The organism is Paenibacillus sp. N119s, assembly GCF_059447605.1.
The window spans coordinates 1-48,732 of the sequence record NZ_JCAJRU010000009.1; the positions used below are offsets into that span (position 1 = coordinate 1).

The window sequence follows — 48,732 nt, forward strand, 5'->3', positions numbered from 1 at the left end:
TGACGGTACCTACCGAGCAAGCCACTCTGTGGCATGATGTGGTTCGCACTACCACCCGGACAGTCAAGCACCGGATTTTCGGCTGGCATTATAACAAAATCGGCAGACCTGTTAAGCTGGGCATCACCGTAGAGAACAAAGGCACGGCCCAACTGGAAGTACGCCATATTGAACGTGCGCTTGAGATTGTACCCGAGGACGGCAACTGGATCATTGATGTTGGGCAATCTATTGCCAAAAGCTGTTTGGCAGGTACGATGAAACGTCTGAAGCCAGCAGACCGCCACAAATTCGGCAAAGGCACCGCCTTGCTGGAGGAATTTGAGTTGCCCGAAGGATCACTGGCCGGATTCATCTACGACCTCACGGTAGAATACGCCGAAGGCCACGGGACGCTGGATTACGTGATTCGCACGGTAGTCAGCAAAGATACGAAGACCGATCTGCGCGACATTCATATGGATGCGCTCCCTCCCGTTCCCCCGCCGCAGGCGCATCCGCGGGGAGTATGGTCCTTTTCTGAAACAAATGCGCGCATGCCGGAGTATGTAGTAGGGCATAGTGCCAACTACCGAGCATGTGCTACTAAGAAGCTGAACGGTGAAACTCCTGTCGATCTGCTGTTTACCGGGGCACGTAGCGAGCTGGGACCTGCCCTTGATAATCGTGGACAATTCGGAACGATATATAACGCAACCATTCCTATCCTTAATCACAGTAGTGAGAGACGTACTGTACGAATCTATGCCAATCCACGTGGAGGTGCGTTCGCCGGGTCTGTACGCGTGGATGGTCATGTATATGGTATCCCCTTGCTTCAAGATAATACCAAAGTATGCCGACTGGCTGACATTAGCGTCCCTCCCGGCAAGACCAGCTATTCTCTTAGCTTCATGGTTGCAGGTAGTGCAACCACACCGCTGGGGTTATACGTCATCACGCTATAATCGTAATCACATGAGCTGGACGCATGAGCTGGCTTAATCATGCATAAAAAAACTTGATTGCTCTAAAAATGTGGAATAACCCGGTGATCATAGATCACCGGGTTATTTATATCGATTTTATTATATAGAAAACGCTATTTCTGATTACACTACTCTGCTCAGTATAAAGTTCGAAGGCGGAGAAGACTCGGGCTTACCAAACAAATAGCCCTGGGCCAGTGACACTCCTGCATCACGGCAAAATTCAAAATCCTCCAATTGCTCTACGCCTTCAGCCAACACTTGACCTCCAAAACGAAAAGCAGATTCCACGATCCCTGTAATTTGCCGTTTCTGATCACTGTTACGATAACAACCATCAATTATACTGCGATCAATTTTAACATAATCCGGCTGGAGGCAATTCATTAGCTCTGTCGTAGAATAGCCTGCCCCTACATCGTCCAATGCCACCGAAACTCCCCGTGTACGATATTGTTCAAAGATTTGATGCAAAAAATTGAGGTCATCTATTTCTTCCGTCTCTACGACCTCAAACACAAAATCCTCTGTATTCATGGATAACCGTTCAATCGTCTCAAAGGTATGATGCAAGCAATAAGCCGGATTATAAATGGTTGAAGGGAGAAAGTTAATAAATCGTTTAATTCCCGCCGGAAGGCATGTCGCACTTTTTTCAATAGCGGAAATACGAGCCGAGCGATCCAAATGAGCATGCAAGCCAGCTTCACGGGCCACTTCAAACAGTCGGAAAGGCTGAAAAGACTTATCTGGCTGTGACGGACGCAGCAGAAACTCAAACCCGATGATATTCAGGTTGTAGTTAACGATGGGCTGCATATGGCTGGTAAAGCATTGATTGTTAATAATACTCACCAAATCTGGATATTGCAGTCGAGCTTGCAATTGACTAAATAAAAGCCAGTCCTCAAATCCCTCAACATGATGCAAGCCAGTCACCACAACTCGCATGCGGTCCAAGCATTCCTGTGGCAGACGAGCCAGTCCGTTAACCAGCCGCTCCAACGCTGAACGGCTGTCATAGCGAAACACAATAATATCCTCACACCATTGTTCTTGTTTCACTTGTTCCGAAAGCATACCCAAGCCGTCTAATGCTGGAGTAAGCAACACCCTAGAATGCCTAATTTTCAGCAATCCTTGATCCTTAATAGGTAATATGATGCTGCAATTGCTGCAAGTCATAATGGTCCTCCTCGAGAACGATTTTCCGGTTTTTTATCATTATATCACAAACAACTAGAACAAAAGTACTATATAATTACGTTTTATTACAAAAAAACAGCTTTTTTTCAATGATAAACTAGGACTTAAGTATATATTCGACAAAAACAAAGCCTTTTTTATCACTCAAGATAAATTCGGGATGTGTTGTCTTTGGCATTAAAAAAAGCAGCAAATCTCTTGGTTAAAGAGATTGCTGCTTCATTATAGTGTCTAGTCGAAGCTAAAATCCGAAATTATTTGGATGTCTTTGGCTTCGTTGTTGTAACTGGTTTTGCAACCGCAGGTTTGGCCGTTTTAACAACTGGCTTCGCAGTCGCCTTCGCGGGAGCTACAGCTTCCTTTACAGAAGTTGTTGCTGTACTAGGCTTCGCGCCAGCTTTTAAGCTATACTTGGCAAACCCGTCTGCCGCACTGCTCAAGTATGAAATTTGTTGATTTCCGGCCAGCACATCTTTGGCGTCAGGAGAGGACTCGAAGGTCACCTTAGCCTGACCAAAAGGAGCAATAGACCAGTTGCCGTCCGCTGACGGGTTGATCGTTCCGTTCGTCCGAATATAATCAATAACGACTTGACGACTTTCATCCGGTGCTGCCATCACAATTCGCTTGCCATCTGGATTGGCCAGCTTGGAAGAGGAAGCACGATAGTTATTGGTCGCGACGATAAATTTCTGGGCAGGATCAATAGCCTTCCCATTGTATTGCAAATCCTTGATACGATGGGCTGAAGAATCAATAAGAGTACCCTTGGCATCGTAACGTGCAGGCTGAGTTACATCAATCTGATAATTCACACCGTCAATCACATCAAAATTGTAGGTTGGGAAATCTTTGTTGATCAGCGATTGTTCCTCAGTTTTGCTAGGATCAATACGGTTGAACTGACCCGCAGACCATTCCAGCCACTCCTGAATTTCAGCACCCGTAACTTCTACGGCATTAATCGTGTTCGGGTATACGTATAGATCGGATACGTTTTTGATCGCTATTGTACCTTCAGGAATGTTGGTATAATACTCGGCACCGTTGCGACCACCGGCCTTGAATGGAGCGCCTGCCGACAATACAGGGAGTTTTTCATACTCTGTTCCTTTAAGATGGTTCTGAACGTACCATTTCTGTGCATTGGTCACAATTTGAATGGACGGATCATCCTGCACTAATGCAAAATAGCTGGTAATTGGTGCAGTCGTTGTACCGACAGGTTGACGAACATAATTCAGCGTTCCTTGGTGCTCTTCTTTAATCGCATCAACCAGTTTAAAATCAGGAATAAACTGCGCAGCCTGATTGGTGGTACTCACAACCGGACGCACTTGAGACTGAGAGTCGATTACGTGCCACTCACGGTTTTTCTTTTCCAGGCTCAGATCAATAATGCCCAGATCCTTGCCCCATGATGAAGCTTCTACTGCTGGCACGCCGTTAATGGTTCCTTTATCCAGATCTACCCCGCTCATATTTTTAAAATCTGAGCTTGGGAAAGATTTGTGAGCATGCCCAAACAGAATCGCGTTAATTCCGTCTACCTTGCTCAAATATTTAACGGCATTTTCCATCATTGGCGTTTGCGGCACATCCTCATAGCCTGTATGTGCAAGTACGACAATAATGTCAGCACCTTCTGTTTTCATTTGAGGAATAAACTTTTTAGCTGTTTCCACAATATCCTTTGTAACAACCTTCCCCTTCAAATTGGCCTCATCCCACTGCATAATTTGAGGTGTTACCAGACCGATTATACCCACTTTGAGTGTATGCTCTTCGCCCTTCTCATCCATTACTGTTTTATCAAGAATCTGATAAGGGGTAAAATGATTTTTTGTAGCTTGGCCCTCTTTATCAACATAAACATTCGCATTTACGTAAGGAAAATCAGCTCCCTTGAGCGATTTGTCCAGAAAGTCGAGGCCGTAGTTGAATTCATGGTTGCCCACTGTAGCTGCATCATAGCCCATCAAGTTCATCATTTTGTAGACCGGATGGACACCGCCTTCTTTTTCGAAGGTTTTGTTACGAGCCATATAATCATCTAATGGATTGCCCTGCAGCAAATCACCATTATCGAACAGCATACTGTTTCTTGTTTCACTACGTGCCTTCTGGATCAAACTAGCTGTACTAACCAAGCCATATTCGTTGGTTTCTTTGTCTGAATAGTAGTCATAATTCATCAGTGCCCCATGAATATCCGTGGTTTCCATGATCCGCAGATTCACCGTACCGCTATCGCGAGAATCGCTAGCTGCCCAGGATGGAGCGGCCGAAAACACCAACAGGCTACAAGCTACAACTGCTGCTGTAAACCCTTTAAACCAATTTTTACGAAATAACAAAATATACCCCTCCTTATTAAGGTGTATGCCTCATATACATACTTTTGCACATATATGTAAGCTTTGAACCCACCATTCCTATTTTAATCCAATGTAGGACAAAAGAGTAGTCATTTGCTTAAAATATTTATGAAAAAATAATTAGTTTTCGAATAAAAATAAAAGCCAGTAAATCTCCTAAAAAGATTGGAAATTTGCTGGCTTGTCCTTTTATATTTCTATTTCGTCCACACCTGGCGCTCCATTTGTTGACCCACGTACTCAATACGAGTCGGATTCACATCTAAAATAACATAATCGGGATCGTCAGGTCCAGAAAACCATTTTTTCAGAGAATCATTCCACACTTGTTTGCGTAACCCCTCATCAGCTGTAACCTGGACGGTAGCCTCGACTTCCAAGACTTCCTTCGTGCCCCCCACCTCATACCCCAGCAGCAGATAAGCATTCGGATTGTCCTTTAGCTCCTCCACTTTATGTGTTTTGCGATCCGTTGCTAGATGAATGTTCATTCCATCGTTAAAAAGGGCCATATAGCGTACTTTCGGTTTTCCGCCCTCTACCGTACCTAACGAGCAAAATTTGTTGTTATCCAAAGCCTTCACAATGGCTTGTTCCAGCTGACTGCGATCCAATGTCTCCGTTTTACCCACAGTACAACAACTCCTTTTTACGAATTAGAATTCTATACGGCTTTGCCACCTGGCATCAGCCCTTCAGAACATACTGTGCGGCTGCTCTAAAAATAACATGACCGAATCAGACTGATGATTCATGTACATTTTCAGATCAAAGCTCACAGTAAAAGTGTACCCTGTCATTCGCTAAATGAACCGTAAGCCCTCCCTCAAGGCTGGACAGACCCGCGATCAAGGCATATAATCGTCGTAGTAAACCCGAATAAACAAACCCATTAAACCATACAATGCCAGGGGTGCTGGAATCGGCCGGCTGAGAGTGTGTCCCAAGACACTGACCCTTACAACCTGATCTGGGTAATGCCAGCGTAGGAATGCTTGAGCAAGATGTGCCTTTTTAATACAGGACATCCCTTACTTTGGTATATACAAGCGCAAGCGTCCCGGAATCTCGGGACGCTTTTTTTGTTGAAGATGAAGTTGTTGGAAAGATTGCATTCTGGCAGATGTTATTTTTGTGAAAATGGGGAACATAAGCTGTCTGATTGGACGGATAACGGGTAATTAAAAGGAGAGAACACAACGAATGAAGCGCATGAACATGTTAAGCCTGGGTCTGATCACTCTGTGGCTCATGGCTCTGACTCTGACCGCTTGCGGCGGTAATCCCCCTACATCTCAACAGGCTGCTCCTGCTGCCGGCACTTCAACGTCTACTCCGGCAAAGGGGCTTAAAGATGTTAAAGTCGTGCTTGATTGGACACCCAATACGAATCACACGGGGCTCTATGTCGCCAAGGACAAGGGATTTTACGAAAAAGCGGGTTTGAATGTCCAAATTGTTCAACCAGGTTCAGGCGGAGCTGATCAGATGGTTGCTTCGAATGCCGCACCTTTTGGGATCAGTTATCAGGAAGGCGTTACTCAGGCTCGCATCCAAGGCGTGCCGCTCGTATCCATCGCTGCGGTGATTCAGCATAATACCTCTGGCTTCGCAGCCCCGATAGACCGCGGAATTAAAAGCCCGAAAGATTTCGAGGGTAAAAGCTACGGCGGCTGGGGTTCACCTGTAGAAGAAGCGGTCATGAAATCCATCATGGATTCAGACCAAGGTGATGTGAGCAAAGTGAAGATCGTCAACATGGGCAATGCAGACTATTTCACAGCTGTGAAGCGGGATATTGACTTTGCCTGGATTTTCTACGCATGGACCGGAATTGAGGCCAAGCTTCGAGGTGAGCCATTGGATATGCTGTATGTAAAAGATTATTCCAAAAGCCTCGATTACTATACACCTGTAATTGTGAGCAATGAGCAGACGATAAAAAATGATCCTGACCTGGTCAAAGCGTTTATGGACGCTACTGCACAAGGCTATGAATACACTATCGCTCATCCGGAAGAAGCGGCAGATATCTTAAGTAAAGCTGTGCCAGAGCTGGACAAAAAACTGGTACTCGCTAGTCAAAAATGGCTAAGCCCGCGTTATCAGGACGATGCCGCGCAATGGGGCGTACAAAAAGCAGAGGTATGGAAAAACTACTCGGACTGGATGTACGAACGCAAGCTGCTCAGCAAACCTTTGGAAGTCGATAAAGCCTTCACAAATGACTTCTTGCCCAAGCGTTGATCATTTTGTAAAAACGCTAAATGACCAACTAAATAAAACGGAACTAGAGAAGTGAACGAATTACCACTAAGCGGACGGAGGATACTTCCCATCGCCACCGTCACGGGATTTCCCGAATAAAGCATCACAGGGTAGAAATCCGGGGACAAAAGCGACCGCTTTGCTTGTACAGCACCATTCCGTGCACTTCGTTCTCGTACCTCTTGGTTTATTCTTTAGTCTCATAGTATCTAAACGCAAAAGCAGGTGCGCTTGTGTGTAAAAATGCAACCCAATCTATCAAAAAACTAAAGTGCTTTTAAGGCGGTTGGCAGCGGAGCGGTTCATTTGAATCTGAAGAAACGAAGCGGTCTCCCCACCTTAAACCAATTTATTTCCCAATACTACTCCAAATAAAGGACAGGTGAAATTCGCATGGCGAACACATTGCTCAGTATTCAAGTCATCCCTAAAACTCCTAATAACGAAGATTCTTACCCATATGTAGACAAGGCGATTGAGGTGATTCAGCGTTCTGGCGTCAAGCATCAGGTGAACCCATTGGATACGACAATGGAGGGCGAATTGGACGAATTGCTGAAAGTGGTCAAAGACATGCATGAGGCCTTGACAGAAGCCGGAAGTCCCAGCGTCATTTCACAGATCAAAATCGCACATAACCCACAGGGCATCAGCATGAGCAAGCTGACCGAGAAGTATCGCCCATGAATCTGAAAGGCAAGCACGCATCCTGGTGGAAAAGCGTATGGCCGCCCCTTGTGGCGGTCCTCTTCTTTTTAGCGGCTTGGCAGGGAGCGGTTTCCTATTTACATATTGAATCCTGGCTGCTGCCAGCTCCTTCCCTAATCGTTCAAGAGGGTATGGCGCAATCGGCGTTGCTTGGTGCCCATACTTGGGCTACGATTCGCCTGACGCTTGCGGGATTTGCTATAGGAACAGCAACGGGACTGCTGATCGCTATCGTTCTTCATATCATTCCTTTTCTCAAATCTGCTCTGTACCCGCTCTTGATCCTTAGTCAAAACATTCCGATCATCGCTCTCGGTCCGTTGCTCATGGTATGGTTCGGTTTTGGCGTGCTGCCCAAGCTTATGGTCATTACTTTAGTATGCTTTTTTCCCGTGGCCGTAGCGGCTATGGACGGGTTGACACGGACAGACCGTGTGATGATGAACTATATGCGGATGTCGGGTGCTAGCCGCAGGGCTATTTTTATGAAGCTAGAGCTACCTCACTCCTTGCCGCAAGTATTCTCCGGCATCAAGATCGCTGCTACCTATAGTGTGATGGGTGCGATCATTGCGGAATGGATTGGGGCCAGTGAAGGAATTGGATATTATATGTTGTTGCAAAAATCTGCCTATCGCACGGATCTCATTTTTGCCGCTATCGGTATTATTGTTACACTCAGCTTACTGATGTTTGTGATTATTCTACTACTGGAAAAATGGTTGGTTCGCTGGAAACCCGATCAAGAATAGCATCCATATTGAATTAAAGGCCTCAACGAAAGGACGTGGCACATATGAGTCTGCATCCGACGGATTTGACATCACCACACATGGGTGATGAACAGCAACAAGCCGGAGAAGCGCAGGTATTAACGTCTACTCCTCCTCCTGCTTTGGAATTAGACAGGATCAGCCTCGCCTTCCGGGAAAAGCGAAGCTCCCTGCCTGTATTGCAGGATGTATCTCTCACCGTCAAGCCGGGAGAATTTGTCTCCCTCATTGGTCCGTCAGGCAGTGGCAAAAGCACGCTGTTTCACATTATCGGCGGGCTGCTCCAGCCACAGCAGGGACGTATTCGTATGCATGGACGGGATATAACTGGTGAACGCGGGCATATCAGCTACATGCCGCAGCAGCCCGCTCTTTTCCCGTGGCGCACTACACTGGACAACATACTGCTCGGGCAGGAAAACGCACCGCGAAAAGATGCGGCAGCGAGCTCACGATCCGTCAGCGAACGTGAACGCCGCAAAGAAGCCTTGCAATGGCTCGAGCAGGTTGGACTGGGCAAGTTTGCGAAGGCATACCCGCATACGCTGTCTGGTGGCATGCAGCAGCGAGCGGCCTTTCTTCGCGCCCTGCTTAGCCCGCAGGAGCTAATGCTGCTGGATGAGCCGTTCAGCGCACTCGATGCGCTGACACGCGCAGATATGCAGCAATGGTTGTTGCAGATGTGGGAGAAGAACCGCCGCTCTGTGCTGTTCATCACTCACAGCATCGAGGAAGCACTGCTGCTCTCCGACCGCATCTATGTGCTGTCAGCGCGACCTGCTTCAGTGGTGCATGTCGTAGACGTTCCTTTTCCCCGTCCGCGTAGGGAAGAAATCACCCTCGATCCACGCTTTATGGAATGGAAGCGGACAATGACTGGCTGGATGCGTGAGGAGAAGTACAAACTGGACGATAACATAAACAACGTTGAAGGTGTACATAAAAACACCTCTGACGGCGGGGTAAACCATTATGAATGATTGGAACCTACACGCTGCAAATAGCTCGAAAGCGGCAGCAATCATTCCTTTAATCGACGCGCACATTCATGTTGACAGCTATCCGCCGGAACAACATGAGCCATTGCTCGCTTCGCTTGCCGATAACCATGTCGAAGCCATCATAGCCGTGTCCATGCATCTTGCCTCCAGCCAAGCCAACTTGCGCCTAGCTGAGCGTTGGCCCGGGCTGGTACGACCAGCCTTCGGCTTCCATCCCGAACAGGCTCTACCGCCACAAACCGAGCTTGACCTGTTATTTGACTGGATGGACGAACATGTACAGCAGATGGTCGCGGTGGGTGAAGTTGGCTTGCCCTATTACAATCGGCTGGAGGCTACACGCAGTGGAGATGCTTTTGACCTCGCTCCCTATATTGCGTTGCTGGAGCGTTTTGTCCAGTTTGCAAGCAAGCATAACAAGCCCATCGTACTGCACGCCGTTTACGAGGACGCAGATATTGCCTGCGACCTGTTGGAGCGTTACGGCGTTACGCAGGCGCATTTTCACTGGTTCAAGGGCTCGGTCGCCACGACTGAACGTATGGCCCGGAACGGCTATTATGTGTCCTTCACTCCGGATCTCGTGTACGAAGAAGAGATCCGCAGTTTGGCAAGACAATATCCATCTAATCAGGTTATGGCAGAGACAGACGGCCCATGGCCGTTTGAGGGTCCTTTTACCGGACAACAGACGCATCCATGGATGACTGCCGAGGTCATTCGCGCGTATAGCAAACTGACCCGTCAAGATGAGGCTGCTGTCCGTCAATTATTTTATGATAATACGAAACGCTTCTACTCTCTGTCTAATTCCTAAAGGCATATCAGCTATTTACGAAAAAGCTCACAATCACAGGCTTCTAGTCAAAGCAAAGAACCTCCTTATGTACGCGAAACTTCATGCGTAATTAGGGAGGTTCTTGTAATTTTAATTTTAAATATACATGTTACTCAAACACCACTTCACATGGAAGTATTTTTTGTCGCTATTCCACTTTTATTGCTTCAAGAAACCCTTCTGTTCCAAAAATGGCTTTAACTGCAAGCGCGCTGGTTCGGTCAATCTCGTGGCCATTTGCTCAGACCAAGGTGTAGAGCGTTGACCACCCGTACGTTCCTTCAAATATTCGGCTGATGTGTGGTCGTATGCCTCTACAGCTTTCATCGTCTGATTTTTGTCGTAGCCGTTCATATGCAACACACCGGACAGCGGAAGACGTGGACGTAAGCCCGTTTCCTGATCCGGTACACCAATACACATCCCGAATACTGGATACACCAGCTCTGGCAGCCCTAACAACTCGGCTACCTCTGCTATTTTAGTACGAATGCCCCCGATGTAAACGATGCCCAGGCCCAGTGATTCAGCGGCCACCGCTGCATTTTGTGCGGCTAAAGCGGCATCGACGGTTGCAACCGTATAATTTTCGACGGACCCTTCGTAGGAAGGCTGCCCTGGCTGATGGTGAATCGTCACCTGCTTCAACCGATACAGGTCTGCGCACCATACCAGAAATGTCGGGCATTGCTCAACGTAAGCCTGCCCTCCGGCCAACTCGGCCAGTTTTGTTTTTAAAGCGGGCTCTGTAACGGCAATAACGGTATATGCCTGCACATTGCTGGACGAGGATGCCATTTGGCCAGCTGCCACAATAGCTGCGAGCTGCTCGTCGGTAATGGGGTCTGATTTGAATTTTCGTACAGACCGATGGTTCATCAACAAGGAAATCGTATCATTCATGACTGCTTCACTCCTAATCCATAATTTAAGCTCTTTATCTGCTTCAAGCTGTGAGTACGCGAAAAAGTTCTTGCATGTTTACATGGCACTCCTACAAATATTATGAAACTTTCGCCAGTGATAAGCAACCTAACGCAATGAAGGACGACACTATGGAATACATAAAATAAAAAACAACAAAAAAGCAAGCACACAGAAAGCCAAAATTGTGCGTGCTTGCTCCAAATTACAAATTGATCTTGCTGCGGAAATTTCCAGCAGCATGCGTCTGCCTGATACATCACTACACTTACAGTTTCACCCGTTGGAGACGCAGCGCATTCAGTACGACCGAAACAGAGCTAAATGCCATGGCCGCTCCCGCCAACCATGGAGCAAGAAAGCCCAAAGCAGCAATCGGAATGCCGATCACGTTATAACCGAGCGCCCAAAACAGGTTTTGCCGTATGTTTGTCATGGTCCGGCGACTCATTTCGATCGCGTCCGGAATGCTGTTCAAGTTACCACGCATGAGAGTAATATCGGCAGCCTCCATAGCTACATCGGTACCTGTGCCCATTGCCATCCCTATATGGGCTGTGGCCAGCGCTGGCGCATCGTTAATACCATCCCCGACCATGGCTACGATCTTGCCCTGTTCTTGAAGTCGTTTCACTTCTTCGGCCTTTCCTTCAGGCAGCACTTCCGCCAGCACGCGTTCAATTCCCGCCTCGGCGGCAACAGCCTGCGCTGTCCTTTCATTGTCACCTGTAATCATGATGACTTCAATGTTCATTGCTCGCAAACGGGCAACAGCTTCCCGTGACGTTTCTTTAATCGTATCTGCCACGGCCACCAATCCGGCATAGGAACCATCCACAGCGACAAGCATCGCCGTTTTCCCTGCGCCTTCCAATTCATTCATTTGCTGCTCGACTGAATCATCAATCGCGATGGCTTCCCTGCTCATTAATCGACGTGTGCCCACCAATACTTGTCTGCCTTCCACATGGGCCTTCACACCATAGCCCGGAATATTTTCAAAATCCGTCGGATCCACTAGCTCAATGCCTCGATCAGTAATCCCTTTTACAATAGCTTCCGCCAGCGGATGCTCCGAGCTTTTTTCTGCCGCACCGAGTAATCGCAGCAAATCCGTTTCAGTCAGGCTGCTTGCTCCAACCATAACATCCGTCAATTCTGGCTTGCCGTTCGTAACCGTACCTGTCTTATCCAAAATCACTGCGTTGACAGAACGGGTCATTTCTAAATGCTCGCCACCCTTGAACAAAATACCGTATTCAGCGGCACGTCCCGAGCCTGCCATAATGGACGTTGGGGTAGCCAATCCGAGCGCACAAGGACAAGCAATGACGAGAACTGCAATCATTTTCTCCAATGACCCTGCAAAGTCAGACGGTGTCACAAGGAAAAACCAGACGAGAAACGTCAACACGGCAACAGCAACAACGATGGGTACAAAAATCCCCGAGATTTGATCCGCAATCCGCTGAATCGGGGCCTTGGAGTTTTGCGCATCTTCTACGACCTTAATAATCCGGGCCAACGCCGTATCCCCACCTACACGCTCAGCCTGAATACGAAGTACTCCATTTTTATTGAGGGTGGCTCCTGTGACTGGGGAACCCTCTCCTTTTTCAACCGGAAGGCTCTCCCCACTTAACATGGATTCATCCACTGCCGAACGTCCATCCACGACCACACCATCGACGGGAATTTTCTCCCCTGGGCGCACAATAAAGATATCTTTTACACGCACTTGTTCGATCGGTATATCCAGCTCTTGCCCATCACGTACCACACGTGCCGTCGTCGCCTGTAGGTTCATCAGGCTCTTGATCGCCTCAGACGAGCGCCCTTTGGCTACCGCCTCGAACCATTTACCGACCAGTATAAGCGTAATGAGTACCGCACTTGTCTCGTAATACAGCTCTGGCATGGTCATGACAGGCATTCCCGTCATTCCCTCCATAGCATCGGATGGACGTAGAGTAAGGTACAAGCTGTAAAAATAAGCTGCAGACGTACCCAGAGCAACTAATACATCCATATTTGAACTGCCGTTGCGAAGCGCTTTATAAGCACCTACGTAAAACTGCCATCCAATGATGAACTGAATGGGTGTTGTAAGTACAAGTTGAAACCATGGATTCAAGAACAATTGCGGCACATAAATCCATGAGGTAAAGGAAAAATGAGCCACCATCGCCCACAACAACGGAAGCGACAGCACTGCCGATATCATCCACTTCCATTTTTTACGCCGGATATCCTTACTGCGGACATCTGCAATATTGTCCTCAGCACTCTGCGGGATCGCCCCGTAGCCCAGCTGTTCAATCTTGCTTACCAGATCACTAATCGTAGTACTCCCAGCAGCATATTCCACATGAGCTGTTTCCATCGCCAAATTTACCGTAGCACCTGTTACACCCGGTATTCGGTTTAATCCTTTTTCAATTCGAGCTGCACAGGCCGCGCAAGTCATGCCCGTCACATTCAAATTAGCTTCTTCACTCACAGTTCCAAAACCAAGAGAAGCAATTTTATCGCGGAATTCAGAGATTTCCACCTGCTTGGGATCATAGGATATGGACGCCTGCTCCAAAGCCAAATTCACATTAGCGTGCGCCACGCCGTCTATTCGATTTAAACCTTTTTCAATACGGCTTGCGCAGGCTGCGCAAGACATCCCCGTAATATGAAGCGTTGTATGCTTATCACCGTCAGTTGTACGGTTTTCCATGGTAGGCCTCCTCCCATATACCCCTGAGGGGTATATTATGTTCAAAAAGAAAAAGCTCCTAATATGGAAGCTTTTCCTTCGAACAAATCTGTTCACGCATAAAGCATCTTAACCTTAAACAACATCATATCCTTGGTCTTCAATAGCTGTTTTCAGAGCCTCAACACTCAGCTTGGATTCGTCATATTCTACACTTACTTGTTTCGTTTCGAGGCTAACCTTGCCGGTAGCGCCTACTTTCTCCAAAGCTCCTTCTACGGCTTTTACACAGTGATTACAGCTCATGCCCTCTACGTTCAATGTAACTTGTGCCATATTTTCGTTTCCTCCTCAAGGGTACGTTCATACCCGTAATTTGTATACCTGCTACTTTTAACGGATTAGCTTCTTAACCGTCACCAGCAGTTCATCAATCACTTCCTGCTCTCCTGCCTGCATGCGCTCAATGACACAGCTTTTCATATGCCCTTCCAGCAATAGCTTGCCGACACCATTCAGGGCCGATTGAACAGCCGCAATCTGGTTCAGCACATCATCACAGTAGGTGTCCTTCTCAATCAAGCCCTTAATCCCACGAACCTGACCCTCAATACGGTTTAACCGGGTTACAAGGCTGTTCTTGAATTCCGCCGAATGATGACTTTTTCTAACTGTCTTTTCCCCATCTGTTCCACAATGAGTCCCGTGGACTTCAGTGTGGGAAACAGGTTGCTCCTCAGCCATACATCAGCCTCCTGTGTGGTGTATATGCATTCATGCTTTTGTTATATCACCATCATAATATACCCCCGTGGGGTATGTCAACATTCCAGTAGAATGTCACCTATTCGCCTTAATTTTTGTCACTGTTTCTTCTCTAACGAATTAAACTGATCAAAATAAGGCTGAAGCAGCTTTAAATGCCCCTCGTAATCTTCCCTTTCCCTTTCAGACAAACGATCTGGATACAGTACCCCATTCTCGCCCGTTATACGCGGAACATACTTGTAAAACTCCGTAAACAAAACACGGAACTTCACAAATTCATCCTCACTTAAGGCTTTTTTCGCATAGTCTAACTCGTCCTGTAAATCTATACTCTTATGAGTTTGAAATTCCTCCTGATTCAATTTATCAAAGTACGTTTCCAGCTCGGCGGTTATCCGATTATAATCACGCTGTTCTTCGGCGCTTAAACGCTCCTTATAGAGCGTCCCGTTTTTGTCCGTTATTTTAAGATTATAGGCTCCCAGTTCCTTTAGTAATCCCATAAAAACACTAAACTCTTCCTTCGACAAACGTCCCTGTGCTTGTTGGAGCTACAAGCATTGTCATCTGATCTTCCTGTGCCAATCTAGCCACCTCCTTGCGCTGTTCGATCCTAATCCCCTCCTCTCTTTCGGCTCACACTATATATTGGAAGGCACGGGGAATATCGTTCGATTTTTTTGTATCATATAGGAGATGAGATAGCCTTTGCATATCTTTCTTTCCCGTTCATATCATCATTTTGATTTCGATTCTGATTCACAAACCTTCTCGTATGTACTTAAAACAGACACCTTCCCTTGCAATGGAAGCCGAAGATAGCTCGATTGTAGAACGATAAAAAAACTCCCGTGGTCTGAAGTGATTCATGCATCAGTCCATGGGAGTTTTCAGTTCAAATTGCCCTGTTTTAAGCCTTCGCGTGTGCTTCCTTGGCAAGTACAACAAAGCTTAACAACGCACCAAGCTCAGCTACAGCAATAACGACCGCCATCGGTACGGGGGTTGTTCCACTACCCAAGCCCACCAACGGTGAAGCAATGGAGCCCAGCAATAAAGGCAACAAGCCAAGCATGGCGGAGGCACTGCCTGCGGAACGCTGCTGACTCTGCATTGCCAGTGAAGTCGTCGTTGTACTCACAATACCTACGCAAGATACGACAAAAAACATCGGAATTAATACAGCGAACAATTGGCCTCCGGTAAAAGCTACGGCAAGCAAGCTGATCCCGGCTACAGCCGCAATCACCAGGCCCGACAAGAGCAACTGTCGTTCGCTAAATCGACCTACGAGTCTACCGGTTAATTGGGAGAACAGTACAATCCCCAAGCCATTCACCGCAAAAATGATGCTATACATCTGGGGAGAAACCCCGAAAATATCCTGAAGCACGAAAGGCGAGCCGGCGATGTACGCGAACATCGCCCCCGTAATCAGCGCCTGCGAAAGGGCATAACCCATAAAACGTCGATCCGCAAACAGATGACCGAGTGTTCCTAGCGTCTGCTTCAAGCCACCGGATGAACGGCGATTCGTTGGCAACGTTTCTGGAAGACCCAATACGACGGCAATCAGCATAGCTACACCAACTACACATAGCACCATGAATACACCGCGCCAGGAAACAAAATTCAAAATGGCACCGCCCAGCACAGGTGCAGCAATGGGAGCCACGCCATTCACCAACATGAGCAGTGAGAAAAAGCGTGTCAGTTCTTTGCCCGAGTACAGATCACGTGCCACAGCTCTAGAAATTACGATCCCCGCTGACCCCGTAAGGCCTTGGATAAACCGAAGCGCAATGAGCACACCGATATTCGGCGCAAACACACATAACAGCGATGCTGCAGCGTACAAAATTAACGAGATAACCAGCGGTCCTCTGCGCCCCCTCACATCGCTAAGCGGACCAGCAACGATCTGACCAACGGCCAGTCCCAACAGACAGGCTGTCAGACTAAGCTGTGCCAGCGAAGTCGTCGTATGCAAATTGTCGGCTAAAGTAGGCAGGGACGGCAAATACATATCTATGGACAACGGTCCGAAGGCACTTAAAGCACCCAGGACAAAGGCAATCCATAATATCCGTGATTTGGTCATATCTGCGGCAACCATTACCGTATTGGATAACCGGTTCATGATAATAATCATCCTTTTCACTAAAATGTAAATATTGACTTCAATATGTTATGATATCATTCATTTCGTCTGGCTTCGAATAATTACACGCTAATCCGCAATTTTTTTTCAAAACTGCTATAAATCAGGCAGGAATTTACCAATTTCAGGTCGAATTATCAGAGTAACCAAAACAAAAAAAATTGTAGAATCTGGAGAATGATAATGGTCTATGATGGAGTGCTGCTGGGTCTCATTGTAGGTCTGTTCAGAGGAGGCTGGCGGCAGGGTCTGATCCGTTTCAGTCATATTCGCCTTAAAGCCGGCTGGATGTTCCCGCTGCTGCTGGCGATTCAATTCATTATTTTTTATGCTCAGGAAAAGTGGGCTTGGCTGGCAGCCATGAATGGGTATCTATTTATGGGAATTTACATGGTCGGATTGATATTTCTCTGGTTGAACAGAGATCATAAGGGATTCAAGCTTATTTTAATCGGCGTATTAATGAATTTTATCGTGATGGCGGTAAATGGCGGCAGAATGCCGGTCTCGTTGAGCGCTTCAGAGGTGCTTGGTCCCTATTACACAGATATGCTTAAGTCCGGAAGTGTCATCTCGAAACATTACATGATGGATGCGAGCACACGTTTATCATTGCTTGGTGACATCATTCCCCTATCCAAGCCCTATCCCCGGACACAGGTGATTAGTATTGGAGATGTCGTCATGAACTTCGGGATGTTCCTGTTTATCCAAAATGTGATGGTCGTGAACAGAAATAAGGATAATCAACAAGAAACCAACCCCCACCACGCCTAGTTCAGATCTTATTCCAAGGAAGGGAGGGAACCTTATGAAGAACTTGAAATACTCCCGTGTGATTATCAATGCTATTATCGTTGCTTCTGTCGTAATCGCTTTGACTTCCGGTTACAAAATCGGAGGCTAGTCACCGATAAGATAAAAAGGGAAGCACAGGCTCAACAAAACAGGCTGGATTCCGGCCTGTTTTTTCATGTGAAATTTTCGATTACAAAATTGTAAATTATCTCATTCACCCCTGGTAGCTTTGACATCAAGATACGACAAGGCAGGAGAAGAAATGATGAGTATATTAAAAAAGCTGCAAGAACGGGTTACCACGACGGGAATATACGTGTTTTTCATATGCATGGCAGGCCTGATCGTCCTCTTGTATTCGAACCATTGGTCCTTTTTGTATTATTCGACGACAGAGTGGGTCAAAATCTATTCCCTGTTGGGAGCAGTTCTGATTTTGGAGCATTTTACATTCCAGCTACCACCAGCAAGTAACAAGCAGTCCATGGATTCCTCCGTGTATCTTGCTTGTATTTTTGTGCATGGGACTGAAATCGCCATTTTGATTTTGCTGTTCAATGTGGTCATTGCTGCGTTTCGGCACACAGAGCTATCCTGGTGGAAGCATGCCGTCAATTTTTCCATTTACGCACTTGCTATCTTCCTGTCTTCCACCGTATTCGAACTAAGCGGCGGAACGCAGGGAGCCTTAAGCGAGGACCATTTTGCTTCCTACCTGCTCGCATTAATCTGCTACTTTACGGTGAACACAATCACCCTGGGCATCTACTTTTATGTCGCATATAAAGGGTCTTTCAATGAGCTCAAACAAGCTTTTTTGGCCGAATCCCTACTTGTATACTTATGTACACTCATCCTGTCTTTGGTGTTGACCACGCTGATTTATTATAACGGCATTTTAGGACTTTTGTTGTTCCTGGGGCTAAGCATGCTCTTATCCCACGCATTCAAGCAAATGTTCACAATGTATCGTGAGATTGAGGAAAAAGCCAACACAGATCGCAGAACAGGACTGTACAATCATAGCTACTTTGAAAATACACTTGAAGCTGAATTGAATGTATCCAGATCGCAGAACACTCCCCTAAGTCTCGCGCTGATTGATATTGATGATTTCAAAAAATACAATGATCATTTCGGTCATCTCAAGGGCGACCAACTCCTGGGTTTCCTCGGTGAGTTTCTTAAAAAGGAAACGTTCGGCACTCCTATTACCGTATCCCGTTATGGTGGAGAAGAATTCACTCTGCTTATGCCCGATCATACCGCTGAACAAGCCTATGAAAAAGTCAATGCTATCCGCAAAAAACTGAATGATTCTCGTTACGAGGGAGTCGAAATCTTCCCACACGGTTGTCTGTCCTTCTCCGCAGGCATTGCACAAAGCCGCATTGACATCTACGACAAATCACAGCTGGTCGATCTAGCGGATAAAGCACTGTACTACGCCAAGAAACAAGGCAAAAACATCGTTCATACCCACGGCAGTCTAAATGAAGTGGAACGCGAGGTCGATCTGGGACAGGATATTCGTGATCTGGAGCAGCAGCTTAACCTGTTCTTGTACAAGGATATTAACACCTTCAAGCATTCCAAACGGGTATTCAGATATGCAGCCGACATGAGCGATGTGCTTCAGCTCGGGCCGAAGGAGAAGCGGCGTTTTTTACTGGGAGCTCTCATTCATGACATCGGAAAACTGGAAATACCCTGGAATATCCTTAATAAAAAAGAGAAGCTATCCGGCGAGGAATGGCGGATGGTACAAGCCCATGTCATGTGGGGCAAGCGTATTGTCGAGGCCAACGAACGATTCATAGATTTAGTTCCTTTTGTGGAGCTGCATCATGAACGTTATGACGGGGGAGGCTATCCGTTTGGCTTTAAGGGTGAGCAAATCCCAAGGCTGTGTCGGATGCTGACAATTATCGACTCTTTTGATGCGATGACAACTGAGCGTCCCTATCAACCGACCAAAACGTTCGAGGAGGCCATCGAAGAATTGCGTACTTGTTCAGGTAGCCAATTCGATCCCGAACTAACGGCTATTTTTATCCAATATATTCAACATAAACAACCTGCTTTCACACAGTCTGTAGAAGCAGGTCTCTAATGTCTTATAGCCTCCTCATCTTACCACCTACCGTGAACGAAATCCCCTGGATTTTAGTTACGGTAGTTTTTTTCATATAATAGGCATTTTGCATACTGCAGATTATTTCAAATTTCATATAAATGTCATAATTCGCACCATCTATTCCCGTTATATGCACTATGATTAAGATAGGAATTGGATTGTCCGTATAAAATGCTACAAATGAGGATATCCTCGCTTCAAGTAATCGAGAGAAGGTGACTTCACAGGCATGTTGCAACTGTCTAGACCAGCCCGTGTGGCTTGTCTTTTATTGCTGTGTCTCCCTCTTCTGCTCCTGTTTCCTCACTTATCATGGGCTCATGCATTTGTCGTTGAATCCAGTCCAACCGAAAATCAGGTTCTGGACAAGTCTCCTTCCCAGGTGACCATCACCTTCAACGAAGATTTGCAGTCTGCCTTCATGTCCATCAAAGTGACCGATGAAACAGGCAAGCGGGTCGACACAGGAAAAGCACAGCTCAACCCAGAGCACCCATCCACCATGGGAATCCAATTGATTCCAGGGATGAAAAGTGGAATTTACACCATCACTTGGAGAGCTTTGTCCGCAGATGGACATCCAGTCAATGGAGTGATTCCATTTCAAGTAGGCAGCGGTTCCAATACATCTCCCCATCAAGCTACCGCTTCTGAAGGCTCTGGGACATCACGAATCGACTTAATCGCTGTCCGTTGGCTTTTTTACATAGGGCTATCGTTGCTTTTTGGAGCGATTTGTTTCCGGCTGTTCCTCTTACCAAGCATAAACCGGGACCAGAACCGCAATGAACAGCAGGTGCTTAGTCAGCGGCCCTCTGACACATTACCCCGCTGGACTAAGCTGCTATGGAGTGGCTACGGCATAACGTCTGCCGCCATTTTAATCAGCCTACCACTTCAGGCGTCTTGGGATGCCGGAGTATCCATCGGAGAGGGCTTTTCACTCCCCATTCTGGGAGAAGCCCTTCAATTTACGGGGGCGGGGCAAATCTGGTTTATCCAGATGATTCTCGTGCTGCTTTTGAGCGTAACGCTAATTTATGCGATCGATCCCAGCATTTCCAATCGTCAGCGCTATGTGTGGGGATACTGCTCCGTTCTACTAACGCTCGGCCTTATGCTGTCTAAGGCTTTTGTCGGGCATCCAGCAGCGGCTACCCATCCGGCTCCAGCCATTGTGGCAGATTTCGTTCATCTTGCGGCGTCTGCCTTTTGGATCGGTTCGCTTGCCGTCATGGTGGTGTGCCTGCCTGTTGCCGGATCGGAGCTTCCTGTACCCGAGCAGGCAACTCTGCGACAAGCCGCCCTGCGCCGCTTCGCTGGCTGGGGCATGGCTATGGTGGCGACGCTGCTTGCCACTGGTATATATGGAGCCGTGCTGTACATACCGACTCCCTCCATGCTGCTGAACACGTCCTACGGACTCGTTCTGCTCGGCAAAGCAGCGCTACTGCTAGTGATGCTGGTCTTTGCAGCCGGCCAGTTCCGCAGCGCTCGGCAAGCAGCGGCGAGCAAGCGAGCCGCCGGAGGATTGCGTGCCGAGCTGTCCGTCGGCCTGCTCGTCACGCTGTTGGCAGCAGTGCTCACTCACTTGTCACCCGGTCAGGCACCTGCCGTACCGTTTGAGGAGACTCGCACTACTAGCGAATACAGCGTTACACTGGCAGTTAGCCCAAATGCTGTGGGCAGCAATGAATTCAAGGTATCCGTTCAGGATAGCAAGGGTGCTGCCGTTTCAGGTATCCAGCAGGTCACATTAACGCTTACTCCAGCCAATCCTGACCAAGACCAACAGGAATTTGTTCTGCCTGTGAAGCAGCAACAGCCCTTCCGCAGTCAGGAATTGATAACCTCCGAAGGAACATGGGCGGTCAAGGTACATGCCCTGACGGCATCACTCGATGCAGTTGACGCGGAATTCACTCTACAGGTAGGCGGTAAAAAATAATTATTTTATGTTATAAGGGAGCGAAATAAAGATGAATAAAACGATTCAAACAGCAAAATCCAGGTTTTCCAGGTTAGCCACCTCTATGGGCTTAATCGCGGCTGGTGCCTTGCTTTTTGCAGGTATGGCCAGTGCGCATGTGACGGTCAAGCCTTCCGTTTCACAGCCTAATGCGTGGGAAACGTACACGTTGAAAGTACCTGTGGAAAAAAACATTCCAACCACCAAAGTCGCTTTAAAAGTTCCTAAAGAGGTCGTCTTCAAACAATACGAGCCTGTACCGGATTGGAAGGTGGCCACCGAAAAAGACAGTTCTGGCAAAATAACCACCGTCACCTGGACGACTGAAAAAGACGGCATTCAAGCGGGACAGTATCAACGCTTCAGCTTTGTCGCCCAAAATGCAGACCAGAATACCACAGCAGCCTGGAATGCTTTCCAATATTACAGTGACGGAAGTATTGTGGAATGGACCGGTGATGAAGGAAGTAACAATCCTCATTCCATTACCACAATTACAGCGAATGCCACACCCGAGACTTCTGCTTCTGCCGCAGACAGCGGACATGATTCAGCAGGCACAGCAAAGGGCCATGCGAGCACAGATACAGCTGAAGATAGCGGCAGCTCGGCAACGACCTCGGACAATGCTGCTCAGGCTACGTCTGCCGCTTCTGCTCCAGCCAGCTCTGCTGTACAGACAACAGCACTGGTCCTCTCGATCATCGCAGTCGTGCTTGGTGCGGCAGCAGTAGGCATTGCACTCAAACGCCGCAAGTAATTCATTCATGACAACAAAGCCTTACATGTAAAAAAGCTGGTGCCATTCATTCAGGCACCAGTTTTTTTTATAATGATCTCATCCTATCATTTCACATTCACCTTTCTATCATTTTTTTGGTAAAATGATAGAAACCTCACGATTCTAACATGATAGCATTGCAATCTATTGAGCATAGGAGATCATAGGATGAAAATCGTAAATAAGGCTCTGTTATCTAGCGCTATCCTTTTGAGTACCGCAGCGGGTGTCTTTAGCCCTATGGCACAAGCGGAGGCGGGGAAGATCAGCATCATGCTGGACGGATATCCATTGCCGTTCCCTGTACAGCCTGCCATGATGAACGGTACGACGATGGTTCCTTTTCGCGCTATTTCTGAGGCTCTGGGCATTACCGTAAAATGGGATCAAGCCAGCCAAAGCATCACCGCTACCAAAGCACAAGGCAATGCAACCAAGCAGGTGGTTCTCAAAATGGGAAGCCGCGATGCCACAGTAGACGGACAAACCGTTCAACTAACAGCTGCACCGCAAACCGTACGCGGAAGCACAATGATTCCGTTGGGCTTTTTCGGGCAGCAGTTTGGAGCTACAGTGAACTGGAATCAGGGAACGCGAACGGTCTCGATTACATCGCCACGTGAAGCTATGTATACTGTGGGCTTTTATGCACTGTCTTCCTTTGACCAAAAATCGAAAATACCGAATTTTAATGCCGTTGCCTTTGGCTGGAGCCGAATTGATACGAACGGACAGTTCACGACGACCGGCAAAGAATATAAATGGCCTCAAGCTGCCGGAGCTGTAACACCTGAGTCTATTCTACAGGAGGCAGATAGCCAGGGGACTTCCCCTTACCTTATGGTTTATTCTGTCGACGGCAATCATGAACTAACTAAGGTTTTGGAAAGCGCGCAGCTTCAAGAACAGACCATTTCTCAAATCGTCAGCACTGCCACCAATAAGCAGTTCAAGGGCATTACGTTAGACCTTGAAGGATTGGGATGGAGCGGCGATAAGTCCAAAGCTCGTTCCGACTACAACGCCTTTATTAAAAAGTTGTCAGCCAAAGCGCATCAAGCTGGACTCAAGCTCACCGTCGTTTTGCATCCGCTGAATAGCTCTTACGCTGGCTATGATTACAAGACGCTGGGTAATCTGGCGGACGATCTGATCATTATGGCTTATGATTACGGACAAAAGGCTACGCCTGAGCCACTGGATAAAGTGGACGAAGCTATAAAGCTGGCGTTGAAGGAAACCTCGCGTGATAAGCTCATTTTGGGAATCTCAATGGGGAGCGAAAAAGACAGCACCGTTAACGCCAAGATCGGTTTAGCCAAACGTTATGACCTCAAGGGAATCGCCATCTGGCGTCTAGGTATCATTGGAGAAACGGCCTGGGCGAAGATAAGCGAATCGATCGAGTTTAAATAGTGTCCATTTTGTAAAAGGAATCCGTCCTTATTCAAGCCCGCTAATGATTTCTTATGCGTCTTCTATGAAATCATTTGGCGGGCTTTCTTCATGTCCTTTAACAAAAACCTTGCCTGATTTGGAAATTGTCGATACAGGCTCGCACCCCTGTTCTCCATAGAAGATCCCCCAGTCTCTCATAAAATCCAGCAACGGCCTTAACGTTTCTCCCAACGGGGTAAGCGAGTATTCTACACGGGGTGGGTTCTCATTATAAATTTCACGGTGTACAATGCCATCTCTCTCCAATTCACGCAGCTGCAAGGTTAGCATCCGCTGTGTAATATTAGGCAAGGTCCGTCGAATTTCGTTATAGCGCCGTGGTCCTGTGGTCAAATGATACAAAATGACCCCCTTCCACTTGCCTCCAATCACCCCGACGGTTTTGGCTACCGGACATCCAAAATTAACGCTAACCGCATGTTCCGTCTCCTGTGCCATGTATACCCCTTCTTTCTGCTAGAATGTGTAATCAATAGCCTCAGACGTATGACAAGGAACAAATATGTGCGTACTTGTTCCCTGCAAAAACTTTCTATATGATAACTATATATTCGATATTAGCTCTCATTATAGTAGCAGAAAACCCATAGAGCACCAACTAATCCCATATCAAAAGGAGTACATTTTATGTCCAATACATCAGCTAAAAAGCAGGAAATTCTGGATGCCTTTCTATTCAGACATGCCACGAAGGAATTCGATCCTAATCGCATCATACCGGAGGAGGATTTTCAATTTATTCTCGAAACCGGACGCCTCTCCCCTAGCTCTGTAGGATTTGAACCGTGGCAGTTTGTGGTCGTACAAAATCAAGCATTGAGAGAAAAGCTGGCGGCAGTGTCCAGTGGCGGTCAAAAGCAGATCCCAGCGGCCAGCCATGTCGTTCTGATTTTGGCACGTAAGGATGTCCGCTATGATTCTCCTTACGTAGAGTACATGTATAAAGAGGTTAAGGGTATGTCTGACGAAGACTTTGCCTCACTACCGGGCCGCTATAAGATTTTCCAAGGTGAAAGTCAACGCCTGCTGGAAAACGAACGCACGTTATTTGACTGGGCCTCCAAGCAAACCTATATTGCCTTGGGCAATATGATGACAGCGGCTGCTCAGATTGGCATTGATTCCTGTCCAATTGAAGGCTTTAACTATGATCAGGTGCATGCCATTTTGGAGGAAGAAGGACTGCTGGAGAACGGACTGCTGGATATTTCAGTCATCGCTGCCTTCGGTTATCGTGCTCATGAACCCAAGCGGGAAAAATCCAGACAACCTCTCGAGAAGATCACACGCTGGGTTCTGTAACCTAAAACCCATCCCCCAAAAATTCAGGAGGTTAAAGCATTTAAAAAGCGGGCTTGCGGTGTCCATCTTAAGTGATGAACACACCGTAGCCCGCTTTTTTTTAGAATACTTCAATCTTTATAAAAATTCCTTTCGAAGCCAGGTTATCCAGGCACTCCTTCATATACTCGTCATCATGCTCCTCATATGCGCCCGCGCCTGCCAGCTCCTTGCCTAGCTCCGTCCTCCAAGGTTCACACTGCTTACCGCGATACAACGGCTGTTCCCATAGTGGATCAACCTTGTATCCTCTGCTTTTCATTTCGTCCATAATGAGCTTATGATAGCGCACCAGCAGCATGGGGTGATAGTCGAACACATAATTCACTGTGGCGTGTGGCTTTCCCCATCCGTTCCCCCGCAGGGCACAACACTCACGATGTTGTCCCAATAGTTGCGGACGAGGCAGTTTGCCAATTAATTGTTCATGCCAAAGCCTCATATTCCCACAACCTTATCTGTAGCTTTTTCTGTATTATTGGATTAGCATACGAATACCTGTCAGCACAATACCGATCAGGAAGCCTGTTACAGCCCCGTTAATACGTATCCACTGCAAATCCTGTCCCAGTTTGTCCTCCATCAGTGCAATCAAGGATTTGTTATCCATTTTGTCTACATTTTCGCGCACCAGATTACCAATCCGGCTATGGTTAGCTTCCACAAGACTAGTTATTCCTTCCACAATCCGTGCATTGATTTTGTCCAGCAACTCCGTATTCCCTCTTAAATCGGCCAGCATCCGATCCAACAGCGGCAAAATGTAGGTTGGCACATAGTCTCCATCTTCCATATAGTTCAATAAGCGGGTACGAAGTTCTTCCATTTTACCGAGTACTAACGCTTCGCCTTCCCAAGCTTCAACAAGGCTATCCTTCCAGCCGTTCAGTCCTTCCTGAACTGTATCCTTTGTTGCCAATCGGGTCACCTGTGTTCTCAGACCGTCGATCACTGCCAGACGGCGCGGATGCTCTTCCCTTTGCAGCTCTGCTACCTGATCCAGCAGGAAATGACGAATCATTTCACCCATGCGCTCTTCGTTCAGATAGCCGAGGAAAGCGTTCAAGGCAAATTGCATCAGCCCGCTTACCTGCAAACCGCTGACAGCCTGCATCCCTAAGGCGCCCAGCGTATAGCCCGTTTCCGGTCTCGAAAGCCAGGCTTCCACCTGCTCCAGCGTGTAATCCAGTGCGCGAATATCATAGCCCTTCTCACTGGATTGGCGAGCAAGAGCCTCCAGTAGCGGTCCGACGTCGATGTCCGTCACCTGTCGCTTGACCTCAGCCACGATAATCGGGGTCAATTCCGTGAGTGGGAGCGACTGAACGAGCCGCTTAGCGAGCATATCTATCGATGCTGCTGCTTCTGGTGTACGCAATCCTTTTTCCACACCATTCAGTACCAGCTCCGCCAAACGAATGTCCGCAATTTTAGAAGCAATACTGTCTTTGTTCAGCAAGTTATTTTCCACTGTGTTCACCAGTGCATTCGTGAGCTTGTCCCTATTTTTGGGGAGAAGCGCCGTATGGGGTATCGGGATACCTAGCGGATGACGGAACAATGCAGTGACAGCAAACCAGTCAGCCAGCCCCCCAACTAGCCCTGCCTCAAAGGCTCCGGCTAACAAACGAGCCCAGCCATATTGCTGGAAAGGCACCGTAGCTGCAAAGCCTGCCCCCAGAATAACGAGCGACCAAGCCGCTGCGGTTTTCGTATTTTTTGATTTTCCCATCCTGTAATCCTCCAAACTGACTATCAAATAAGTAGTGCACTCTACATGTATTACCCATCATATCATTGCCTGTGTAATTTCCAAAGTTGAGAACGCTTTTAATTCAACACATAAGGACATTTTTTGCGTAATTTTTTATGCATATATCTCTCTTATTTACATTCACGTTCGTGAAGCAAATCACAACACTGGGTATAAACTCTCATTTTTAATAATAAGCCTTATGAACCATTTTATCAGAACCAAGTCCTAAATTTCTTAAACCGAAAGGAGAAATGAATGGAAAAGTTGAATGGGCATGTAAGATATTTTTTTCTACACTAATTCTATATTTGACCCCAGAAAGGATTTGAATCCATGATGACCCCAGAATTCTTTCAACAATATTCGACCTTTTATACGTATAATCAGGTTAAGTATCCATGAGAAGCGAGGCTTCAATAAAAGTCACACACATATTTTGATATATAGACATATTTAATGTGATAAAATAAACTTTTATTAAATAGTAAATCATGTTTAATCAGCCATTATATATTGGTAAATCAAACCAAGACAAGCTAGATAAAATTGCTTTTTTGTAAAGGAATTGAATATGACAACAGACAAAAAAAACAATGAGGGCCTCTGGAACGGCGAACCTGTCGTAATTGTGCGCACTCCCTCCGCTTTTGCCAAGCAATCCCTTTTATATATTCAGGAATTAGGATATTTCCAAAAAACCTCTGATTTCACAATAGAAAGGAAAGAGCTCACCTCCTTTTTGCTTGTTTTCACACTATCTGGTAAGGGGGAACTGCTGTACCGGGACAAGAAATATATTTTAAAACCTCATGATTTGTTTTTTATTAATTGCGAGGAATATGTGAAATACAGCACCTCCGATCATGAAGCCTGGGAGTTTATCAGCTTGTACCTGTACGGCAATCTGATCGAGCATTTTTACGAACAATTTGCCAAGCATAGTAAACCGGTAATATCCATACACAATCCGTCTATTATATTGGACAAGCTACATGCTCTAATCTGCGGGCAGTCTGATCGAAGCCTTTCCGGAGAACTGCTAACGTCCAGAATCATTGGTGAAATACTAACGTACATTTTGCAGCATCCTTATGATTATCGGCATGTAAATGATGGAACGCTCAGCGAAGTACGTCGAGTGCAGGATTATTTGGATCAGTCTTATTGTGAGCGAATTACACTGGACTCGCTAGCAGACATGTTCAATTTAAACAAATTTAATCTTGCTAAAAATTTCAAAAAACAAATTGGTTTTTCTCCAATTGATTATCTCATTAATGTTCGGATCACAGCAGCCCAGAGATGGCTTAAAACCAGTGACATGTCCATTGTGGATATCGCGAGGTGTGTTGGAATTCCCAATACAAGCCATTTCATTAATTTATTCAAGGAACACATAGGGGAAACACCTCACTCCTTCCGCAAAAAATGGGGAAGCCGCTCCAAACTGTAAATGGGAGATCATATAAATTCCTTTTGATAGATGATAGACGCATAAGCTATTCAAGCTAATGGCAAAGCTGTCGAAAGACAGTGACGCAAAACTATAGGGCCTTCCTACTCGGATGGCAGCCAGTTACCAGGTGAACGGGCTTTTTATTATGCCTTTTTTTACATAGCTCCATCACAAAATTACTATCTCTCTCGATGAAAAAACCTTGTTCGCTGTGATCAAGGTTTTTTTCTACTGGGATAGTCATGTCTGTCTAGTAGGCTGAATATATTAATTTCAAATAGGAGAATCACTTGGAGCATGAAAAAATAAATCAGGCGGGTCATTCCTGCTCATCCACAGAAATACACCCGCCATGGTTCATATCATGATTCAGTTGAATTCTTTGCAATCAGCTTGAAATCATCAAAGTGGAAGCCTGGTGCAACAACACAGGTTACCAATACAGGCTCATCCCCCAGGGGGCGTGCTGTTTGCCATACTGTTCCCGGTACGAGTGCTTGTGGATGCTGTCCTGCCTCCACATCTGCACCGACGATAATTATTGTTTCTTCGCCAGGCTCTTCTCCGCTTCCACCCAATTTCAACTCTATAGGGCTTCCGCTATGGTACAGCCACAGCTCATCAGAATGGACCACATGCCACTCGGAGAACTCACCCGGATGCAGCAAGAAATACGTAGACGAAGCTGCAAAGCGCGGACCGGAATACACATCCGGCAATACAGGCTTCGGAATTTGAAAATTGGCCTTCCACATCTCTTTGTACCAGCCGCCTTCTGGATGGGGCTCCATGCCCAATGCCGTGACTAGCGGTGAAATAGCTTTCGTCATTGTCTATCCTTCCTTTACCCTAAATTCCTTCTCCCCTACTGTAAAACATAGCGCTGCTTTTGTCACGTTTCTCCCTCTGCATGTCGAGGTTTCATAATTAATGTCAAATTATATAACATTAAATTGTGGATATATATTCGTTTCCATCATATAAATAACAAATAACTAGTAAAAAAACAGTCAAAAACGTATTTTGCGTTAAGTTTACTAACATAAAATCTTGTTTTTTATTGTAAGCTTATAGTATCATGAGAGAAATTTTTAAAATTCTAATAGAACTACATCATGTCAGTCTGTCTGCAAAGCGATGTATCCAAGACAAAAAAAGGGGTGAGCTCTCTGATCCAATTTCGCAATGTCAACAAGCATTACGGTCACTTTCATGTACTTAAAGACATCAATCTTCAGATTAAGGAGGGCGAGGTCGTTGTCATCATCGGTCCCTCCGGCTCAGGTAAAAGCACCCTGCTTCGCTGCATCAATCGTCTGGAAACGATATCTGATGGGGAGCTAATCGTTAACGATGTCCCCGTGCATGACAAAAAGATTGATATTAACGCCTTCCGCCGCAATATCGGGATGGTGTTCCAGCATTTCAATCTGTATCCCCACAAAAAGGTGATTGAGAACATTGTACTGGCACCGATGAAGGTACTGGGCATCCCGAAAGAAGAAGCTATTCAAACTGCCCTCACCTATCTGAAGCGTGTCGGAATTGAAGAAAAGGCACAGAGCTACCCCGCCCAATTGTCCGGTGGACAGCAGCAGCGGGTTGCAATTGCCCGCGGACTTGCAATGAATCCGAAAATTATGCTGTTTGACGAGCCGACTTCAGCTCTGGATCCCGAAACGATCGGAGAGGTGCTGGATGTCATGCGCTCGCTTGCCCATCAAGGCATCACGATGGTCATCGTCACTCATGAAATGGGCTTTGCTCGTGAAGTGGCTGACCGCGTGATTTTTATGGACAAAGGACAGATCTTGGAAGACAGCCAGCCTGCTGAGTTTTTTCAGAATCCGGGTGAAGAACGGGCTCGTTTGTTTCTGAGCCGTCTGATTCATCATTAAACGGACTATTATTAACTGGAATAAAAATTGAAAGGGGATCATTTTGATGAGAAAAAGATTTCAGTGGAGTACTTTGGTGCTGGTTGCATTATCCTGTCTGCTCGTCTTGGCAGGTTGTGGAGGCAAACAAGAAGCAGCAACGTCGGGGAATGAGGCAGCAGCTCCCAACGGGCTGGAAGCCATCAAACAGCGTGGCAAACTGGTCGTTGGGGTGAAGTACGACACCAAGTTATTCGGACTAAAAGATCCGGCTAGCGGGAAAGTCGAGGGCTTTGATGTCGACATCGCCAAGGCTGTTGCCAAGCATATTTTTGGTGATGAAACCAAGCTCGAACTCAAGGAAGTCACATCCAAAACACGAATCACCCTACTGCAAAACGGGGACATCGACGCTATTATCGCCACGATGACCATTTCGGATGAACGCAAAAAACAGGTCGATTTCAGCGATGTCTACTTTAATGCAGGGCAATCCCTGCTCGTGAAAAAAGGAAGCCCGATCACAGGTCTGGAGTCCCTGACTCCCGACACCAAGGTGCTCGCTGTTAAAGGCTCTACCTCTGCAAAAAATATCCGCGAAAAGGCACCCAAAGCAACGATATTGGAATTTGAAAACTATCAGGATGCCTTCAATGCCCTAAAGGCAGGCAAAGGGCAAGCGCTGACGACCGATAACTCTATTCTGCTTGGCATGCAACAGCAAGATCCGAATTATACCCTAGTAGGCGGAAACTTCACAGAGGAACCTTACGGCATTGCAGTGAAAAAGGGGCAAACCGAACTACTGCAAGCCATTAATGATACGATCAAGGAACTGAAAAGCAACGGTGAATACGATAAGCTCCACGAACAATGGTTTGGGGTTAAGCCCGAATAAGGAACTTATGAAGGAGCCGCGAATGCGTGCTCCTTCCTTTCTTAGTTAAGGGAAAAGGAGGTATATCCGTAGATGCTTACTTTTGATATCAACGTACTTTTCGATCATGGTGACCGCTTCAGAGAAGGCTTGCTTCATACCGTTCAAGCTAGTGTCATTGCCTTGATCGGAAGCTTTATTCTGGGGGCTATCATTGCCATCTTCCGAATTGCACCTTTTAAATGGTTAAACTGGGTCGGTACTGTCTATGTAGAGGTCATTCGCAATATTCCATTGCTGATCGTCGTGCTGTTTTTTTATCTCGGTCTGCCCACTTTAGGCATCCCCTTGGACGGCTTTATATCTGGCACCCTTGGGTTGACTGTCTACACAGCTTCTTTTATTGCAGAAGCTATACGTGCTGGCATTCAATCTGTACCTAAAGGACAATTTGAAGCGGCAAGGTCCTCCGGGCTGAATTACAACCAGACGATGATCAGCATTATTTTACCGCAAGCCATTAAAATTGTACTGCCTGCGATCGGCAATCAATTCATCAATTTGGTTAAAAACTCTTCCGTGCTGGCGATTGTGGCTGGACTGGATCTCATGTATTACTCGGATCTCATTAACTCAGATACCTTCCTGCCCATCACAGTCTATGCGATCACGGCACTGCTGTATCTTGTATTGACGGTTCCGCTCAGCTTTCTCGTGCTATATATGGAGCGACGCTTGTCCAAAACATCCTAAGGAGGGAAGCCCGTATGGATTTCGGTGGATTGTTTGTATGGCCTAATGTGCGTTTTATACTGGAGGGCTTCCTGCTCACACTGGAGGTCGCCATTTACGCTATCCTATTCAGCTTCGCTCTCGGTATTGTGTTCGGTATCCTGCGCTATACCCGTATACTCGTCCTTTCACAGGTTGCAGCCTTTATCATTGATCTGATTCGCAACCTGCCCTTATTGCTCATTATTTTCTTCATCGGTATGGTTTTGCCATCCATCGGATTTTCGATTTCCCTCAAATGGGCAGCCATTACAGGACTGTCGATCTTCGAGGGAGCCATGATTGCCGAGATTGTGCGCAGCGGTCTGAATTCGGTCCATAAAGGACAGCTGGAAGCCGCACGTTCCTCCGGTCTAAGCTATTCTCAAACCTTATGGCATATCATTCTGCCCCAAGCGCTCCGTCGCATGGTGCCTCCCATTGTCAGCCAGTTCATTTCCCTATTCAAGGATACTTCACTGGCTGTCATTATCAGTTTGCCGGAGCTGACGCATAACATTCAGATCGTCGGTGGACAAAATCAATCCTTTGTCATTCCTGCTCTGCTGTTCGCCGCTTCCCTGTACTTTGCCGTCAATTACAGTATGTCACTGATTGCACGCAGGCTGGAGGTTCGCACACATTAAAGCTCATGGTACTCATCAGGTTGCCACTAGTTGGAACGCTCTGTTAATTCAGCTTGTATCTGTTCAATCAATCGCTTCATTGCTTCTCCTTGATAACGGTCAGACCGATAAATCAACTCTAGCTGACCTTGGGACACGCCACGCAAAATAGGTACATTGCAAAAATGTGAACGATCCAGTTCTGCTGCAAGGGACTCCGTCTGTATGGTTGCGGCAAGTCCCTCCCGCACCCAGTTCAGGATGGAAGGTATAGAATTTGTCTCCAAGACGGTTGTAAAGGCATACCCGCGATCACGGAAGCACTTTTCAATCAGCCTCCTTCCGGGATGACAATCTGGCTGCATCGCCCAAGGTAGATGCCTCAATTCGTCCAGCATAAGGGAAGAGCGATTAGAAAATACATGATTTACCGGGACAATAAGACAGTAACTCTCTGTGCGAAGTGGAAGCTGGACAAGCCTGTCATCTGTACCCGAGTGTAGCGTGATACCAACGTCCACACGGTTATCCAGCAGCTGTTCTGTTACATCAAAGGATGGACAGATGTGCAAGCTGATTTTAGGAAATGACCGATGGAAATGGGCAAGCATCTCTTGCAATGGCTCTTCCAGTTCCGGTAATGCGATACCAATCCGTAAACTCCCGCGCTGCTCGGTACGCAACTCCTCAATGGAAGCCTTCGCTTGCTGTAATCCCTTGAGCGCATGTGCACTGTGTTGCAACAGCAGTTTCCCGGCATCTGTCATTTTAATTTTCTTGCCTGCACGGTCAAAGAGCGTCATACCCAGTTCCTCTTCCAGCGCCTTAATTTGCAAGCTAAGCGTGGGTTGGGAAATGCCAATCTTTTCCGAAGCCTTCGTAAAATGCAGTTCCTCGCATACGGCTATGAAGTATTGAAGCTGACGTATTTCCGTCTTCCTTCTCTCCCTTCGAGAATCCCCAGAATGATGTCATGAAAAGTTTAAAAGAAGCGCGAGTTCGGAACGTTCCGGTTCGCGCTTCTTCATCAAGTTAAGGCGCTTTTTTAGATTATTGATCTACTTCTGCTTTTTCCGAAGTCAACGAAATATTCGCAAACGCGTCTGCATCGTACTCCTTACCACGGGTAATATCGTAATTGGCTACCCGATGATTCACTGCCTCCAGCGAGTAACGGAATAATGTGGGTACAATAGGAGCCTCCTCGCTCATATACGCCTGCCACTGATTGTATATATCCTTACGGTAATTGTCGTCAAAGGCTTTCACAGACACCCCTTCCTGCAACAGCTTATCATTCTCTTCACTGGTAAAGCGCGAGTAGTTAAAGCTGGCTCCGCGTCCATACAGCCCACTAGGGTTTACATCTGTACCTGTACTCCATGCGCCGCCAAAAATATCAATGCCCGGGTCATCCTTCTGCACACGGTCATAGAAGGAATTGAACTCCAGTAGACGACCGTCCACCAGTTCGACATGAAGCCCGACATCCTTCCAATTTTGCAAATAAAACTTAGCCAGCGATTCGGCCGTCGCATCCCCGCTCATTGCTGCATAATGGAGCACCAGTTCCTTGCCCTTAGGGTCTTCACGGTATCCATCTCCATTGGTATCCACATATCCTGCCTCGTCCAGCAGCTTTTTCGCCTTGTCTGGATCATACGCAATGCCCTTCGCATTCACATCATGGTATCCCTTGAAGGCGGGCGGGATCAGGGATGTCGCAGGAGTCCGAAGCCCATGATAGAGCTGCTTGCCAACCTGCTCATTATTCAGCGCATAGCCAAGGGCCTGACGTAATGACTTGTTCGCCAGCTTGGCGTTCGGGTCCATAATATTTAGATTCTTGGCCTGATCAAATTTGCCCAGCTTAAAGCCTACATAGCTATAAGATAATTCCTCCTGACCGAGAAACTGTACATTTTTCGGATTACTGGCCTCATTGTAACGGGTGGTTGGATAGCTGGCCCAGTCGATTTCTCCGCTTTTTAACGCCTCGGTAATGACATTCGGATTCACCACCTTCAGATGAAGGCCATCCAACTTGGGAGCACCGTGGAAATAATCTTCATTTTTAACGAATTCCACAGATTCACCTGTGACCATAGATTTAATTTTGAACGGTCCATAGCCAATCGGATGTTTACGGACAGGATCAGATCCGGCCATATCCTTTACGGGAATATTTTGAAACACCTTCTTCTCCAGTGGTGTGGACCAAAGTCCCGACTTTACGGAAGGATTAGGTTCCTTGAAATGAATCGTAACCTCTTTCTCATTCAGCACCTCGATGCCTGAAATCGTTTTGGCTTTACCTGCATGATAATCTTCCATACCTACAATGTTGGTCATAAAACTATCATAACGTGGACCTTCATAGTCTTTGTGACCGATCACTTCATAGGAAAAGGCATAGTCCTCTGCCGTTACGGGATTACCGTCCGTCCAGTTCAATTTGGGATCAATTTTGACAGTCACTGCCTTATTGTCTGCGGAAAAGGAAATCGTCGCCGCTCCTTTATCATCAATATTCAGATTGGAATCAATCGAAAACAGGGAAGGGTAGAAAAACTGGAAGACCTCAAAATCCGGATTTCCATCATAAAATACAGGATTCAGAATCCCTTCAAAAGGGGTATCGGATACAAGCGCATAATTGATGATGCCGCCCTTAATGGGGGTTTTATCGTTCTTGACCGCCTTTGCCAGCGCCGTCGTATTCACCTGCTTGCTGTCGGTCCCTGTTCCACCTGTACCGTCAGACGATTTTGCACCATTCGAAGCGGAAGGCGAGCCGCTGCATGCAGCCAAAGAAAGCGCCAAAATAGCAGACAGAACAGGCAGAATTCCTTTTTTCCAGTGTTTAACCATTGTAAACCCCTCCTTGTTGTTGTCCTTATTCCTTGAACTTCGGTTAACCCAATCGTTGTCTGGCGTCCGTGGCACGTTTGAGCGCCTGACCGATAAAATTGATCGCCAGCATTAGCACCAATATCAGCAATGAGGCAGGCAGCCACATCCACCAGCTATTCTGCAATACATCCGGATCATTCGCATAACTCACCAGCGTCCCCAAGCTTGGAGTAGATTCCGGCAAGCCAAAGCCGAGATAGGAAAGCCCGGTTTCAATCCCGATATTTCCAGCAAGATTAAGCGTTAGATTCACAATCACAACTGAACTGAGATTGGGCAGCACACCAAACCATATGATCTTCCAATTGGGTGTGCCCAGGGTTTTGGAAGCCTGGACGTAGTCCAATTCCCGCTCTGACAGTACCTTGGCCCGGATCAGGCGCGCTTTTCCAATCCATAAAAAGGCGGTCATAATAAAAATAAAAGACCCTATGCCGCTTTTGGGCACAATACTGACAAATACAATGACCAGCATCAAAAACGGAAGCACCAGGATAAAATCAATGATCCGCATGATAATGTTATCAACCAGTCCTCCATAAAACCCGGCTAGTAAGCCCAGCGTTAAGCCGATGGCGGCCGATAATAAAGTAATCGTAAAGCCGATGGTAAATGAATTGCGGGCCCCAATGACCAGTTGGCCGAAGATATCCCTGCCCGCTCGGTCCGTACCCAACCAATGCACTGAGCCGGGAGCTTCGCGGATCGCGCCCAGATCGACCGTCGTGACTACATCCTGATTGACAAACAGGACAGAGGCATATATAAAAATCAAGAACAAAGCCACAAATCCAATGGAAATCAAGGCCATTTTGTCACGTACCAGCTCACGACGCAGTACAGACCAGCTAGATGGTGATTTACGAATGATTTCCGGCGAGAAGACTTCCTCCACCTGCATAGACACCATAATCCCTCCTTTTTTCTAGACTTGTTCGCTATTCAATTCGAATGCGGGGATCGACCTTGCTTAGGATGACATCCGATAAAAGGGTTCCTAAGAGTGCCAAGAAACCGGAGATCATGACCAATGCATTCACGACTGAAAAGTCCCGTTGGGTGATGGACTGTAGAAACAACTGACCTAGCCCCGGATAACCAAAAATAGATTCTAGGAAAATGTTGCCCGCAATCACACCCGTCAGGTCATAGCCCAAGAAAGCAGCAATAGGCAATAAAGAGTTTTTGAAAATATGACGGGAATAGATCTTTCCTTCGGGTACCCCCTTGGAACGTGCTGTTTTTACAAAATCCTTCAAACGTGTGTCAATGACCTCATTGCGCAAATACTGGATCGTCGCCGTCGTACTGAGCAATGCGCCCGTAACCGCCGGTAGAATGAGATGATACGACTTATTCACGTAATATGACCATGTCCCCGGCTCCACACCTACATCCACACTGCCGCTGGTTGGAAACCAGCCTAGCCTGAATCCAAACACGTACAGCAGCAACAACGCGAGTATAAATAGGGGTGTTGCAAAGCTGAGATAGGTATATCCCACCACGGTTTTATCCAGCAGACTATGCTGATACCGACCGCTAAGCACTCCCAGCGGAATGGCGATCAGATACGTCAGAACCAGAATCACTACGCCCAGAAAAAACGTGTTTCCCAAACGACTGCCAATCAAATCGGTAACGCTAATTTTATGTACATAAGATTTGCCCAGATCCCCATGAGCAAGCTGGACAAGCCAGTTCCCATATTGCACCCACACCGGGTCATTGAGCCCCAATTTTTGACGCTGTTCTTCCAGTGCAGCCGGATTCAGATTGGGTGTTGAAGTGATGAGCCCTGTCAGGGCATCCCCCGGCATAGCTTTGGCTAGGAAAAATATGAGCACACTTAGTGCAAAAAGTTGAGGGATCATAACCAGTAGCCGGCGCAGTGTAAATTTCCACATATTCTGTACCTCCCTATGGTAGCGCGACTTGATGGGATGGACTTACGGATTTCAGGGCAAACGGCTTTCCGCTTGCATCTAGATGTTTGGGGAGCTCTGACTTGTAAGAGGATAAAAGCATCTGCCTTCTTCGAGCATTTTCCAGCCGCTTCGCAGGATCGATACTGGGAATGGTGGCAATAAGCCGCTGGGTATACAAATGCTGTGGACGCTCATAAATATCTTGCTCGCTCCCCTGTTCCACTAAGCGACCTCGGTACATAATGCCGATTTGGTCGCACATATGGCGGATAATCCCCAGGTCGTGACTAATGAATAAATACGTCAATTTGAACTCCCGCTGCACATCCTTCATAAAATTAAGCACCTGTGCCTGCACAGAAACATCAAGCGCTGATACGGGCTCATCAGCAATAATCAGCTTTGGATTTAAAGTCAGCGCACGCGCAATCCCGATCCGTTGCCGCTGACCCCCGGAAAATTCATGCGGATATTTGTAGGCTGCGTCAGCGTTCAAGCCCACCTTTTCCAGCAGCGTCTGAACTTTTCTCCGCTCTTCCTCATTACTCAGTCGTTCAAAGTTTCGCAGCGGTTCAGCAATGACATCCAATACACGCTTACGTGGGTTCAGCGAAGAATAGGGGTCCTGAAAAATCATCTGAATGTCTCTACGCAGCGGATGCCGGTTATTACGACTCAAAGCCGCAAGATCCTTGCCCTTAAAAAGAATCTGTCCACTCGTCAGCTTATTCAAGCCGATAATTGTCCTTCCTGTCGTCGTTTTTCCGCAGCCGGATTCTCCTACCAGTCCGTAGGTTTGGCCTGCCTCTATGCTGATCGACACACCATCCACTGCTTTTACCTGGTCAACAATGCGCTGGAAAAAACCACCGCGCACCGGATAATAAACCTTCAAATTATTTAGCTCCAGTAGTGCCATGAGCAGCCTCTCCCTTTGTCTCGTCTTCAAAATGAAAATGCTGGTAACATGTACAGCGAACCCAATGGCCGGGGGAAATTTCATTTAATTGAGGATGGTCTTCATGCATTCCCTGCTGAATCCAGGGAATACGCGGAGCAAAACGACAGCTATTACGGGGAATATCTTGCAATGAGGGAACCATGCCACCGATGACATGCAGCGTTTCTCCCTTGGTATGCGATCCCGGCATGGAGGCCAGCAAGGAACGCGTATACGGGTGCAGTGGATGCCGGAATAATTCAAAAACATCAGCGCTTTCGACGATTTCTCCGGCATACATGACCACCACACGGTCAGCTACTTCGGCCACAACGCCAAGATCGTGCGTAATCAGAATAATTCCGCTTCCGGTCTCCTGTTGAAGCTGTTTGAGCAAGTCAAGAATTTGCGATTGAATGGTTACATCGAGCGCAGTCGTCGGCTCATCTGCAATAATAAGAGAGGGACGGCAAGCTATGGCAATCGCGATCATCACACGCTGGCGCATCCCTCCTGAAAGTTCATGCGGATACTGTTCATACACGCGCACAGGATTGGGTATATCTACGCTTTCCAGTAGCTCCAGTACACGCTCCCTTTTTTGCTTCGTCGATAGGGACGTATGATAATCGAGGTTTTCCTCGATCTGCTTACCAATGCTCATTAACGGGTTCAGTGCTGTTAGCGGGTCCTGAAAGATCATGCCAATGCCCGCTCCGCGGATTTTATTCATTTGCGCTGAGGAGAGACGGATCAGATCCGTGCCTTTAAAAAGAACCTCTCCTTCGACACGTGTCCGCTCCATGTCATGCAGTTGTGGGATTGAAAGCGCCAGCGCGCTTTTGCCACAACCGGATTCTCCGACCACAGCCAGCACTTCATTGGGGTTGACCGTCAGATCCAGATGGTCGACAGCGGGGTGATATTGATCGTTAATGCGAAAAGATACGGATAACCCTTTGATCTCCAACACAGGTTCGATATTCAATGCGTGCGCTTCCTCCATTCTCCATGGTCTTGTCCCGCTAATTCTCACCATGTTTGATGTTAAAACCTCCCACAAACATTACATACCTTTTTTGTCGGAATAATTTGAATACATCCTATCACCAGTATATGGATATATCAATTAAGATTATGCTATCAACATCATTTAAAAAATCAATGATCCAGCAGCAGCGCGACCTTCCTGGCACAAAATGTAACTAAATAACCAACCACAGGTTAATTTTTATCACAAAAAAAGCTGTTTGATCCCCTATAGAGGACCAAACAGCTCACTAGCACACAACAACTCACTCTGATTTTTTTACATTTGTTACGAAGCCGCTCCATAGGAGCCCGATTTGAACGTTTTTGGATCATACCATTTGTAGCCTGCTGCTGGAGCAGACCAAGGCTCAGGTTGCGGTTCCGTGGAAGCCGCTGGCTCCTCAAACGGTAGAAGCTTCGTGGGCTGATCCAGCGTTAAGCCTGCCACATCGGATAATTTGGTGTAATCCTGCTTCCATGCAAGCCATTGGACCGTTTGTACCAGGAAGGTGGCATCGTCCACTTCCTTGAAACCATCATACGTCTTCTTCGACTGTCCGTTTTCCTCGCGCACATATTTCGGTGTAGCGTCTTCTACAGGAGAAGAATCACCGATAAATGCTGCCTTGCCTTGACCGACCTTGGAGATTGCCGCAAATGGCCCTTCCGCACGGCCCCCGCCGTTATAGACACCCTGATCTACAGCATTGCCCCATTTTTTCGTACCTGTCGGGATATAGGCAATTCCTTTCGCTTTGGTAGGATCAATAATAGCCAGCGTAGAACCCGCATGCATGGCAATTGAACGTACACCCTTGGTAATGCCAAAAGATTGATCTGCAGCTACAATGTCCGTAGCATTCACGTCGCCAAGCGCATTATAGCGGAAACGAACGCCAAAGTTGGTTGCCAGCCAATCAGAGCTAGTCAATCCTTGCATCGCCGGTGATGCTGCTTCTTCTGCAGTCATGCCTTTTGCCGGATTAGTATAGGCTCCACGACGGTAGCCATTCATAACCTCGGAGGCATCCCAACGGTTTTTGTTGCGGTCCGCATTATAGTGGTCGGAGATGAAGAAGACACTTCCCCCGTTATTCACGTATTGTAGCAAAGCCGCCTGCTCGGAAGCTTTAAATGGAACATTCGCTTCACCGATGATGAACACATCATATTGGCGCAGCTTGTCATAGGTTATGGCTTGTTCCCCAAAAGTAAAAGGAATATAGCGGTTCAATTGGTCCACAGTAAAGCCTACATTACGCAATCCATCAGCAAAATCAGAGAAGGCGCCGTCAATGACCCAATCTGCTGCCCCAGCCGTCTGTGCATGCGTATTATCGAACAGCACTTTTTTACCTTTGCCGTCCGGCAATGTCGTACCGGGCTGACCCGGGTTTCCAGGATTAGGCTCGCCTGGATTACCAGGTTCCCCCGGCTCGCTTCCATTCACCAGTTCCACAGCGCTCGGACTTTTTATTCCGCCAAAATTATTATAGGTGCCAAGCGTACCTGTCACACGAATTTTAATGCCGATCAGCTCAGGATGGCCTGTTAGCCCAAATTGTCCTCTGTACGCTGATGACAGCTGCACATCCAGTAGGTTGGACGTGCTACGTTCATTCGCCTGGTCGGCAATCAGTACGTTAAAATCATTCGCAAACGGGGAAGAAAAATTAGCCGTTTTCGATCCGGTAGCATGTCCAACAATGTAACCTTCCACCGTCACCGTACCTCCACTGCCTTGACGCTGAAGGGCTTCAGCTACTGTCAGTGCTCCCTCTGCTTTGACCTGACCGAATGGAACGAAGATGCCGATCAGCAGCGATACGATCGCCGCCAGATGCAGCATTCCTTTCAAGCGTGAACCTGTGAACCGCAAGCCTTTTACCATACGTCAATATCCCTCCTATAATTCCATAAATGTACTTGTCCTCTATCAGATTAGCTATCAATCTTCTAATTCCTTCCTGGTTTGATCCATAATTATGTAAATTTTAATCTTTTTTATTGGAAACACACCTGTTTATGTAAAAATCGAACCCTGCGATTGACAGCGAGCGCGGCATACATTACGCTAAGGGAGATATGTAGAACGGTATACGCGAATGAAGATGACGGGAGAGTCTGTCCAGAGGCTTACACGCTGGCGGCACCGAAGGAGCAAACTGCCAGCGCCCGGCTGGCGGATAATCTCTCAGGTCCATGTATCGTCATCTGACGCAACTCTGGAGAGAGCGCAAGCCACCCAAGGGGTAAGGCGGTATGGACACCGCACGAAACTCTCAGGTAACGAGGACAGAGATAAGGGAAATTTCCTTATCCTGTCCTTTTTTGTGCTCACATCGTACGTCAGCATCAGGAACCGTCATATCCGCGCAAAGACGCGAAAATACAATATACTATGGTAGTAGAACATACAGGGGGCCACACCATGCGTTTCAAAGATGTATTTTCCATTATCGGTCCGGCCATGACCGGACCCTCCAGCTCACATACCGCCGGTGCGGTGCGGCTTGCACGCGTTGCCCGGCACTGGCTCGGGGCGCAGCCTGACCGCGCCCGCATGACACTGTACGGCTCCTTCGCCGACACGTACAAAGGACACGGTACCGACCTGGCACTCATCGCAGGCCTGCTCAATTACGATACGGACGATCATCGGATTCCCGATGCCGAGCAATGGGCGGAGCAGGCTGGAATGGCCGTAGAATTTGCCGTTAGCGGACTCCCTGCGCCCCATCCAAACACCGTCCGTTTCGAGCTATGGAAAGGCGAGGATCAGCGCACCCTGCTCGGCTCCTCCATCGGAGGCGGCAGTATCCATGTCCAGCAGCTCAACGAATTCCGAGTTAACCTGACCGGAGAACTGCCTACGTTGGTGCTTCTCCACTCGGATAAGCCCGGTACTTTGGGTGCGGTGACTTCAGCGCTAGGCGCTGCTGACATTAACATTGCTTATATGCATGTGGATCGCAAAGGCCGGGATGGTGAAGCACTTACCGCCATTGAAACGGACAGTCCTCCTACGGCTGAACTGATTGCCAAACTGCGTTCTATACCTCATATGTATGAAATTAAAATGATTAATCTGAAAAAAGGAGCTGAATCCGATGCGGTTTAGCCATCTGCATGAAATCAGCGCGATATGCGCTGAGGAATCCACCACGATTGGCCGCCTAATGATTCAAGAACAAATACAAGAGACGAATACAACGGAAGAAGAAATCTTCCGCCAAATGTCTGATTATTATGAAGTCATGAAGGAAGCCGTTCATCGTGGTCAGACGCAAGATACCGTATCCCGCAGCGGATTGACGGGCGGGGACGGCAAGCGTCTGGCCGAGTATCTGCGGACAGGGGAGACCTGCTCCGGCGACGCCTCCGCGCTCGCTATGGCTTATGCACTCTCCGTGTCTGAGGTGAATGCGTCCATGGGACGCATTGTCGCCACACCCACTGCTGGCTCTTGCGGCGTCATCCCTGGCGTGTTCATTAGTGCACAGGAGCGGTTCGGCTGGGATGACGAGCATATGGTGTACGGCTTGTTCGCAGCCGGAGCTATTGGCTACGTCATCGCCAACAATTCTTTCATTTCCGGCGCGGAGGGAGGCTGTCAGGCTGAGATTGGATCAGCCATTGGGATGGCCGCCGGTGCAATGGTCGAGCTGCGCGGCGGCACGCCTGAACAGGCCGTCCACGCTGTAGGCCTAGCGCTCAAGAACACGCTCGGTCTGATTTGCGACCCCGTTGCCGGGCTCGTCGAGATTCCGTGCATCGTGCGCAACGGGCTGGGCGCCGTGACTGCACTTGCCGCAGCGGATATGGCTTTGGCGGGAGTGCGCAGCGCCATTCCGTCTGACGAAGTCATTGACGTAATGCTTGAAGTCGGCAGCGCGATGCCGTCGAAGCACCGCGAGACCGCCAAAGGCGGCTTGGCCCAGACACCGACTGGCAAGCGTTTGACCGAATCCCTTACACGCAACACACTGGCCAAGAAAGATAAGTCGTAGTTTCTAAGCCTTAAACCAACTACTTTTCCTCTATAAAACAAGACGAATATTTCTCCCCTACATTCTCCAAGGGAAAGAGAATTCGCCCTTAAAAATAAAGGAGCAAGCATACGTCTAGGGACGACATGCTTGCTCCTTTTCTTTTCAATCGATTACAGATTACTGGACAGTTACCTGTACCTTCGTCATTTTACCTGCATATTTTACGGTAATTACAGCTTTGCCCTTGCCCTGTGCCTTAATGTTACCGTCTTTGACGGTCGCAACAATAATTCTGGACGAGGACCAGACGGCCGGCTTGGAGACATCCTTCTCCGACTCATCCTTATACGTCGCTGTAGCTGTAACCTTAGCCAGCTGCCCTGCCTTCAAGGTCAAAGCGACTTCGTCCGTTTGCAAATATTTAAGCGTATCAACATCTACAGGCACGCTGATCACTTTCCCGCCGAACTTCGCCTGAATGTTAGCTTTACCATAACTAACTGCGGTAACCTGACCCTTTTTGACAGTGGCGACCCTATAATTGGAGGTTTTCCATTCCGCTTGGGTCGTAACATCCTTTTCTTTACCATCACTGGATTTAACCACAATGGAAATGGTTTTTTGGTCTCCGGATTTGAGGGATAACGCAATGGCATCCGCTTCAATCTTTTGCGCTACGTCTACTTCTACCGTAAACGTAATGGTTTGCTTGCCATAGGAAGCCGTGACCGTTGCCTTACCGTTGGCATTCGCTTTAATCAAACCTTCGCTAACTTCAACGACCTTGACGTTGCTAGTAGACCAGGTGGCATCCTTGGTTACATCTGTTTTTGTACCGCCACTCTTAACGCCAGTTACTTTCAGTTGCTTTGTTTCCTGAGCACCGAGCACAATGACACGCGAATCGGTTTCCAGACGGTCTACAAGGCCTACTTGCACGTTAATCGTCAGTTTTTTGCCATTGTAGGTCGCTGTAATCACTGCTTTACCAGTCGCTTTACCCGTAATCGTTCCCTTGGACACAGAAGCAATATCTTCCGCACTTGAAGTCCATTCTGCATCCTTTGTAACATCTTCCTTACGCCCGTCCGCATAAGTAGCCGTCAGAGTCGCAGTATAATCCTCATTAATATCTATTGTTGCCGCTTTAGAGGACAAAGATAGATCACCAGGTACGTTTACGGATACGGTAGCTGTGGCTGTTTTGCCGCCATAAGAAGCTGTGATCGTTGCCTCACCTGTTTTATAACCTGTGACTTCTCCCCCGCTGACAAAAGCAACATCTTCATTACTGGACTTCCACTCTGCTTTACTTGTGATATCTTCTTCCGTCCCTGTTACATAGGTTGCGGTCAGCTTGAGCTTTTTGGATTCCTTAGCATTCAAGCTCAGCTTGTCCTCGCTTAAATCCAGAAATCTAGAGGTTTCGACATCTGCTTTAATGGAAACGGACTTATCTCCATACTTAGCGTTCACCGTAGCCGAACCCGCTCCAATGGCCATAATCGTTCCTTTATTCACTGTTGCAATTTTTTCATCGCTTGATGTCCAAGTAGCTTTATCTGTGATATCTGTTACCGTTCCATCCGGGTACACAGCAGATACCTGTATTTTCTTAGATTCATCCAAACGGAGAAAAATATTAGTTTCGCTGGCTTTCAGCTTATTCGTCTGATCCACATCCACCGCAATCGTAGCCGACATCGTGCCATATTTACCTGTAATTGTCGCCTTCCCTGTGCTATAGCCGGTAATAGTGCCTTTCAGAACATCTGCCACGGCTGTATTGCTGGAGCTCCATTCGGCAGACTCTGTAACATCCTGAGTCGATCCATCCGGGAACGTGGCTGTTAATTTAACCTTCTCCGTATCCTTTAACAAAAGAGAAACCTCTGATGTACTGGCATCCAGCCGTTTAACCTGCTCCACCTGTACAGCAATCGTTACGTTCTGTTGTCCATATACAGCCTTAATATTAGCTGAACCTGCTCCCCGAGCAGTAACTAATCCGTTGACTACAGTCGCTACCTTCTGATTATCCGAAGTCCAGGCCGCATCACCAGAAACCTGAGCTGTTGTATTATCACTGTAGGTCGCTGTCAGATCAATCTGTCCTGTACCGCTTGAACGCAGGCTCAGGCTTTGTACACTGGATGTCAGCGCCTTAACCTTTTTCGTTACATGTACCTGAACGGATTGTACCTTCTCCTTATAGGTCGCAATCACAGTAGCTTCCCCTTCAGCTTTGGCTGAAACTGTACCATTGTACACCGTAGCAATAGATGTATTATCACTTTTCCAATCTGTGCTTACAGTTACATTTGAGGTTGTCCCATCGCTATAAACAGCCGTTGCCGTCAACGCAGCTGTATCCCCCTGTTGCAAAGTTACCTCGTTAGACGAAAGGACAATCTTGGAAAGCACCGCTTCTGCTGCAGATGCAAACCCTGCATATGATGTAAAACTTGAAATCAGGATGACCAACGCCAGAAAACCGGACCATCTTTTCTTCAAAATCTAATTCCCTCCTATTTTCAAAGCTAAAAATTAAGGATTTGGCAAAATCCCTACACCTACGTTTTATGTCGTCATATGGAAAAGAATAGTTTAGACTTTAGAGAAAATTTGGTCCTTATTAACTAGAATCGGAACATTTACAGACAGCTATAAGCTGCTGCACGAATTCTCAGATGGTGGTACTCTTCCATATTGGGATCAAGCTGATGCATATAAACGACGGAGAACTGCTCGCTCGGATCTATAGAAACCCAGGTGCCCGCCATTCCCGACCAACCAAATTCCCCAATTGAGCTGTTGGCATGCCCAGCCGCTTTATCCATTAACGTGCGTACACCAAGTCCATAACCATAACCTGTATGGTATGAATTGGTGAAATCCGATAACTGGGCTGTATCCAAATGATTTGTACGCATTAAATCAATGGTTTTTCTCCCCAATAACTTTACTCCGTTTACCGTGCCGCCATTTGACATCATTTGTGAAAATGTAAGGTAATCTGTGACTGTCGAATATAAACCTGCGCCTCCACCTTCATATATAGCATCTGACTGATGATATTCATCCAAAAAACCCTCTATTTTCTCAAGTTTTCCGGTGTCTGTCCGTTGATACATGGAAGCCATCCGCGATTCAATATCTCCACGATAGCGGTAGCCTGTGTTGTTCATTTCAAGTGGATCAAATATTTCATCCTTCAAAAATTGCCCTACTGATTTACCCGAAATCACTTCAATAAGACCCGCAACAAGATCGTGCCCATATCCATATAACCATCGTGTTCCCGGTTCAAATGCAAGCGGAACTCCAGAAAGCGCTTTAATTTCTGTGCACAGGTCATACTTCCCCTGCTTTTCTTTTATTCCTGCAATGGCCTTCTGCATAGCTTTTCCTGTTTCTGAAGACTCGGAAGCGTAAGGAAGACCTATACTCATATTGAATATATGCTTAATTAAAATGGTTTTTTCTGCCTTATCCACGTAGGTGTATCCGTTAGGAGCGGTTTTGAATACATGCGCATTACGAAATTCGGGAAGATATTCATATAAAGGCTCATTCAACAAAAATTGCCCACGTTCGTACAGCATAAGTGCAGCCGCACAGACAACGACCTTTGTCATGGAAAACAAGCGATACACTGTATCCTCAGTGATTGGTCTTTGGGCTTCCAGATCAGCATATCCATGATACCCTTCATACAACACTTTGCCATTCTGGGCAATGGCACAACCGCAACCTGCCGGCCCATTTGCTACGAAATGCTTCAATAGCTGATCTACCTTGTCAAAACGAGACATATTCATCCCTCCTATTTTTCCTTCAAAAGAAACAAGCTTCCCCTCGCGCTCTAATTTCTTGTTCCAACAAACTCAGCACGATTCCTTGTAAGCGCTTATTCCACGCATTTATTTTAACGGTAAACTTGGTAAATACATAGATTATTTATCATAATCAGATGGCTTTACATTAACAGTTCAGCCACCGTTTCCTTCCAGCGATGGATCACCGATTCCGGTTCCTTGAGACGAACCGTGACACCTGTCAAAATATCCGCATATTGAGCTGAATCTTCTCTGGCTGCAAAAACATGAGCCGCAAATCGCTCACGTACATGCTTGGCCCCGGGCAAAGCAGGCAGATGTTCCAGCGACAATCGCACATAATGCGCCTTTCCCCCGGTAAACACGGCAAGTGTCGCCTTCCCGGTACGGATCATGTTACCCGTCGTAGTCGTACCCGGCCATAGTGCCAGACGCAAATTCCCCTCGTCCAGCGCTACAACCTCGCCCACACTAATCATCGCTATGTGCGGCCACTGATCCTCTGTGACCGTCAGCAGCATCATGGCTTCATGCTGCTTATCCTCCAATACCTTGCCGTCCAGCAGCGTGAACAGATCCTTACTAATCCTTGGTATCTGCATGATGTATAATCCCCTTTACATTTGGCTTATAACTTCAAAGTTACCATAATTCACGGCTGCTTACGAACGACCCTATATCCGCTCTGGAATAGGAGGAACATGAGCAGCATTCGGAATATCTTGGGGGTTTACCTTGAACGCCGATTTATACTTTGCTGGATCAGTAATGCTATCCGGTTCTGAGGTTCGCCATGTGAACAGGCATACAGGGCACAACAAAACCTCCCAGGCACCTTTAACCGGCGAATGGGAAACGACTTCTGAACGATTGGACTCACAACGGGGACAAATATGCATCTGTCAGCACTCCTTTAATCTTTCTTTGTTTTTAAAAATATTTAGCGAAGCATTTGGCTTAACTTTTTCTCCCATTCCGCTACACCCAGCGGGGAATCGAGTGGCTGCGAGTAATGGCCTCTAATATCCGGTGCTACAGGTGTCGTCGCATCCAGTATCATTTTGTGCGTCATACCTGCCGGATCAGAGCCAGGGTCAAGCGGTAAAATAGACAAGCCAGGAACAATCACAGCATCATGCTTCGGATGCAGTTTGGTGGATAAAGCCCACATGACCTGTGGCAGATTGAACGGATCGACCTCCTCATCCACCACAATCACCAGCTTGCAATACCCCAATCCATGCGGAGTCGTTAACGCACGCATTCCCACAGCCTTCGCAAAGCCGCCATACCGGGTTTTCGTGGAAATAATAGCGACCAGCCCATGCGTATACATGGCATTAACAGCTACGATTTCATTAGGAAAAGCATCCTTAAGCTGCTGAAACAACGGCACACTTGTATTCACACCGATCATATAATCCGTTTCCGTCCAAGGCATCCCGATGTACAGATGCTCAAAGATAGGCTGTTTGCGGTGATATACACGATTAATCTGAATGACTGGCATCGCGCGACCGCCGGAATAGTGACCTGTGAATTCA

General features: G+C 47.2%; 43 protein-coding genes, 1 pseudogene and 3 riboswitches. Of the genes and pseudogenes, 19 read left to right on the forward strand and 25 right to left on the reverse strand.

What is annotated here, in order from left to right:
- Positions 1–947, forward strand: a 947-nt coding sequence (locus AC5V8P_RS02390; RefSeq protein ID WP_495473548.1) for a hypothetical protein, incomplete at its 5' end; no start/stop codon positions are given.
- A 144-nt stretch (positions 948–1,091) separates the two neighbouring features.
- Here AC5V8P_RS02390 and AC5V8P_RS02395 read toward each other — a convergent pair.
- The 3 genes from AC5V8P_RS02395 to AC5V8P_RS02405 form a co-directional block, all read right to left on the reverse strand.
- Positions 1,092–2,153, reverse strand: coding sequence for an EAL domain-containing protein (locus AC5V8P_RS02395; RefSeq protein ID WP_064796901.1), 1,062 nt, complete (start codon positions 2,151–2,153; stop codon positions 1,092–1,094).
- Between the two features lie 275 nt (positions 2,154–2,428).
- Positions 2,429–4,531, reverse strand: a complete 2,103-nt coding sequence (locus AC5V8P_RS02400; protein WP_064796900.1) for a bifunctional 2',3'-cyclic-nucleotide 2'-phosphodiesterase/3'-nucleotidase — start codon at positions 4,529–4,531, stop codon at positions 2,429–2,431.
- Between the two features lie 218 nt (positions 4,532–4,749).
- Positions 4,750–5,184 (reverse strand): pyridoxamine 5'-phosphate oxidase family protein, encoded by a 435-nt coding sequence (locus tag AC5V8P_RS02405; protein WP_063212342.1) that lies wholly within the window; start codon positions 5,182–5,184, stop codon positions 4,750–4,752.
- 267 nt (positions 5,185–5,451) lie between these two features.
- A riboswitch (TPP riboswitch) is annotated at positions 5,452–5,561 on the forward strand.
- 194 nt (positions 5,562–5,755) lie between these two features.
- Between AC5V8P_RS02405 and AC5V8P_RS02410 the strand changes: the two genes are divergently transcribed.
- From AC5V8P_RS02410 to AC5V8P_RS02430, 5 genes are all read left to right on the forward strand, one after another.
- Positions 5,756–6,799, forward strand: coding sequence for an ABC transporter substrate-binding protein (locus AC5V8P_RS02410; RefSeq protein ID WP_064796899.1), 1,044 nt, complete (start codon positions 5,756–5,758; stop codon positions 6,797–6,799).
- A gap of 414 nt (positions 6,800–7,213) precedes the next feature.
- Positions 7,214–7,507 (forward strand): MTH1187 family thiamine-binding protein, encoded by a 294-nt coding sequence (locus AC5V8P_RS02415; protein ID WP_064796898.1) that lies wholly within the window; start codon positions 7,214–7,216, stop codon positions 7,505–7,507.
- Positions 7,504–8,280, forward strand: coding sequence for an ABC transporter permease (locus AC5V8P_RS02420; RefSeq protein ID WP_064796897.1), 777 nt, complete (start codon positions 7,504–7,506; stop codon positions 8,278–8,280). Before AC5V8P_RS02415 ends, AC5V8P_RS02420 begins: the two co-directional genes overlap by 4 nt.
- A 44-nt stretch (positions 8,281–8,324) precedes the next feature.
- Positions 8,325–9,281: an ABC transporter ATP-binding protein gene (locus AC5V8P_RS02425; protein ID WP_064796896.1), complete on the forward strand. Its 957-nt coding sequence runs from the start codon at positions 8,325–8,327 to the stop codon at positions 9,279–9,281.
- Complete coding sequence (locus AC5V8P_RS02430) at positions 9,274–10,119, forward strand: TatD family hydrolase (protein ID WP_064796895.1); 846 nt, start codon at positions 9,274–9,276, stop codon at positions 10,117–10,119. The genes AC5V8P_RS02425 and AC5V8P_RS02430 overlap by 8 nt, the downstream gene beginning before the upstream one ends.
- Positions 10,120–10,299: 180 nt before the next feature.
- On the opposite strand, the gene nfsA is transcribed toward AC5V8P_RS02430, so the two are convergent.
- From nfsA to AC5V8P_RS02460, 6 genes and pseudogenes are all read right to left on the reverse strand, one after another.
- A complete protein-coding gene (gene nfsA / locus AC5V8P_RS02435; protein ID WP_063212348.1) occupies positions 10,300–11,043 on the reverse strand; it encodes an oxygen-insensitive NADPH nitroreductase in 744 nt (247 codons plus the stop codon).
- 289 nt (positions 11,044–11,332) lie between these two features.
- A complete protein-coding gene (locus tag AC5V8P_RS02440; RefSeq protein ID WP_063212349.1) occupies positions 11,333–13,789 on the reverse strand; it encodes a heavy metal translocating P-type ATPase in 2,457 nt (818 codons plus the stop codon).
- A gap of 114 nt (positions 13,790–13,903) precedes the next feature.
- Positions 13,904–14,104, reverse strand: coding sequence for a copper ion binding protein (locus tag AC5V8P_RS02445; RefSeq protein WP_017427195.1), 201 nt, complete (start codon positions 14,102–14,104; stop codon positions 13,904–13,906).
- A gap of 57 nt (positions 14,105–14,161) precedes the next feature.
- Entirely contained in the window at positions 14,162–14,512 is a 351-nt protein-coding gene (locus AC5V8P_RS02450; protein ID WP_063212350.1) for a metal-sensitive transcriptional regulator, read from the reverse strand.
- Between the two features lie 119 nt (positions 14,513–14,631).
- Positions 14,632–15,075: pseudogene (locus AC5V8P_RS02455) on the reverse strand (DUF3600 domain-containing protein); the annotation flags it as partial.
- A 371-nt stretch (positions 15,076–15,446) separates the two neighbouring features.
- Entirely contained in the window at positions 15,447–16,676 is a 1,230-nt protein-coding gene (locus AC5V8P_RS02460) for a multidrug effflux MFS transporter (protein WP_063212351.1), read from the reverse strand.
- A 204-nt stretch (positions 16,677–16,880) separates the two neighbouring features.
- Here AC5V8P_RS02460 and AC5V8P_RS02465 point away from each other — a divergent pair, with 204 nt between their 5' ends.
- The 5 genes from AC5V8P_RS02465 to AC5V8P_RS02485 all read left to right on the forward strand — a co-directional run bounded on the left by AC5V8P_RS02465 (position 16,881) and on the right by AC5V8P_RS02485 (position 23,798).
- Positions 16,881–17,474 (forward strand): DUF5317 domain-containing protein, encoded by a 594-nt coding sequence (locus tag AC5V8P_RS02465; RefSeq protein ID WP_064796894.1) that lies wholly within the window; start codon positions 16,881–16,883, stop codon positions 17,472–17,474.
- 283 nt (positions 17,475–17,757) lie between these two features.
- Positions 17,758–19,608: a bifunctional diguanylate cyclase/phosphohydrolase gene (locus AC5V8P_RS02470; RefSeq protein ID WP_064796893.1), complete on the forward strand. Its 1,851-nt coding sequence runs from the start codon at positions 17,758–17,760 to the stop codon at positions 19,606–19,608.
- Positions 19,609–19,861: 253 nt separating this feature from the next.
- Positions 19,862–21,580: a copper resistance CopC/CopD family protein gene (locus AC5V8P_RS02475; protein ID WP_064796892.1), complete on the forward strand. Its 1,719-nt coding sequence runs from the start codon at positions 19,862–19,864 to the stop codon at positions 21,578–21,580.
- 31 nt (positions 21,581–21,611) lie between these two features.
- A complete protein-coding gene (locus AC5V8P_RS02480; RefSeq protein ID WP_063212355.1) occupies positions 21,612–22,361 on the forward strand; it encodes a YcnI family copper-binding membrane protein in 750 nt (249 codons plus the stop codon).
- Between the two features lie 189 nt (positions 22,362–22,550).
- Complete coding sequence (locus AC5V8P_RS02485; protein ID WP_063212356.1) at positions 22,551–23,798, forward strand: stalk domain-containing protein; 1,248 nt, start codon at positions 22,551–22,553, stop codon at positions 23,796–23,798.
- A 51-nt stretch (positions 23,799–23,849) separates the two neighbouring features.
- On the opposite strand, the gene AC5V8P_RS02490 is transcribed toward AC5V8P_RS02485, so the two are convergent.
- Entirely contained in the window at positions 23,850–24,278 is a 429-nt protein-coding gene (locus AC5V8P_RS02490; RefSeq protein ID WP_063212357.1) for a winged helix-turn-helix transcriptional regulator, read from the reverse strand.
- 189 nt (positions 24,279–24,467) lie between these two features.
- Between AC5V8P_RS02490 and AC5V8P_RS02495 the strand changes: the two genes are divergently transcribed.
- Positions 24,468–25,142, forward strand: coding sequence for an NAD(P)H-dependent oxidoreductase (locus AC5V8P_RS02495; RefSeq protein WP_064796891.1), 675 nt, complete (start codon positions 24,468–24,470; stop codon positions 25,140–25,142).
- 100 nt (positions 25,143–25,242) lie between these two features.
- Here the strand turns inward: AC5V8P_RS02495 and AC5V8P_RS02500 are convergent, their stop codons facing one another.
- Both AC5V8P_RS02500 and AC5V8P_RS02505 read right to left on the reverse strand, forming a co-directional pair.
- Complete coding sequence (locus AC5V8P_RS02500; RefSeq protein WP_063212359.1) at positions 25,243–25,623, reverse strand: TIGR02328 family protein; 381 nt, start codon at positions 25,621–25,623, stop codon at positions 25,243–25,245.
- A gap of 33 nt (positions 25,624–25,656) precedes the next feature.
- Positions 25,657–26,913, reverse strand: a complete 1,257-nt coding sequence (locus tag AC5V8P_RS02505) for a DUF445 domain-containing protein (RefSeq protein ID WP_063212360.1) — start codon at positions 26,911–26,913, stop codon at positions 25,657–25,659.
- Positions 26,914–27,508: 595 nt separating this feature from the next.
- Between AC5V8P_RS02505 and AC5V8P_RS02510 the strand changes: the two genes are divergently transcribed.
- A complete protein-coding gene (locus AC5V8P_RS02510) occupies positions 27,509–28,390 on the forward strand; it encodes an AraC family transcriptional regulator (protein WP_063212361.1) in 882 nt (293 codons plus the stop codon).
- A 50-nt stretch (positions 28,391–28,440) separates the two neighbouring features.
- Positions 28,441–28,521, forward strand: a riboswitch (cyclic di-GMP riboswitch).
- A 234-nt stretch (positions 28,522–28,755) separates the two neighbouring features.
- On the opposite strand, the gene AC5V8P_RS02515 is transcribed toward AC5V8P_RS02510, so the two are convergent.
- Positions 28,756–29,223, reverse strand: coding sequence for a cupin domain-containing protein (locus tag AC5V8P_RS02515; protein ID WP_063212362.1), 468 nt, complete (start codon positions 29,221–29,223; stop codon positions 28,756–28,758).
- A gap of 285 nt (positions 29,224–29,508) precedes the next feature.
- Between AC5V8P_RS02515 and AC5V8P_RS02520 the strand changes: the two genes are divergently transcribed.
- The 4 genes from AC5V8P_RS02520 to AC5V8P_RS02535 all read left to right on the forward strand — a co-directional run bounded on the left by AC5V8P_RS02520 (position 29,509) and on the right by AC5V8P_RS02535 (position 32,565).
- Positions 29,509–30,291, forward strand: a complete 783-nt coding sequence (locus tag AC5V8P_RS02520; RefSeq protein ID WP_063212363.1) for an amino acid ABC transporter ATP-binding protein — start codon at positions 29,509–29,511, stop codon at positions 30,289–30,291.
- A 46-nt stretch (positions 30,292–30,337) separates the two neighbouring features.
- On the forward strand, positions 30,338–31,168 hold the full coding sequence (locus tag AC5V8P_RS02525; protein ID WP_063212364.1) for a transporter substrate-binding domain-containing protein: 831 nt from the start codon (positions 30,338–30,340) through the stop codon (positions 31,166–31,168).
- Positions 31,169–31,240: 72 nt separating this feature from the next.
- Positions 31,241–31,900, forward strand: a complete 660-nt coding sequence (locus tag AC5V8P_RS02530; RefSeq protein WP_063212365.1) for an amino acid ABC transporter permease — start codon at positions 31,241–31,243, stop codon at positions 31,898–31,900.
- A gap of 14 nt (positions 31,901–31,914) precedes the next feature.
- Positions 31,915–32,565, forward strand: coding sequence for an amino acid ABC transporter permease (locus AC5V8P_RS02535; RefSeq protein WP_064796890.1), 651 nt, complete (start codon positions 31,915–31,917; stop codon positions 32,563–32,565).
- Positions 32,566–32,591: 26 nt separating this feature from the next.
- On the opposite strand, the gene AC5V8P_RS02540 is transcribed toward AC5V8P_RS02535, so the two are convergent.
- The 7 genes from AC5V8P_RS02540 to AC5V8P_RS02570 form a co-directional block, all read right to left on the reverse strand.
- Positions 32,592–33,473: a LysR family transcriptional regulator gene (locus AC5V8P_RS02540; protein ID WP_495473550.1), complete on the reverse strand. Its 882-nt coding sequence runs from the start codon at positions 33,471–33,473 to the stop codon at positions 32,592–32,594.
- A 121-nt stretch (positions 33,474–33,594) separates the two neighbouring features.
- Positions 33,595–35,415: an oligopeptide ABC transporter substrate-binding protein gene (gene opp4A / locus AC5V8P_RS02545; RefSeq protein WP_064796888.1), complete on the reverse strand. Its 1,821-nt coding sequence runs from the start codon at positions 35,413–35,415 to the stop codon at positions 33,595–33,597.
- 43 nt (positions 35,416–35,458) lie between these two features.
- A complete protein-coding gene (locus AC5V8P_RS02550; RefSeq protein ID WP_419866084.1) occupies positions 35,459–36,358 on the reverse strand; it encodes an ABC transporter permease in 900 nt (299 codons plus the stop codon).
- A 37-nt stretch (positions 36,359–36,395) separates the two neighbouring features.
- Entirely contained in the window at positions 36,396–37,364 is a 969-nt protein-coding gene (opp4B, locus tag AC5V8P_RS02555) for an oligopeptide ABC transporter permease (protein ID WP_061831945.1), read from the reverse strand.
- A gap of 13 nt (positions 37,365–37,377) precedes the next feature.
- Positions 37,378–38,304, reverse strand: a complete 927-nt coding sequence (locus AC5V8P_RS02560; RefSeq protein ID WP_064796887.1) for an ABC transporter ATP-binding protein — start codon at positions 38,302–38,304, stop codon at positions 37,378–37,380.
- A complete protein-coding gene (locus AC5V8P_RS02565; RefSeq protein ID WP_081276809.1) occupies positions 38,282–39,313 on the reverse strand; it encodes an ABC transporter ATP-binding protein in 1,032 nt (343 codons plus the stop codon). Before AC5V8P_RS02565 ends, AC5V8P_RS02560 begins: the two co-directional genes overlap by 23 nt.
- A 330-nt stretch (positions 39,314–39,643) precedes the next feature.
- Positions 39,644–41,248, reverse strand: coding sequence for a DUF6359 domain-containing protein (locus AC5V8P_RS02570; protein WP_064796886.1), 1,605 nt, complete (start codon positions 41,246–41,248; stop codon positions 39,644–39,646).
- Between the two features lie 214 nt (positions 41,249–41,462).
- Positions 41,463–41,577: riboswitch (glycine riboswitch) on the forward strand.
- Between the two features lie 211 nt (positions 41,578–41,788).
- Between AC5V8P_RS02570 and sdaAB the strand changes: the two genes are divergently transcribed.
- Positions 41,789–42,478 (forward strand): L-serine ammonia-lyase, iron-sulfur-dependent subunit beta, encoded by a 690-nt coding sequence (sdaAB, locus tag AC5V8P_RS02575; RefSeq protein WP_064796885.1) that lies wholly within the window; start codon positions 41,789–41,791, stop codon positions 42,476–42,478.
- On the forward strand, positions 42,468–43,367 hold the full coding sequence (sdaAA, locus tag AC5V8P_RS02580) for an L-serine ammonia-lyase, iron-sulfur-dependent, subunit alpha (RefSeq protein WP_064796884.1): 900 nt from the start codon (positions 42,468–42,470) through the stop codon (positions 43,365–43,367). Before sdaAB ends, sdaAA begins: the two co-directional genes overlap by 11 nt.
- A gap of 159 nt (positions 43,368–43,526) precedes the next feature.
- Here sdaAA and AC5V8P_RS02585 read toward each other — a convergent pair whose 3' ends face one another.
- From AC5V8P_RS02585 to AC5V8P_RS02605, 5 genes are all read right to left on the reverse strand, one after another.
- Positions 43,527–45,863 (reverse strand): Ig-like domain-containing protein, encoded by a 2,337-nt coding sequence (locus AC5V8P_RS02585; RefSeq protein WP_064796883.1) that lies wholly within the window; start codon positions 45,861–45,863, stop codon positions 43,527–43,529.
- Positions 45,864–46,003: 140 nt separating this feature from the next.
- The gene (locus AC5V8P_RS02590; protein WP_063212376.1) at positions 46,004–47,164 is read right to left on the reverse strand and encodes a serine hydrolase domain-containing protein; all 1,161 of its coding nucleotides are present in this window, start codon (positions 47,162–47,164) and stop codon (positions 46,004–46,006) included.
- A gap of 164 nt (positions 47,165–47,328) precedes the next feature.
- Positions 47,329–47,790: a pyridoxamine 5'-phosphate oxidase family protein gene (locus AC5V8P_RS02595; protein WP_064796882.1), complete on the reverse strand. Its 462-nt coding sequence runs from the start codon at positions 47,788–47,790 to the stop codon at positions 47,329–47,331.
- 72 nt (positions 47,791–47,862) lie between these two features.
- Positions 47,863–48,087 (reverse strand): non-oxidative hydroxyarylic acid decarboxylases subunit D, encoded by a 225-nt coding sequence (locus AC5V8P_RS02600; protein WP_013308425.1) that lies wholly within the window; start codon positions 48,085–48,087, stop codon positions 47,863–47,865.
- 41 nt (positions 48,088–48,128) lie between these two features.
- The coding region (locus AC5V8P_RS02605) for a UbiD family decarboxylase domain-containing protein (protein ID WP_495473549.1) at positions 48,129–48,732 on the reverse strand (604 nt) is incomplete at its 5' end.

Excerpts from the sequence above, each read along its gene's own strand:
- AC5V8P_RS02595 (WP_064796882.1), bottom strand. The coding sequence starts at position 47,790 with ATGCAGATACCAAGGATTAGTAAGGATCTGTTCACGCTGCTGGACGGC.
- AC5V8P_RS02530 (WP_063212365.1), top strand. The coding sequence starts at position 31,241 with ATGCTTACTTTTGATATCAACGTACTTTTCGATCATGGTGACCGCTTC.
- AC5V8P_RS02445 (WP_017427195.1), bottom strand. The coding sequence starts at position 14,104 with ATGGCACAAGTTACATTGAACGTAGAGGGCATGAGCTGTAATCACTGT.
- AC5V8P_RS02510 (WP_063212361.1), top strand. The coding sequence starts at position 27,509 with ATGACAACAGACAAAAAAAACAATGAGGGCCTCTGGAACGGCGAACCT.
- AC5V8P_RS02485 (WP_063212356.1), top strand. The coding sequence starts at position 22,551 with ATGAAAATCGTAAATAAGGCTCTGTTATCTAGCGCTATCCTTTTGAGT.
- AC5V8P_RS02515 (WP_063212362.1), bottom strand. The coding sequence starts at position 29,223 with ATGACGAAAGCTATTTCACCGCTAGTCACGGCATTGGGCATGGAGCCC.
- AC5V8P_RS02525 (WP_063212364.1), top strand. The coding sequence starts at position 30,338 with ATGAGAAAAAGATTTCAGTGGAGTACTTTGGTGCTGGTTGCATTATCC.
- nfsA (WP_063212348.1), bottom strand. The coding sequence starts at position 11,043 with ATGAATGATACGATTTCCTTGTTGATGAACCATCGGTCTGTACGAAAA.
- AC5V8P_RS02500 (WP_063212359.1), bottom strand. The coding sequence starts at position 25,623 with ATGAGGCTTTGGCATGAACAATTAATTGGCAAACTGCCTCGTCCGCAA.
- AC5V8P_RS02430 (WP_064796895.1), top strand. The coding sequence starts at position 9,274 with ATGAATGATTGGAACCTACACGCTGCAAATAGCTCGAAAGCGGCAGCA.
- AC5V8P_RS02475 (WP_064796892.1), top strand. The coding sequence starts at position 19,862 with ATGTTGCAACTGTCTAGACCAGCCCGTGTGGCTTGTCTTTTATTGCTG.
- sdaAB (WP_064796885.1), top strand. The coding sequence starts at position 41,789 with ATGCGTTTCAAAGATGTATTTTCCATTATCGGTCCGGCCATGACCGGA.
- AC5V8P_RS02465 (WP_064796894.1), top strand. The coding sequence starts at position 16,881 with ATGGTCTATGATGGAGTGCTGCTGGGTCTCATTGTAGGTCTGTTCAGA.
- AC5V8P_RS02395 (WP_064796901.1), bottom strand. The coding sequence starts at position 2,153 with ATGACTTGCAGCAATTGCAGCATCATATTACCTATTAAGGATCAAGGA.
- opp4A (WP_064796888.1), bottom strand. The coding sequence starts at position 35,415 with ATGGTTAAACACTGGAAAAAAGGAATTCTGCCTGTTCTGTCTGCTATT.
- AC5V8P_RS02470 (WP_064796893.1), top strand. The coding sequence starts at position 17,758 with ATGATGAGTATATTAAAAAAGCTGCAAGAACGGGTTACCACGACGGGA.
- AC5V8P_RS02520 (WP_063212363.1), top strand. The coding sequence starts at position 29,509 with ATGTCAGTCTGTCTGCAAAGCGATGTATCCAAGACAAAAAAAGGGGTG.
- sdaAA (WP_064796884.1), top strand. The coding sequence starts at position 42,468 with ATGCGGTTTAGCCATCTGCATGAAATCAGCGCGATATGCGCTGAGGAA.
- AC5V8P_RS02490 (WP_063212357.1), bottom strand. The coding sequence starts at position 24,278 with ATGGCACAGGAGACGGAACATGCGGTTAGCGTTAATTTTGGATGTCCG.
- AC5V8P_RS02450 (WP_063212350.1), bottom strand. The coding sequence starts at position 14,512 with ATGGCTGAGGAGCAACCTGTTTCCCACACTGAAGTCCACGGGACTCAT.
- opp4B (WP_061831945.1), bottom strand. The coding sequence starts at position 37,364 with ATGTGGAAATTTACACTGCGCCGGCTACTGGTTATGATCCCTCAACTT.
- AC5V8P_RS02495 (WP_064796891.1), top strand. The coding sequence starts at position 24,468 with ATGTCCAATACATCAGCTAAAAAGCAGGAAATTCTGGATGCCTTTCTA.
- AC5V8P_RS02590 (WP_063212376.1), bottom strand. The coding sequence starts at position 47,164 with ATGTCTCGTTTTGACAAGGTAGATCAGCTATTGAAGCATTTCGTAGCA.
- AC5V8P_RS02600 (WP_013308425.1), bottom strand. The coding sequence starts at position 48,087 with ATGCATATTTGTCCCCGTTGTGAGTCCAATCGTTCAGAAGTCGTTTCC.
- AC5V8P_RS02410 (WP_064796899.1), top strand. The coding sequence starts at position 5,756 with ATGAAGCGCATGAACATGTTAAGCCTGGGTCTGATCACTCTGTGGCTC.
- AC5V8P_RS02535 (WP_064796890.1), top strand. The coding sequence starts at position 31,915 with ATGGATTTCGGTGGATTGTTTGTATGGCCTAATGTGCGTTTTATACTG.
- AC5V8P_RS02560 (WP_064796887.1), bottom strand. The coding sequence starts at position 38,304 with ATGGCACTACTGGAGCTAAATAATTTGAAGGTTTATTATCCGGTGCGC.
- AC5V8P_RS02550 (WP_419866084.1), bottom strand. The coding sequence starts at position 36,358 with ATGCAGGTGGAGGAAGTCTTCTCGCCGGAAATCATTCGTAAATCACCA.
- AC5V8P_RS02420 (WP_064796897.1), top strand. The coding sequence starts at position 7,504 with ATGAATCTGAAAGGCAAGCACGCATCCTGGTGGAAAAGCGTATGGCCG.
- AC5V8P_RS02570 (WP_064796886.1), bottom strand. The coding sequence starts at position 41,248 with ATGGTAAAAGGCTTGCGGTTCACAGGTTCACGCTTGAAAGGAATGCTG.
- AC5V8P_RS02460 (WP_063212351.1), bottom strand. The coding sequence starts at position 16,676 with ATGAACCGGTTATCCAATACGGTAATGGTTGCCGCAGATATGACCAAA.
- AC5V8P_RS02440 (WP_063212349.1), bottom strand. The coding sequence starts at position 13,789 with ATGGAAAACCGTACAACTGACGGTGATAAGCATACAACGCTTCATATT.
- AC5V8P_RS02415 (WP_064796898.1), top strand. The coding sequence starts at position 7,214 with ATGGCGAACACATTGCTCAGTATTCAAGTCATCCCTAAAACTCCTAAT.
- AC5V8P_RS02505 (WP_063212360.1), bottom strand. The coding sequence starts at position 26,913 with ATGGGAAAATCAAAAAATACGAAAACCGCAGCGGCTTGGTCGCTCGTT.
- AC5V8P_RS02425 (WP_064796896.1), top strand. The coding sequence starts at position 8,325 with ATGAGTCTGCATCCGACGGATTTGACATCACCACACATGGGTGATGAA.
- AC5V8P_RS02480 (WP_063212355.1), top strand. The coding sequence starts at position 21,612 with ATGAATAAAACGATTCAAACAGCAAAATCCAGGTTTTCCAGGTTAGCC.